This is a genomic window from Pseudomonas sp. P4_B4, assembly GCF_056402255.1.
Genome location: NZ_JBFUHS010000003.1, coordinates 56,779 through 113,042 on the forward strand (window position 1 = coordinate 56,779; position 56,264 = coordinate 113,042).

Below are 56,264 nucleotides of genomic sequence, written 5' to 3' on the forward strand. Positions count from 1 at the left end.
TTTATCCCATTCAACTCGCAATATTCCAGCCAGTCCATGCCGGCCATTTCCGCCACTTCCCGGTGCACTTCCAGGCGCTGCGCTTGGTAATCCTGGGGTGTGGCGGTGGTTAACTGCAACGTCAGTTCCCAAGCGAACAACTTCTGGCGTTCTGCTTCAGCTTCAAACGCTTCGTGCAGCCGTTCCTCGCGATACTGAGCCGCCGTTTCACCCTTGGCCTGAGCCAACAGCGGGTTGAGGTGGTCGAGTTCTTCGCGCAACTCGGGGCGCGCATCAAGAAACCTCTTGAGTGCTTGCTCATGTTGCAGTTCGGTTGCCGCCATGGTCGCTCCTTGAGAACGGATTACGAGGATTGCTTCTTGCTGGCCTTGGCCGCTGCCGCCAGGCATTCGAGGGCAAACTGTTCGGTGTAGGTCATCTGGATCGGCGTGGTTTCGCCTTTGACGGTTCTTTCACCGTCGAGGATGTAGCGAATCCGCTTGTCGGTGACGCCGATTCGCTTGGCAATCCAGGAAGGCGTCTGACCGATCTGGCTGATCAGCTTGTCGGCATATTCAGTGCTCGGTTTGTAGAACTCGGCATTAGGTGTCATCAGGTTTCCAGTCAGGGGGCGATGCAACGTTATTGGCGCAACAGGGTGCGCGAATCGTTGCGCGCTGTCGCGGTATAAATGCAGTAAAAGCAGAACGATACGGGCTGCCGGGGTGATAAAGTCCGCTTTTTCCTGATGAGTGAATGCAATGCGAATTCTGATGGTGGCGCTGGCCGTGACGTTGCTGGCGGGTTGCGCCGGCTCGGCGATGAACGATGCCCGCACCAAGGCTCCGTACAAGACCCTGAACTCGGAAAAACCGGCAAAAGACGTCGCCCAGTGCGTGCAGTTTTCCTGGCAGGACGAGGGCGTCTTCGGCGTCGATGCGGCGGCGTATTTGCAGCCAGGGGAGAAGGGTGGCACGACCGTTTACACCCGTTCGGCGGAGTCCTTCGTCGACGTGACCACCGATGCCTCGGGCACGGTGTTGAGCTACTACGCACAGAAGGATGATTTCGTGGCCAAGCGCCGGCTGGCGGCGTTGGCGACTTGCCTGTGACCTGAAGGCTAACGCAAGTCCCTTGTGGGTTTTTGTACTGATCAGTAGTTCAGGCGCTTCTGGAAGAAGAAGTGCTTGTGGCCCGGCGGGTAATCGGCAATGTGCCCGATCTCGCTGTAGCCGCATTTCTTGTAGAACTCCGGCGCCTGGAATTCAAAGGTGTCGAGCCACAGCCCGACGCAATTCCGTTCCCGCGCCAGGTCTTCGGCCATCTGCATCAGTTTCGAACCCAGGCCCTGTCCCCGTGCCTGTTCCGGCACCACCAGCAAGTCGACGTACAGCCACTGGTAAAACAATCGGCCATGCAGGCCGCCGAGGATCTCGTCGTTGTCGTCGCGCACCAGCAAGGCGATGTGCTCAGGCACGTTACCTTCGGCCTTCGAGCCGTTGTAGGCGCGCAGCGGTTTTAGGATGGCCTGGCGTTGTTCTTCCGTGGGGTTTGGTGATAGTTCGATACGCAGGTTCATGGCTATATCCATATGGCATTGAAGCCGCAGCCTATCCCGGTTGCAGCGATTGTTCCATCCCCGGAAAAGTTGAACCGTCGCCAACGCGCAGCTTGCTTGAGGGGGCAAACGCTGTCCGTTTTCACTTAACATGTGGACCCTCAGACAAATAACAGGACGCGTTGTCATGTCGAACACAGCCGAGCGGGTCAACATCCTTGAGTCTCAGGTGTTGTCCCACGACTGGTACCTGCTCAAGAAAATCACCTTCGATTACCGCCGCAACAACGGCGAGTGGCAACGCCAGACGCGGGAGGTCTACGACCGTGGCAACGGCGCGGCGATTCTGTTGTACAACCGCGAAAAGAGGACCGTGGTACTGACCCGGCAATTTCGCCTGCCGGTGTTCGTCAACGGCCACGATGGGCTGTTGATCGAAGTGGCGGCGGGGCTGCTGGAAGGCGCGGCGCCTGAAGACCGCATCCGCGATGAAGCGGAGGAAGAGACGGGGTATCGCGTGCACCATGTGCAGAAGGTGTTCGAGGCGTACATGAGTCCCGGTTCGGTGACGGAAAAACTGCACTTCTTCGTTGCCGAATACGACGCAAAGTCGAAAGTCAGTGACGGTGGCGGGCTGGAGTCGGAAACCGAAGAACTGGAAGTGCTGGAGTGGGCGTTCGACGACGCGCTCGAAGCGTTTTACCGCGGCGAAATCTGCGATGCCAAGACCATCATGTTGTTGCAGTATGCGGCGATGAAAAACCTCTTCGCCGGCTAACGTATGCGCTTCCTGTGGCGAGCGAGCTTGCTCCGGGCGGCGATCCGACGTTGGGCTGCGCAGCAGCCCCGGTATCTTGAATGTTTGAAGATGATTGGCCAGTGCTTCGCACTGGAACGGGAGCAAGCTCCCTCGCCACAAGTGCAGTGCGTCCCTAAAACAAGTCATCCATGCGACTGGCGCCCGACCACTCGCAGCCCTCCAGCGTCAGCAACAACTCCTTCGCCTCAAGCCCGCCGGCAAACCCGGTCAACTTCCCCGACGCGCCAATCACCCGATGACAGGGCGCGACAATCGAAATCGGGTTCTTGCCATTCGCCGCACCCACCGCCCTGACCGCCGCCGGGTTGCCGATCTGTTCGGCTATCTGGCTGTAGCTGCGGGTCTCGCCGAACGGGATGGTCAGCAGCGCCGCCCAGACCTTCTTCTGAAATTCCGTGCCGGCAAAATCCAGTTCCAGTTCGAAGCGATCGCGGGTGCCGGAAAAGTATTCGTGCAACTGCGCAGCCGTGCGTACCAGGATCGGGTTGTCCGGCGCTTCGCTCATCGGCCCCAGGCGCACCCGGCCGGGTTTGTCGTTTTCCCAGAGGATGGCCGCCAGTCGTGAACCGTTCGCGACCAGCTTCAACTGGCCGACAGGTGAAGCCACGGAGGTGCAGGTATAGGTCATGCCAGGGCTCGCGGGAAATTGCTGAACAGGCGTTAAGGATACTGTCTCGACGGGGAGGCGCAAACCGTAATCCCGACCATACTTGGCTACGGCTTTTGAAGCGTTTTCCTACGAAATAACAAGAAGAGACTGACTCATGAAGTACGAACCTTTTGCCAAATCGACTACGGCATGAACATCCAGGAAACGGTGGATGCACCGCGTTTCCACCAGCAGTGGCTGCTGGAGGAAACCAACCTGGAAGCCTTCACCACCAGCCCGGACACGGTGAAAATCCTCGAGAGCTGGGGCCACAAGTTCGCCGGTCTACAGGATGCCAACCACCTGGCGGCGATCCTGGTCGGGGCGCCGTCCCTGGGTGGCAAGCCGGTCGGCAAGAACCGTTTCTACGGGGCGAACGACCCACGGCGTAACACCGGGTTGTCGCTGGGTTATTGAAGGTTGTGTCTGGAGGGGGACGGGCTTATGTTCGTCCCCTGATCCCTCGGCATATCAAGGAAGGAAGTCATGACCACTGCACTGTTAATCATCGACGTTCAGCAGGCATTGTGCTCCGGTGAGTACGAGTGTTTCGAGATCGGACGGGTTATCGATACGATCAACGATCTCTCGGCCCGGGCCCGCAAGGCCGAAGTTCCTGTGGTGCTGATCCAGCACGAAGAAGCGGACAGTCCGCTGGCGCATGGCGCTGCCGGCTGGCAACTGGCCGAAGGGCTGGAAACTTCGCCCAAGGACCACCGCGTGCGCAAGACCACGCCGGATTCGTTCTATCAGACCCACCTGCAAAAACTGTTGCCGAAAGAGGACTTCGAGCGCTTGGTCATCTGCGGCCTGCAGACTGATTACTGCGTCAACGCCACCGTGCGCCAGGCCCTGAAACTGGGCTACGACGTGGTGCTGGCGGGCGACGCGCATTCCACCGTCGACAACGGCAACCTGACCGCCGAAGACATCATTGCCGAGCACAACAAGGACCTGAAGCGCCTGACCGGTTCCGTGGCGCGGATCGATGTGATACCGGCCAAGGACATCCACTTCTGATACCACCACATTCCCCCTGTGGGAGCGGGCTTGCCCGCGATGAGGCCAGCACATTCAACATTGATGTTGGCTGACCCTCCGCTATCGCGAGCAAGCTCGCTCCCACAGTAATCCCGGTCGCTGGCAGATGTTGCGTACACCCACTAACCCCTGTGGGAGCGAGCTTGCTCGCGATGGCGTCATTACAGCCAGCATTGATGTCGGCTGACCCACCGCTATCGCGAGCAAGCTCGCTCCCACAATAATTTCGGTCGCTGGCAGATTTTGCGTACACCCACCAACCCTGTGGGAGCGGGCTTGCCCGTGATGAGGCCAGCACATTCAACATTGATGCTGGCTGACCCACCGCTATCGCGAGCAAGCTCGCTCCCACAGTAATTTCGGTCGCTCGCAGATTTCGCGTACACCCACTAACCCTGTGGGAGCGAGCTTGCTCGCGATGGCGTCATTACAGCCAGCATCGGCGTTGACTGACCCACCGCTCCCACAGGACCTACGGCGCTCCGAAAATCTCGATCAGCTCATTGAGGAACGCACTCACCAGGTCCCGCTGCCGCGCCGAATGCCGCACCGCCGCATGAAAACTGACTTCATAGCGCAACAGGTCCGGGTTCAGCGGGTGTAACTGCCCCAGCTGTTCATGGCGGGTCGCGTAGTGCTGCGGCAGAAACCCCAGGTGCTGGCCGGACAGGATCAGCAGGGCTGCGCCGTCCATGCTGTCGGTGAGTACGGTCAGGCGCTCGATGGACGTGGGGGCCGGCATTTCCGGCAGCGGATGGCTCGGCCAGACCCAGTCGAACCCGCTGACATCTTCGCGAGTCAGTGCGCCGACTTGCCCGAACAACGGATGCGAGGGTGCGCAATAAGCGATCTGGGTTTCCGGGAACAGCGGGAAATAATCGATGCTGGGCAAGCGATGCCAGAAGTAACCGATGGCCAGGTCGATATGGCCGTTGATGATTTTTTCTTCCAGCAGCGACGACGACAGTTCGGTGAAGTGGAAGTACAGCCCCTCGTGCCGCGCCCGCAATCGGGCAATGGCCTGGCCGATTTTCTTGTTCGCCACGGGGTCGATTTGCCCCAGCAGGCCGATGTTGATGCTGCCCGAGACTTTGCGGTTGATGTGCTGCACCTCGACCCGAAAACCTTCGGCCGCTGCCAGCAAGCGCCGGGCCGCGTCGATGAACTGAGTGCCTTTGGGCGTTACCGAAAACCCGCCGCGCCCGCGTTCGCACAGACGGAAACCGACCCGGGCTTCCAGCGTCGCCAACTGCGCACTGATCGTGGGTTGCGTGGTGTTGAGGGCGGTTTGTGCCGCCGAGATGCCGCCCGCTTCGACGACGGTCAGAAATACCCGGATCAGGCGCAGATCCAGCTCCGTTACAGTTCCCAGCATGGGGGCTCCCGATTCTCGCTTACATAGATGTTGATCTATGTGAACAGTGTGCCTGCGATATTTTATTGCCCGGACTCACGCCCTACATTGCCGTGAAGCCAGCGTCATCGTCAGCTTTTTCTGGAGTTTTACCTGAACTGGACGTCGTAGCGAGCGCTGTACCCACAAAAACAACAAACAACAGCATAGGAACAATCGTATGTCAGGTTCCCCAGTGTCTGCGCACGCCGCCGAGGCGAGCGGCGGGTTGGCCATCGAAGGTCACTCCATCGACTACATCCCGGAAAACGAACGCCACGCCAAACTCAGCAGTCAGGGGCCTTTCTGGTTTCTGGGCAACTTCCACTTCTTCACCATCTCCATCGGTTTTGTTGGCCCGAGCCTCGGCTTGTCGGCGCTGTGGACCATGCTCGCCGGTGCCCTGGGCATTATGTTCGGCACCATTTTCATGGCGTTTCACGGGTCTCAGGGCCCGGAAATGGGCCTGCCGCAGATGATCCAGTCCCGCGCCCAGTTCGGCTATCGCGGGGTGATCCTGGCGTTGATGGCGACGATGTTTGTGTTCGTCGGTTTCAACGTGGTGAACATCTCGCTGATCATGAACGGCCTTGAACATGTGTTCGGCATTAACCCGACCATCGTCGCCGTGGCGGTGGTGCTGATCGGCGCGCTGTTGTCGATCTACGGCCACGACCTGATGCACAAGGCCTTCAAGTGGGCCTTGCTGGCGACCTTGCCGTTGTACGCACTGGTGACCATCGCCCTGATTTTCGGTGCGGGTCAGGAAGGCGTCACGCCGGCGACCGACCTGGGCTTCAACTGGGTGGCCTTCGCCACGCTGTTCGCCATCGGTGCCAGCTACAACATTTCCTATGCACCCTACGTGTCTGACTATTCCCGTTACCTGCCGAAAAACACCAGCCGGGCGAAACTGATCGCGGCGGTGTTCATCGGCGCCTCGTTGTCCGGCAGTTGGATGATCGGCCTCGGTGCCTGGCTGGCCCAGGAGCTGAAAGCAGCGGATGCGCTGGTGGCGTTGAACCAGGTCGGCTCCTCGATGGTGCCGGGGTTGGGCAACTTGCTGGTGATCGTCTCGGTGGCGGGCTTCCTGCCGATCATCGCCCTCAACACCTACAGCGCCATGCTGACGCTGCTGACCGGCGTCGACTCGATCAGGAAAATCACCCCGACACCCCGTGCCCGTGTGCTGTCGATCAGTGTGATCAGCGTCATTCTGTTGACCTGCGTGCTGTCGATCAAAGGTGACGGCATCGCGCTGTTGAACACCTTCCTGGTGTTGTTGCTCTACTTCCTCGTGCCGTGGACTGCGGTCAACCTGGTGGACTACTTCTTCGTGCGCAAGGGCCGATATGCGATCCCGCATTTCTTCACGCCAAACGGCATCTACGGCGCCTGGCAATTTCGCGGCATCGTCTCGTACCTGATCGGCTTCGCCGCCATGGTGCCGTTCTTCTACATCTTCGATGCCGCCGCCGGCAAAGAGGTCTTCGTCGGCCCGCTGGCGCGAGTGCTGGAAGGCGTGGACATCGCCTGGCTGGTGGGCCTGGTGGTGTCGGGGTTGACCTACTACCTGCTCAGCCGCTCGATTGATCTGGCCGCCGAACGCCGGGTGATCGATGCGCTGAGCGAGAGCGACATTGTCGCCATGACCCATTCATCTGCGGAGGCAGGGCATTGAACAGCGTAAAAAATACCGTGGTCGCCTGTTGCCAACTGGCACCGAAAATCGGCGACCTGGCCTACAACCGCACACTGACCGAACGCGCGATTCGCCAGGCAGCCTTTCAAGGCGCGCAGGTCGTGGTGTTGCCGGAACTGGTGCAGAGCGGCTATCTGTTTGCCGACCGCTTTGAGGCGCTGTCGCTGGCGGAAACCACTGATGGCCCGATATTGCAGCTTTGGCAGGCCCTGGCCCGTGAGCTGAACCTGGTGATCGTCGGCGGATTCTGTGAGCGCCTGCCCGGTGATGAACTGGCCAACAGCGCGGCGATGATCGACGCCAATGGCCTGCGCGCGGTGTACCGCAAGGCGCATCTGTGGGATGCCGAGAAGGACATCTTCACGGCCGGCGATGCGCCACCGCCGGTGGTCGAAACGGTGCATGGGCGGCTCGGCATGCTGATCTGCTACGACCTGGAATTCCCCGAGTGGGTGCGTCTTCCGGCGCTGGCCGGGGCCGATCTGCTGTGTGCACCGGTCAACTGGCCCGACGGCCCGCGGCCGCAGACCGAGCGCCCGGCCGAAGTGCTGCGGGTGCAGGCCAATGCCTCGGTCAACCGCATGTTCATCGCCGCCTGTGATCGCTATGGCCATGAGCGCGGGGTCGGCTGGGTCCAGGGTTCGGTCATCGTCGATGCCGATGGTTACCCGTTGGCCGGGCCGGCGGAGCAGGGCGGCGAGCAGATGTTGCTGGCGACGCTGAATCTCACCGAGGCGCGCAACAAGCGCATCAGCGCGCGCAATGATCTGCACAAGGACCGCCGACCATCGTTGTACGGGTTGCTCAGCGATTTGTAACTTCTGATGTCAAAGTGCGCTGGACCCATTCCCGAGCCTATGGCATCGTCCAGACGACAAAAACCATGCAGTGAACGGGATCGCAATGATGGAGGAGGGGATCAAGGCCGGCGACAACACGTCCATGGCCACGCTGAAGGCGTTCAATCGCTGCGTGTTGCACGTTGGACGGCTGGCGCGGGAAAGTGGCGCGTCGCGCTTCATCGCCGACGGTTTGCAGGCATTCGGTCAACTGGTGCCGTTTGCGTCGGCCTGGTGGGGCGAGATGTCTACGCCAGGCCCCAATGTCGTCCCGCAGAGCTGGATGCACGGCAGCATCAATCTCCCTGAATCCTTTGCCGCCGAATGGCATCCGGTCGCGGCAAACGATCAGTTCTCCCATACCACCCTGAGTCAACCCGGCGAGGTGGTGCGTGATAAAGGGTTCAACGACCCGTGCGAAGCGGTCAACGATTTCGCCCGGCGTTACGATCTCTACCACTTGATGGGCATCACCTTCGAGTTGCCCGAGAGTGGCTTGATGTTCTTCGTCTGTCTCTACCGCGGCGAGCACGAACAGCATTTCGATGAACACGAGGCCGAGCTGTTTTCGGCGTTCTGCGATCATCTGTTCCAGCTATGGCGGTTTCAGGTGCAGGACATGATTCGCTTCGACACCGATGATGGCGCGAGCGACTTCGGTGTTGCGCGCATGGACGGTAGCCTGCTGTATGTCGGTGCGCGATTGTGCGCAGCGATTCAGCGTGAACTGCCCGGCTGGAACGGTTCAATGCTGCCGGTCGAAGTTGTCTCACAGTTGCAAAAAGCGCCCTGCGTGGTTCGTTTGGGCCGCTGCGCGTTGACCCTGAGCCCCAATGCCGAACATGTCATTTTGTCCCTCGAAGCGCCATCACGGGCCGAAGGCCTGGCGCCTCGGGAACGCACGGCGGCGATGTTGTTCGCCGCCGGCCATTCCTACAAGGAAATCGCCAAACTCCTGTCCCTGAGCCCGGCGACCGTGCGTACTTACCTGCGCAATTGCTATTTGCAGCTCGGCGTGAAAAGCAAGGTGGAACTGGGTTCGGTCCTGCGTTCGCCCGGTTCGCTGATTGAGTCTGCGCGCCGCGATTAATCGCGTCTTTTCAACTATTTGCCTCACCCCTCCTCATTTGCAGAGGTCCATTCGAGCGCTGCGCCCTATAGGGTAGGCCCTGTCTATCAGGGGCTGGCGCAGTCGCTTCGGGCCGCTTCAAAACAATAAGAACAGGGGTGAGGCATTTGAGACTTTCCAGGCTTTTTGTCGCCGTTGCGGCGACGACGGCATTTTCCGGCATGGCGCTGGCGGCGACACCCGCCGACACGGTCATGCGCAATGGCTACGTCTACACCGTCGATGGCCAGAGTTCCGTGCAGCAGGCCATTGCCATTTCGGGCGGCAAGATCGTCTATGTCGGCAGCGATGCGGGGGTCGACGCTTACATCGGCAAGCAGACACAACGGATCGACCTGGCCGGACGCATGCTGATGCCGGGCTTCGTCGATGCGCACATGCACCCGGGGGATGGCGGTCGCGCCATGACCTTGTGCGACCTGAAATACCAGACCATGACCCGCGCGCAGTTTCAGGCGAGCATCCAGGCCTGCCTCGATGCCGACAAGGACAAGGGCCCGGACGTGTGGCTGGAAGTGGGCAGCTGGGACCGCATGGGCATGACCGGGCTCGACGGCGACGCCGACAAATCGACCCTGGACGCGCTCAAGACCAAGCGTCCGATCCAGGTGCGCTCCACCGACTTCCACACCGTGCTGACCAACTCTCGCGGCCTGGAACTGGCCGGCATCAACAAGAACACCGCCGATCCCGAGGACGGCAAATACCGACGCGACAGCGCCGGCAATCCGAACGGCATCTGTGAAGACGGCGCCGCCGAATCGTTGGCCGCCGTGGTCCCGCCTGCGACCGACGCGGAAAAACTCAATCAGGTTCGTGCAGCCCTCGACGCCATGCGCCAGCAAGGCATCACCAGTTTCATGGATGCGCTGTCCGGCCCGGAAAACGGCAAAGCCTTCACCAGCCTGCAAAAGTCCGGCGAGCTGACCGCCCGGGCCTTGCTGGCGATCAAGCTGGACCCGGCCGCCGCTGCCGCCGACCCGGTGAAAACCATCGCCGAGGCCAAGGCCCTGGCCAGCACCTACGACCAGGGCGAAGTGAACGTCGCGCCGGGCGTGAACATGCGCCACGTCAAACTGTTCATGGACGGCATCATCAATGCCCCGGCGGACACCGGCGCCATGTTGACCCCGTACCTGCACAACAGCGGCACCGACAAGGCGCCGAAGTGGACGCCGGGCAAGAACCTGGGCGAACTGTACTTCCCGCCGCAAGTGCTCAATCCGTTGTTGCTGCAAGCGGTCAAGGCCGGTCTCGACCCGCACCTGCACGCTACCGGCGAGCGCGCGGTGCGCGATGCACTGGACAGCGTGGCCTACGTGCGCAAGGAGCTGCCCGGTACTGATTTCCGCCCGGCCATCGCGCACGCCGAGTCAGTCGACCCTGCCGACTATTCGCGCTTCAAGGCACTGGACGTCACGGCCACCATGTCGTTCCAGTGGGCGCAGCAGGCACCGTCCACGGTCGACGGCACCAGTGATCACCTTGGCGCCGCGCGATTTGCGCGCATGGAACCCTCGGGCAGCATCGCCCATGCCGGCGGTCGAGTGGCGTTTGGCAGCGATTGGCCGGTCGATCCGCTGGATGAATTCCTGGCGCTGAAAGTCGGTGTCACCCGTTCCGGCGACCCCACCAATCCGCACAGCTACGGGCCGAAGTATGCCGGGCGACTCAATGCCGATCCGGCGCTGTCGCGAGCCGAAGCGCTGCGCAGCATCACCCTCAGTTCCGCCGAACAGTTGAAGCTCGACGCGGTGCTGGGTTCGGTCGAAGTCGGCAAATTCGCTGACCTGATCGTGCTGGACAAGAACTTCATGCAGGTGCCCGAGGAGGAACTGGGCCGCAACGACGTGCTGCTGACGCTGGTCGGCGGCAAGGTCGTGTGGGCCAAGGCGCCGTTCCTCGGGCTTGCGCCACACGTGGTTTCCCAAGCGGTTACTTCCCGATCCGCCCCATAAAAACTAGAGAGCGTTCCGATGCGATTGATTCCAAACCTGTTGGCCGCCGCGCTGGCCCTGTCGTCGGTGCAGGCCATGGCCGCCGCTGACCTGGTGTTGTTCAACGGCAAGGTCTTTACCGCCGAACCCGGCCAGGCACTGGTGCAGGCTGTTGCGGTGCAAGACGGCAAGATTCTGAAAGTGGGCAGCGATGCCGAAATCAATGCCCTGGCCGATGCCAAGACCCAGCGCATCGACCTGGCGGGCAAAGTGTTGATGCCGGGCATGATCGACACCCACAGCCACCCGGTCTCGGGCGCTTTCGACAGCATGAAGGCCAACCTGCTGGACGAGGTCAAACCCTTGCCGGAACTGGAGCAATGGTTGATCGAAGAGGACAAGGCCGGACGTGCCCGCTCCGGTGATGTGATCAGCGTGGCCGGGGTCAGTTCGGCCTACTGGGAGAAAAGCCGTGAGCTGGGCAAGGTGTTCAACCAGGGGCGCTGGGCCGATCAGCCCATCGTCTTCAGCGGCATCGACGGGCACACCGGTTGGGCCAACAACGCGATGCTCAAGCGCCTGAACATCGACGCGGCGCTGGTCAAGAGCCTGCCGGAGAAAGAACGCGGCTACATCGGCCATGAAGCGGACTTCACGCCGAACGGCTACTTTGCCGAATCCCGCTGGGACGTGGTGCGCAACGGTATTCCGGCGCCTACCCCGGAGGCCATGCTCAAGGCCGCTCGCGAGGCGGTGAAGATCAACAATCAATTCGGCGTCACCGCTTGGATGGACGCGGCGGCGAACGGCGGCAGCGAAGATTCGCTGTTCGATTTCCATGCCACCGCGGAAAGTGTCGGCGTGCTGCCGCTGTACAAGGAGCTGGCGCAGAACGGCGAACTCAGTGCCCACGTCGCCGCGTTGATGGTCACCAATCCGAAGAGCAAGCCTGCCGACCTGGAAGTGATCGCCACGGTGATGAAGCAGTTCGAGGGCGTGCCTAACCTGACGTTCCCCGGCATCAAGGTGTTTGTCGACGGCATTCTTGAATTCCCCGGGCAAACCGCAGCGGTCATCGTACCGTTCAAGAACAGCCATAAAAATGGTCAGTTGCTGACCGACCCGGCGCACTTTGGCGAACTGGTGGTGGCGGCGGAAAAACGCGGCTGGATCGTGCACATGCATGCCGTCGGCGACCGCGCGGTGCGTGAAGCGCTCAATGGCGTGGCGTATGCGCGCAAGCTCAGCCCGACGCCCGTGCCCCACAGCATTGCGCACCTGCAATTGGTCAACCCCAAGGAGTTTCCGCGCTTCAAGCAACTGGGCGTGATCGCCTCGATGCAACTGCTGTGGGCCACCGGCGAGTCCTACACCGTCGAACTGGTCAAACCCTACATCAGCGCCTTTGCCTACGGTTACCAGTATCCCGCGCGGTCCCTGCATAACGCCGGCGCGACAATTGCAGGTGGCAGCGACTGGCCGGTGTCGAGCGCCAACCCGTTCAACGCCATTGCCCAGGCCAGCACACGCAAGGGGCCGTTGGGCGTACTCAATGCCAAGGAAAGCATCGACCGCCAGACCATGTTCTACGCCTACACCATCAACGCGGCGAAAACCCTGCGCCTGGAGCAGCAGATCGGTTCGCTGGCACCGGGCAAGCAGGCTGACCTGATCATCCTCGACCGCGATGTGTTCAAGGTCAGCGATGACGACCTGTTCGAAACCAAAGTCCTGAACACCTTCTTCGCCGGCAAGCAGGTCTACGCCCCCGCGTCCTGACCTGCGAACACCCAGCACCCGCAAAAACCAGCCAGCCCCTCGTAGCGCGAGGGGCCTGGCATCGCCATGCCTGAAATTCCCCGTACGCCATAACAACAAGAGAACTGTATGAACGCACTTTCAGCATTGACCCTCGCGACACTGGCATTGATTCCCCTGAGCAGCCAGGCCCTGACCCTCAACGATGATTTCAGCCTGGAAATGACCCTGGGCGTCGTCAGCGATTACCGTTCCCGGGGCATCTCGCAAACCCTGGGCGATCCGGCGGTACAGGGTGGCGCAACGCTGCTGCACAGCAGCGGCCTGTACATCGGCGCCTGGACCTCCAACGTGGATTTCGGCGGCGGCTTCGACACCCGGCAGGAGCGTGAGTACTACGCCGGTTACTACTGGCAGGCGACGGACGCGATCAGCCTGGACCTGGGTTACATCAAGTACGACTACCCGAAAAATTCCGAATTCAACCTCAGCGAAATCTACGCCGTCCTCGACCTGTACGGTGTGAAGCTGGGTGCCTATTACTCCAAGGACACGCCGAACGTTTTCGGCGAAGACCAGGACACCCTCTACACCTACGTCGGCTACAAGTTCACGCTGCCGGCCGAAGTCGGCCTGGAGTTGCGCGTGGGACGCAACGACGTGAAAGACCCGGCTTTCTGGTCCGCCAACGGCGACAACCGCGAGGCCTACTACGAGTGGGAGGCCAAGTTGACCCGTGATTTTGTTGGCGTGACCTGGGGCCTGAGCTATGTCGACACCGACCTGACGAAGAGTGAATGCAGTGGCTGGTATGGCTATAACGACCTGTGCTCGGCCACGGTCGTTGCAAGTGCCACCAAGACCTTCTAAGTTCAACCCCGACAACAAAAACAGCTCCTCAAAGGAAACATCGTCATGAGTGCGCAACGCAGTCCCCTGGTCGAGACCCGCTCGATCGATTTCATTCCCGAGGCTGAACGACACGGCAGTCTCTACAGCCAGTTCACCCTGTGGCTCGGCGCCAACCTGCAAATCACTGCCATCGTCACCGGCGCCCTGGCCGTGGTGCTGGGCGGCGATGTGTTCTGGTCGCTGATCGGCTTGCTGATCGGGCAAGTGCTCGGCGGTGCCGTGGTGGCGCTGCACGCGGCGCAAGGGCCGAAGCTCGGCTTACCGCAGATGATCTCCAGCCGAGTGCAGTTCGGCGTGTATGGCGCGGCCATCCCGATTGTCCTGGTGTGCTTGATGTACCTGGGTTTCAGCGCCACCGGCGCGGTGCTGTCGGGGCAGGCGATCGCGCAGTTGATCAGTGTCAGTGACAGCACCGGCATCCTGATTTTCGCGGCGTGCATCGCGTTCCTGACGATCTTCGGGTATCGGGTGATTCACCTGGTCGGGCGTGTAGCCAGCGTGCTGGGCATCATCGCCTTCGCCTACCTGTTCACCCGGTTGATGACCCTCAACGACATCGGCCTGCTGCTGGACAATCGTCATTTTGCCTGGAGCACCTTCCTGCTGGCGGTTTCGCTCTCGGCGTCCTGGCAGATCGCTTTCGGCCCCTACGTGGCAGACTACTCACGCTACCTGCCGAGCAAGACTTCGTCGTGGAAAACCTTCACCGCCGTGGGCCTCGGCACAGTGCTGGGGGCTCAGACTTCGATGGTGCTGGGGGTGTTCGCCGCCGCACTGGCCGGGGCGAATTTCCGTGGGCACGAAGTGGCGACGATTGTCGGCCTGGGCAGTAGCGGTGTGATCGCGTCCTTGCTGTACCTGAGCATTGTGTTCGGCAAGGTCACGGTGTCCACCCTCAACGCCTACGGCAGTTTCATGTGCATCGCCACCATCATCAGTGGCTTTCGTCGTCGCCTGGAAATCACCGCCCGCCAGCGCATGCTGTTTGTGCTGCTGATCGTCGCGGCGTCCACCGCGCTGGCATTGTTGGGGCAGTACTCGTTCCTCAACTCGTTCAAGTACTTCATCCTGTTTTTGCTGACGTTCTTCACCCCGTGGAGCGCGATCAACCTGGTGGATTACTACTTCATCAACAAGGAGCGTTACGACATCCCGGCGCTGTCCGACCCGAACGGGCGCTACGGTCGCTGGAACGTGCTGGGGATCAGCGTGTACGTGATTGGTGTGTTGATCCAGTTGCCTTTTGTCGACACCCATTTCTACTCTGGGCCGATGGTTGCGCAACTGGGCGGCGTGGATATTTCCTGGATTGTCGGGCTGCTGGTGCCGGGTGTGATCTATTACGCGCTGGCCAAGCCGTCGATGAGTGGCGTGGTGGTTGAGCGAGGTTAATACCAGCATTTGTGGCGAGGGAGCTTGCTCCCGCTGGACTGCGCAGCAGTCCCATTTTTTGGGGCCGCTTCGCGCCCCAGCGGGAGCAAGCTCCCTCGCCACAGGATCAGCGTTTACAAGTTAGCGCTTCGGCAGTTTCCAGCGCTCACGCAACTGCTCGTACTGCGCTTCAGGCAGTTGCACCAGCACCGGGGATTTGCCCGGGTCCAGCCAATCGAACAACCGCGCGATATCCGCCGGGTCCATGGCCGTACAGCCACGGGTCGGCGCCGTGGGGCCGCGCCAGATGTGGAAGAAAATGCACGAGCCGGCAGCGGGAGTGGCCGGGGTGTTGTGCTGGATGACGATGCCTTGGCGGTACAGCTCATCCGAGCGGCGCATCCGTTCGGAGCTGTTCCAGTCCTTTTCGACGACCGCTCCGTCGACCAGTTCGTTGTAACGCGTGGATTGGCTGTCATCCACGCATTCGATGGTCGGTGTCAGCGACAGATAGGGCAGGCGGGTTTCGGCCGAAGGCGCGTAGCCAAACGCCGTGCCCAGCTTGAACATTCCAGCCGGCGCCTTGCCATCGCCTTCCTGTTTGACCGGCCCTTCAGGTTGCCCGATATCGAGCAGCCCCTTGCCCCAACCCATGCCGTTCTTGCCGAGCACCACTGCAAAGGGCGCTTCGAATTTCTGCAAGGTCTGCCCGTGCCGTTCATAGCGCTGGGCTGTACCCTGGATGTCATCCCAGCCTTTACTGGTGACCACGATCAGTTGGTCGCTGCCGTCGAGTCCCTGGGCCATTGCAGCCAGCGGAAAAAGCAGCGCTAACAGGGTTTTGATCAGAGGCTTCATGGCTGCAGAGGCGTGATGGGGAAGTCCATGACGTCCGGCTTCTGCGGATTCCCGCTGTACGTGAAGTGCCACCACTCGGCCGAATAACCGACAAAGCCTTCCTTGGCCATGGCACTGGCCAGGCGCTGGCGATTGGCTTTGGCCGTGGCGTTGATCAGCGCCGAGTCGGTATGCGCCCGCTCATCGAAGCAATCGAAACCGGTGCCCATGTCGAGCGCGCCGTCGTGCCAGCGCTGGCCGTAAGGGGCGGTGCAATCCACCGGCGTAGCCGAAGGTGTCCAGCTGTCGGCGGGCAGGGCGTCGGGGCCGGTCATCGTCAGGTCGACGGTGTTGCCCCGGGAATGATTGGACACCCGGGCCACATACCCCAGACGCCAGAAGTCTTGCTTGTCGACCCGTGGATAGAACTCGGTCTTCAGCGGGTCACTGGGGTCGGTGGCGAAGCGGCCCATGTCCGCCACCGCACGCTTGGGTCGATAGCAGTCGAATACCTTCAAGCCGTAGCCTTCGGCTTTCAGTGAGCTTTGCACTCGGGCTAACGCTTTCGCAGCATCCGCCGACAGCAGGCACTCCGCCGCCTGGTAACCGTCGAGCGGATGCCCGGTGAAATTGTGCGCGCTGGCGTAGCGGATGTCCTGCTCGATGCCCGGGTCGACGCTGCGCACATACACCATGTGCCCGGGTTTCGACTCGTTGGCCATGCACGGCGTGGCTAGGCTCAGGCACAGCAACAACAGACAGGGTGAACGCGACATCGGAAACGGCTCCATGCATGACCAGTCATTCCATCATGGCTTGAAACCGTCCGTACCTCCATGAAGTTGTTGATCGGCGTGATAGGACGAACGCACCAGCGGCCCGGACGCCACGTTCTTGAAACCCATGCGCGTACCTTCCTCGGCGAACCAGGCAAAGGTGTCCGGGTGTACGAAGCGCTGCACCGGCAAGTGACTGCGCGAGGGTTGCAGGTATTGGCCGAGGGTCAGCATGTCGATGTCGTGCTCGCGCATGCGCTGCATGACCTCGATGACTTCCTCGTCGGTTTCGCCAAGGCCCAGCATCAGGCCGGATTTGGTCGGCACATGCGGCACCGCTTGCTTGAACTTTTGCAGCAAGTCCAGCGACCACTCGAAGTCCGAACCCGGCCGCGCGGCCTTGTACAGGCGCGGTACGGTTTCCAGGTTGTGGTTGAACACATCCGGGGGCTCATTGGCGGTGATCGCCAGGGCCACGTCCATGCGTCCGCGATAATCCGGCACCAGGGTTTCCAGTTGAATGCCGGGCGACAGCTTGCGGATTTCCCGCAGGCAATCGACAAAGTGTTGGGCACCACCGTCGCGCAAATCGTCGCGGTCCACCGAGGTGATCACCACGTACTTCAGGCGCAGCTCGGCGATGGCCACGGCCAGGTTCATCGGTTCGTTGACGTCCAGCGGCTTGGGCCGGCCATGGCCGACATCGCAGAACGGGCAGCGACGGGTGCAGATGTCGCCCATGATCATGAAGGTCGCGGTACCACCGGAGAAACATTCACCGAGGTTCGGGCACGAGGCTTCTTCACAAACGCTGTGCAGCTTGTGCTTGCGCAGCAGCTGCTTGATCCGGTCGACCTCGGGAGAGATCGGCATGCGCACGCGAATCCAGTCGGGTTTGCGCGGGAATTCATCCGTGGGAATGATCTTCACCGGAATCCGCGCAACCTTTTCCGCGCCGCGCAGTTTGGTGCCGATTTCCACTTTCGCCGGGCTCTTGCCGGTCGATTCGACAATGGCATTCATCGTTATTTCCTTGTGCAACAGCCGCAGAACCTGTGGGAGCAAGCCCGCTCCCACAAGGGGTTTTGTGTTGTGTGCTCAGTCGCGGTAGACCGGGAAGTCCGCGCACAGGGCAGCGGCTTGGCGGGCGACATTGGCCTCGATATCGGCATCGCCCAAGTGATCGAGGATGTCGCAGATCCAGCCGGCCAGGGCGATGCTCTGCGCTTCCTTGAAGCCACGGCTGGTGATCGCCGGCGTACCGATGCGCAGGCCGGAGGTCACGAACGGCGATTGCGGATCGTTGGGCACGGCGTTTTTGTTCACAGTGATGCCGGCGCGACCGAGGGCTGCGTCAGCGTCCTTGCCGGTCAGGCCTTGGCGGATCAGGCTGACCAGGAACAAGTGGTTATCCGTGCCGCCGGACACCACGTCATAACCGCGCTCGATAAACACCTGCGCCATGGCCTGGGCGTTACGGATCACTTGTGCCTGATAAGTCTTGAATGCTGGTTCCAGCGCTTCCTTGAAACACACGGCCTTGGCGGCGATCACGTGCATCAGCGGGCCGCCCTGACCACCGGGGAATACCGCGGCGTTGAGCTTCTTCTCCAGCTCCGGGTTGGCCTTGGCCAGAATCAAACCGCCGCGCGGGCCGCGCAGGGTCTTGTGGGTGGTGGTGGTGACCACATCGGCGTAGGGCAGCGGGTTCGGGTACAGACCGGTCGCCACCAGCCCGGCGACGTGGGCCATGTCGACGAAGAAGTACGCGCCGACCTTATCGGCGATCTGGCGGAAGCGGGGGAAGTCCAGGGTCTTCGAATAGGCCGAGAACCCGGCGATGATCATCTTCGGCTTGTGCTCGACCGCCAGGCGCTCGACTTCGTCGTAGTCGATCAGGCCCGTGGTGGTGTCGATGCCGTACTGCACGGCGTTGTACAGCTTGCCGGAAAAACTCACCTTGGCGCCGTGGGTCAGGTGACCGCCGTGGGCCAGGCTCATGCCTAGCACGGTGTCGCCGGCTTGCAGCAGGGCCAGATAAACCGCGGCGTTGGCCTGGCTGCCGGAGTGCGGCTGGACGTTGGCATAGTCGGCGCCGAACAGTTGCCTGGCGCGGTCGATGGCCAGTTGCTCGACCACATCGACATGCTCGCAGCCACCGTAGTAACGCTTGCCCGGATAGCCTTCGGCGTACTTGTTGGTCAGGCCACTGCCCTGGGCTTGCATCACCCGCTGGCTGGTGTAGTTTTCCGAGGCGATCAGTTCGATATGGTGTTCCTGCCGCGCATCCTCGGCGTTCATCGCCGCCAGCAGTTCGTCGTCATAGCCTTTGATCTGGTCGTGTTTGCTGAACATGGTGTGGTCCTTTTTCGGATTCGGGAAATGCCCAGGGGGCTTCAAGCGTCGGCGTGTTCTGCGGTCAGGCGTTCATAGGCGTCTTGATCCAGTAAATCGCCCAGCGCCTCGACATCGACCGGTTTGAAGCGAAAGAACCAGCCTTCGCCCAATGGGTCTTCGTTGACCAGTTCCGGGGTGCTCTCCAGCGTCGCGTTGATCTCGACCACTTCACCGTCCAGCGGCATGCCGATACTGCTGGCGGCTTTCACCGATTCCAGCACCGACACTTCAGCGCCTGCATCGAAGGCGCCCAATTCAGGCACTTGAACGAACACCACATCCCCCAGCGCCTGCTGGGCAAACGCCGTGATGCCGACGGTGACCAGGCCATTGCTCTCAAGGCGCAACCATTCGTGATCGACGGTAAAACGCAATTGGCTCATATCAACTCCTTATTGTTTTAAGGCTCGTGGCGGGGCGACGAGCGGGGTTGGAGGAGTGATAGCAAGGGCGGTGCCAAGGTTTTTTATTTGTTTTAAATCAATTGCTTGAAGTTATTTTATTAAGTGCGAGAGATTTCATCCGTATTGAAATCAATACAGACAAGCAGGGCTGTGGGCGCAGACGCCGTAAATGCGGGTAGGAAAGGTTTTGTCTTGATTTCGCTACGCTGTATCGATTTGAAGACGGAGAATTCAGCAACAACACTGATCCCCTGTGGGAGCGGGCTTGCTCGCGAATGCAGTGTGTCATTCACCATCCATGTTGTCTGACACGACGCCTTCGCGAGCAAGCCCGCTCCCACATTTTGCCTGCGTGAGGCTTACGGTTTGTTGGGAATGCCGTACTTGCGCAAGCGAATGGCGATGGCGCTATGGGACGTCTGCAACCGCGCCGCCAGCAACCGACTGGACGGATAGCTGCGATACAGCTGTTCCAGCAGGTTTTTCTCAAAGTCGCCAACGGCCTCTTCCAGGCTGCCGACTTCGCCGTCGTTTTGCCGTTCAACGGCGGTGCGGGCGATGTCCAGGTCGTCGATGTCCACCAGCGGGTTTTCGCAAATCGCCGCCGCGCGAAAGATCACGTTTTGCAGTTGCCGCACGTTGCCCGGCCAGCGGTTGCCGAGCAGGGCGCTGAAGGTGCTCGGTGCCAAACGACACGTCGGTCGCTGGATCTGCGCGCAGGCCTGTTGCATGAAGTGATTGGCCATCAGCAGGATGTCGTGACCGCGCTCGCGCAGCGGCGGCACTTGCAGGTTGAGCACGTTGAGGCGGTAGAACAGGTCTTCGCGAAAACGCCCTTCGGCGACCATTTTTTCCAGGTCGCGGTGGGTCGCGCTGAGCACCCGCACATTGACCCGGACCTCTTTGTCGCCACCGACCCGGCGGAAGCAGCCATCGCTCAAAAAACGCAGCAACTTGGCTTGCAGGTAGGGCGACATTTCCCCCACTTCATCGAGGAACACCGTGCCCTGATCGGCCAGTTCCAGCAGGCCGAGCTTGCCGCCCCGTTGCGCGCCGGTGAAGGCGCCGGGGGCGTAGCCGAACAGCTCGCTTTCGGCCAGGCTCTCCGGCAGTGCCGCGCAGTTCAGGGCCAGAAACGGCGCGTCGTGCCGTGGACTGATCGCGTGGCAGGCGCGGGCCACCAGCTCCTTGCCGGTGCCGGTTTCACCCTGGATCAGCAACGGCGCATCGAGGGCCGCCACCCGTTGGGCGCGGGCCTTGAGCGCACGGATCGGCGGCGATTCGCCAAGCAGCGCATCGAAGCCTTCGGCATGGTCATGGTGCAGCGCCGACAGGCGTTCACCGATGCGATTGGGTTGATACAGGGTGAGCAGGGCGCCGGCGTCGGTGATCGGCATCGCGTCGAGCAGCAGCGTTTGGCCACCGAGGCTGACCTCGTGCATCGGCAGGCGGAAATGCTGAGCGATCAAGGTGCGTTGCAAATCGGCATCGTCGAACAGCGCGGTCAGCGATTCACCGGCCGGTTCGCGGCCGCAGAGGGCGATCAGCGCCGGGTTGGCCAGCAGCACATGGCCGCGGTCATCCACCGCCAGCACCGGGTCGGAACTGGCTGCCAGCAACGCGTCCAGTTGCAGGCGCCGGCGTTGCCCTGGAAGGATGTCGACCATGGTCACCGCTTGCACGCCGTGCACGCCGAAAAGCGCCTCGCGCAACTCCTCCAGCACCTCGGCGCCGAGGGTCGGCGCATCGATGTAGACGTTCGGCGGCACCATCTCCACGGCGTCCAGGTTGAAACTGCGTCCACCGAGCAGGGCCAGCACTTCCTGGGTGATGCCGACGCGGTCGATGAAGGTGACGTGGATGCGCATGACGGGCCTGCAAGGTTGATGAACCGAATCAGTATGCCCGGCAAAATTTGAATTTGGCGAGTGTCACATCACGGCTTGCCGGTTTTACGGGTGCTGGCGGCCAGGTCCTCGAGGAACGCCTGGAGGATCGGTGGCGGTGCCGTGCCGCGTCGGGTGATCACGTCGAACGGCGACTTCAGGCGCAGGCTCGCGGGTGCCAGTTGATGCATCTCGCCGCTCTTGACCCACTGGGCGGCGAAGTGTTCAGGCAGAAAACCCAGGTAGGCGCCGGAAATGATCAGGATCGCGGTGGCTTCGATGTTGTCCACGGTGGCGGCCGCCTTGCTGACGCCCAGGTGTTCGAGGTCGTATTGCTGCATGTAGCCGCGCACGACGATCCGCCCGGCAGCGACTTCTTCGAGCAGCTCCTCACCTTCGGCGTGGCTGCCGTACAAGGGGTGACGCCGGCCGCAATACAAGCCCAGGGCTTCCTGGTACAGCGGTGATTGCAGCAGGCCCGGCACATGGATCGGAAAGTGCCCGATGGCCAGGTGCAGGCGACCGTCGAGCACCCGTTCTTCCAGTTCCGCCGGGGTGCCGACGTACACGTTCAGGTGCACGTCATGGCCCCGTGAGACGAAGCGCTGGGTGGTGCGCGGGATCGGCGAGTCCGGGTCGGTAATCGTGGTGTCGATGATCCCCAGGTTGAGCTTGCCGCTGATGTGCTGCTTGAGCACGTCGGCGTCCATGCAGAAGTTTTCCACCGCCGACAGCAGGCGCTGGGTGGCTTCATGAATGGCCACCCCTTGTTCGGTCAGGCGAAAGCCGCTGCGCCCGCGCTGGCAGAGCTTGACCCCGAGGCGGGTTTCCAGGTGGGTCATCTGTTCACTGATGGTCGATTGCCCGGCATTGAGCGCCGCCTGCGCGGCCGAGAAACCGCCGCAGCGGACAATCGTGGCAAACACCCTGAGCAGTTTCAGGTCGACATCGTGCAGCTGGATCATCTTGGACCTCCGGCATGGGGATGCATCGGGAATACCGATATGAGTATCTGATGTTTAGCATTTTTTCCACGAAAACCTGCGCCCATAGTCTTTCCAACGGCGGTCGCCTTGCAGTCCGCCAAGCCGATAACAAGAAGTGGAGAGGCTAGAAATGTCGAACAACGGTTATGAATCCGGTCGCCTGAACCTGCCATTCGTAGGTCATTGCACCTTTGGCAAATCCCCGGTGTGCACCGATTGGGATGCACTGGATGCCGACGTCGCGGTGCTCGGCGTGCCCAACGACATGGGCACCCAGTGGCGCTCCGGCGCACGCTTCGGACCACGCGGGATTCGCGAAGCATCGACGCTGTTTTCCTTCGGCCACGCCGGCGCCTACGATCACGAAGATGACGTGATGTACCTCACCGCATCGGACGTGCGCATGGTCGACGTCGGTGATGCCGACATCGTCCACACCGACATGGCCACCAGCAACAAGAACACCGAATACGCCGTGCGCAAGATCCTCGATGCCGGCGTGATGCCGGTGGTGCTCGGCGGCGACCACTCGGTGCACGCGCCAGTGATCAAGGCCTTCGAAGGCCGCGGCCCGATCCACATCATTCACTTCGATGCGCACCTGGACTTCGTCGACGAACGCCACGGTGTTCGCTACGGCCACGGCAACCCGCTGCGCCGCGCCTCGGAAATGAACCACATTGTCGGCATGACCCAGATGGGCATCCGCAACGTGTCGTCGTCCAACCGCGACGACTACGAAGCGGCTCATGAAGCCGGTTCGAAAATCCTCTCGGTGCGTGACGTGCGTCGCCTTGGCGTCGAGGGTGTGCTGGCGCTGATCCCGCAGGACATCAACTACTACATCACCATCGACATCGACGGTTTCGACCCGTCCATCGCCCCCGGTACTGGCACCCCTAGCCACGGTGGCTTCCTCTACTACGAAGTGCTGGAAATCATCCAGGCCCTGGCCAAGCGCAGCAAAGGCAACATCGTCGGCATGGACCTGGTGGAAGTGGCACCGGTCTACGACCCGACCGGCATGACTTCGATCCTCGCCGCGCAACTGCTTCTCAACAGCATCGGTTTCATCTTCCACGAGCGTGGCAAGGTGCGGGCCGCCGCCGAGAGCGAATCGACTCCAGCCTGATCATCGAAACCACATAAACCCGGCAGGCCCTGACTGCCGGGCAGAGAGAACAAAAATGGACACGATCGTCAAAAGTTACCTGCAGAAATTCGGCGTCAGCGAAGCCACCCAGACCTTCCTCAGCAAGGTTCAGAAAATGTTCATCGGCGGCGCATGGGTCGAAGCCAGTGACGGCCAGACTTCCGATGTGATCGAACCCTCGACCGAAGGCCTGATCACCCGCATTCCCATGGGCACCACCGAGGACCTGGACCGTGCCGTACAAGCCGCCCGCGCCCAGTTCGACGGCGGCGCCTGGCGCCAGGCCAAACCAGCCGAACGCGAGCGCATGATGCAGCGCCTGGCCGACCTGATCGAGCAGAACGCTGCTGAACTGGCGGAAATCGAATCCATCGACATGGGCAAGTCCGTGGCCTTCGCCAAGGACGTGGACATCCAGGGCACCGTCGATACCCTGCGCTACTTCGCCGGCTGGGCCACCAAGCTGCACGGCCGTACCGTTGAACCTTCTCTGCCGGGCAATTACCTGGCCTATACCCGCAAGGAAGCGGTGGGCGTAGTCGGCGCCATCGTGCCGTGGAACTTCCCGCTGCAAACCATGGCCTGGAAGCTCGGCGCGGCGCTGGCGACCGGTTGCACCGTGGTGGTCAAGCCCGCCGAGCTGACTTCGCTGTCGGCCCTGCGGTTCGCTGAACTGGTGCAGGAAGCGGGCATCCCCGACGGCGTGATCAACATCGTCACCGGGCGCGGCAGCGTGGTCGGTGCGGCCATGGCCACCCACCCTGGTATCGACAAACTGACCTTCACCGGCTCGACCCCAGTGGGCCAGACTGTCGGCCGCGCAGCGCTGGATGACATGAAGCGCCTGACCCTCGAACTCGGTGGTAAATCACCGGTCATCGTCTGCGCAGACGCCGACATCCCGGCCGCCGCCCAAGCGGTCGCGAATGGCGTGTTTTTCAACTCCGGGCAGGTATGCGACGCCGGTACACGGGCCTATATTCATAGCAGTGTCTACGACGAATTCCTGCGCGAGCTGATCGCCTACACGCGCACCCTGAAAATGGCCCCGGGCCTGGATCCTGATTGCTTCATCAGCCCGCTGGTTTCGGCCCTGCAAAAGCAGCGCGTGACCGAGTACATCGAAACTGGCAAGGCCGAAGGCGCCGAACTGGTCTACGGCGGACAACCGGTCGATGGCCCTGGCTTCTTCGTCGAGCCGACCATCTTCGCCAACTGCCGCAACGACATGCGCATTGTCCAGGAAGAAATCTTCGGCCCGGTGCTGGTCACCGCACCGTTCGACGACGAGGAAGAAGCGCTGGCCCTGGCCAACGACTCGCCCTACGGCCTGGCGGCGGCACTGTATTCCAACGACCTGGGCAAGGTGCACAGCCTGATTCCACGCTTGAAAGCAGGCTCGGTCTACGTCAATGCCCACGGCACCCTCGATCCGTCGATGCCGTTTGGTGGCTACAAACAGTCCGGATTCGGCAAGGACCTGGGCGCCGAGCAGCTCGATTACCTGCTCGAAACCAAGGCGGTGTGGATCACGCTGCCAAGCTGACGCCACCCCTTGTGGGAGCGGGCTTGCTCGCGAAGAGGCCGGCACATTCGACATCTATGTTGCCTGCGCCCCGGGAGTCGTTCACCCGAAAGAACGCGGTTATCTCGTCATGATCTTCCAACAATAAGAGTCCATCATGAACACTAACGCCAAGTCCGCCCCGAGCGTGTCCAGCCTCGACGAAAAATCCGTCGTCGAGGGGCATTCGATTGATTTCATCCCCGAGAACGAGCGCACTGACAAGCTGGCCAGTCAGGGCCCGTTCTGGTTCCTCGGCAATTTCACCTTCTTCACCATGACCATCGGCTTCGTTGGCCCAAGCGTCGGCCTGACCGCGCTGTGGACCACGCTGGCCGGTACGCTGGGCATCATGTTCGGCACACTGTTCATGGCGTTTCACGGCTCCCAGGGCCCGCACCTTGGCTTGCCGCAGATGATCCAGTCCCGTGCGCAGTTCGGTTATCGCGGGGTGATCCTGGTGCTGCTGGCGACGCTGTTCGTGTTCGCCGGCTTCAACATCGTCAACCTGGTGCTGATGATGCAGGGGCTGCATACGCTATTCGGGTTCAACCCGGCGGTGATCGCGGTGGCGGTGACCATACCGGCGGCGGTGCTGGCGATTCTCGGCCATGACTGGATGCACCGCAGCTTCAAATGGGCGTTGTACCTGTCGTTGCCGCTGTATGGCCTGGTGACCGTGGCGGTGGTGATGGGCTGGGTGCCGGATGCAGTGCTGCCGGCACTCGCGGAAGGCGAAGTGGCCCGGGAGCCGCTAGGTTTCAACTGGACCGGTTTCATCGCGCAATTTGCGGCGGCCGCCAGCTACAACATCGCCTATGCGCCTTATGTGTCGGACTACTCGCGCTACCTGCCGAAAAACACCTCCAGCGGCAAGCTGATTGCCGTGGTGTTCCTCGGGGCTTCGCTGTCCGGTGCGTGGATGATTTCCGTGGGTGGCTGGCTGGCCGATCACCTGCACTCCACTGACGTGCTGGTGGCCCTTGGGCAAGTTGGCAACACCGTGTCGCCGCTGGTGGGCACGGCGGTGGTGGTGGTCACCATCCTGGCGTTCCTGCCGGTGATCGCGATGAACATCTACAGCGCCAAGCTGACCACGCTGACCTGCGTTGACTCGATCAAGCACATCGAACCAACACGCAGGGCACGCATCCTGGCCATCGGCTTCGTGATCCTGCTGCAACTGGGCGTGGCCCTGAGCATCCAGAGTTCCGGCAAAGGCCTGTCGGTGCTGGGGATCTACCTGGTGGTGATGCTGTACTTCCTGGTGCCCTGGACCTCGGTCAACCTCACTGACTACTTCTTCGTGCGCAAGGGCCGCTACGCCATCCCGCACTTCTTCATGCCCCACGGCAACATCTACGGCAGCTGGGGACTGCGCGGTATCGCCGCCTATGCCATCGGTTTTATCTCGATGATCCCGTTCTTCTACATATTCGACGGCGTTGAACAACGCGAGGTGTATGTCGGCCCGCTCGCCAAGGCGCTGGGCAGCATCGACATCGCCTGGCTGGTCGGGCTGATCGTATCGGGCCTGGCGTACTACTGGCTGAGCCGCTCGATTGATCTGAAACGCGAAGAAGCGGTGATCCAGCAGATCGAGAAGAACTCCCCGCAATACACCACCGGTGACACGCTGACCCACAAACAGCAGCCACAGCCGGTATTCACTGAATCGACGGTCGGGAGATAGTCATGACCACGCAAAAAATGGCTACGCAAAAATACGACTACATCATCATTGGCGCAGGCTCGGCAGGTTGTGTGTTGGCCAACCGCCTGAGCGAAGACCCGGCCACCTCGGTGCTGGTCCTGGAATTCGGCGGCAGTGACAAGAGCGTAGTGATCCAGATGCCGAGCGCATTCTCGATCCCGATGAACACCAAGAAGTACAACTGGCGCTACGAGACCGAGCCGGAGACCCACCTCAACGGCCGACGCATTCACTGCCCACGGGGCAAGGTGCTGGGCGGTTCGTCGTCGATCAACGGCCTGGTGTACATCCGTGGCCACGCGCTGGACTTTGACGAGTGGGAATCCCTGGGTGCCGAAGGCTGGGGCTATCGCAACTGCCTGCCGTACTTCAAGCGCGCCGAGAGCTACGAGTCGGGCGGCGATAGCTATCGCGGGCAGACCGGGCCGCTGCACACCACCAACGGCAACCACATGAAAAACCCGCTGTACGGCGCCTGGGTCGAAGCCGGTGCCGAAGCGGGCTACATCAAGACCGAAGACTGCAACGGCTACATGCAGGAAGGTTTCGGTGCCATGCACATGACCGTGAAGAACGGCGTGCGCTGCTCCACGGCCAACGCCTATCTGCGCCCGGCCATGGGCCGTCCGAACCTGACGGTGATCACCCACGCGATGACGCGCCAGATCATTCTTGAAGGCAAGCGTGCGGTGGGGGTCATGTATGACCACGGTGGCCAGACTCACCAGGTGTATTGCAACCGTGAAGTGCTGATCTCGTCCGGGCCAATCGGCTCGCCGCACCTGCTGCAACGCTCCGGCATCGGCCCGGCGGACGTCCTGCGCAAGGCCGGGATCGGCGTGCGCCATGACCTGCCGGGGGTAGGGGAGAACCTGCAGGATCACGCCGAGGTGTACATCCAGTTCGGCTGCAAGGAACCGGTGACCCTCAACAACAAGATGGACCCGCTGAGCAAGCTGATGATCGGTCTGCGCTGGCTGCTGTTCAAGGATGGCCTGGGCGCCACCAACCACTTCGAGGCCGGTGGTTTCATCCGCTCCGAGAAGGGCCTGCGCTGGCCGGACATCCAGTTCCACTTCCTGCCGGCGGCGATGCGCTACGACGGCAACAAGCCGATCAAGGGCCATGGCTTCATGGTGCTGACCGGTCCGAACAAACCGAAAAGCCGTGGTTATGTGCGCGTGCGCTCGGCCGATCCGTACGAGCATCCGGAAATCCGCTTCAACTATCTGGAGCGGGAAGAGGACCGCGAAGGTTTCCGCCGCTGCATTCGCTTGACCCGCGAGATCATCGGCCAGAAAGCCATGGACCGCTTCCGCGACGGCGAAATCGCCCCGGGCGCGCAGGTGACCAGCGATGAAGACCTCGACGCCTTCGTGCGCGACAACCTGGAAAGCACCTACCATCCATGCGGTTCGTGCCGCATGGGCGAGGACGACATGGCGGTGGTCGATTCCGAATTGCGCGTGCGTGGCATCGCCGGTCTGCGGGTGATCGATTCGTCGGTGTTCCCGACCGAGCCGAACGGCAACCTCAATGCGCCGACCATCATGCTTGCTGAGCGGGCGTCCGATCTGGTGCGTGGCGCACAGATGTTGCCGTCAGCGGATGTGCCGGTGGGTCTGGTCGAAGGCTGGGAAAGCAGCCAGCGTACTTCGTTGCCAGGGCGTAATGTGCGCGTTTGACCGCAACCCGCAATCCAATGTGGGAGCCTAATGTGGGAGCGGGCTTGCTCGCGAAAGCGGTGGGTCAGTCACATCGATGTTTGATGTGCTGCCGCCTTCGCGAGCAAGCCCGCTCCCACAGGGGCCGCGGTGTTTTCAGGAAAATAGTGCGTCGCTGTTACGTCGCCATTGCTAGTCTGTAATTCCTTGAGACCGCAATGGAGCACCCTCATGGCTATTCAGGCCCTGCGCGCCGACGCATCGCACATCGACCAGATCGCCCCTTTGTTTGACGCCTACCGGATGTTCTACAAGCAGCCGTCGAACCTTTCGCAATCGCGCGCCTTCATCGCCGAGCGCCTCGCCCGGGATGAATCGGTGATATTTCTTGCCCAGGACAGCGACGGTGAAAACCTCGGCTTCGTCCAGCTGTTCCCGACTTTTTCTTCCATCGACGCCCATCGCACCTGGTTGCTCGGTGATCTGTTCACCACACCCGCTGCCCGGGGTAAAGGTGTCGGCACCGTGCTGATGAACACCGCCCGGGATTTCGCGAAGCTGGCCGGTGGCAAAGGCATGACCCTGGAAACCGCCACCGACAACCTCACCGCCCAGCGCCTGTATGAATCCCTGGGCTGGGTGCGCGACCCCGGTTACTACACCTATTGCCTGGATCTGAAAAAAGACTGAGTCAGCGATCCTTTCAGCCAAATACCGGCCGCATGAATGAACGCTCGTAGCTGAGGATGAATTTTTTCTCTTCGGCGTACTTGAACGCCGCGATACATTCCGGATCGTTCATCGACTGCTGCCGGTAATGCTCGTACTCCGCCAGGCTGGGGAAGGTGAACAGCGCCAGGGCGATGTTGTTGGCGCCCTCCGACGGCAAAAAGTAGCCGTGGTGCTGGCCGCCGAACTTTTCCACCAGGGGAATCCACAACTTGCCGTAGTGCTCGAATGCGTCGAGCTGGTAGGGATCGAGCACGTATTTCAGGTAGCAGGTCACCATTGTTTCGTTCCTTGATCAGGTTTTTAGGGCAGTCGCCACTGTAATCAACCGTGGGCGCCCGGCACAGCCGCTTGTTCGACATTGACCAGTAACTTTGCGCCAGAGGCATGCGCTGGCGCCGCCGCACTATTGGTTCAGTCAATAGTCACCATCAAGAATCGCAAGTTCTGTTTTTTGTGCAAAGGCGGAAAATTGCCTGCATTGAAAACGCTGCTCAAGGAACCTGCGCGATGAAAATCTTGACCCGACTGGCTGTGATTGCCCTGTTGCTGGGCAGTGTTGCATCCACCGCATCGGCCTTTGCCGAAGACGCACGCACCTGCCATCTGCCGCCCATCACCGCTGGCCAGGGCGGCTTGCAATACGGGCAGACGGTCGGGGTGCTGTACAGCGAAAACACCGTGGAAAACCTGCAATACCTTGAGCAATACCACTCGGTGGCCGTCAACGGTGCGAAGAACGCACTCGATGCGCGGATTCGCCAGGCGTTCGTCAACAGCTCCGATCCGCAACTGGCCATCGACTGGTTGATGAGCTCGCTGCACCACACCTTTGTGTCGGTGACCGTCTACGACAACCTCGAGGCCCTGGTGCAGGCGCACCCGGATGTGGTGGTGATGCTCGATACCCACAACCAGTTGCTGACCCAGCGTAACGACCGGGTCGAGGCGCGTTTCGCCGCGCGGTTCTACGACGCCAACCTGCAGTACATCGGCAAGGCCGAAGGTGCGGTGGAAAAACAACTGCCGTCGGTGTGGGTGCATGACAAGGCCGCCCCCGAGATTGCCGCGCAAATCGATCAGCAACGCGACCTGCAACTGACCGCGCTGAAACAGTTCGATGCGTCGTTGAAGGCGCTGGTAACGGCCGGTTTAACCGCAGCAACAAATTAATAACCCCGACGTCCATTGAGCGGCGGGCAACCCAATCCACCGTGGATTTCTATTCAGGACCTGATTCATGCGCACTGTTTTTGCCCCGAGCCTGGTATTCGCCTCGCTGCTGCTGGCCAGTTGTGCCACGCCGAACAATCCGACCATGACCTTGCACACCAGCAAGTCGCCCGAGGAGTACACCCATTGCGTGGTGCCGAAGTTGCAGGACGATGCGCTGGCGCCCACGGTATCGCAGACCCAGCGCAGCTACCGGATTGTCGTATCGAGCAAAGTGTCGGCGGACAACGTGCTTGAAACCTATAAAGCCTCGAACGGCGGCAAGGTGTTCCTGTACGAGCGCAAGCTGCTGGCCTCGGCGTTCGTGCCGTCGACGTTCGAACGTGCGGCGCAGGAGTGTTTGTAAGCAGAATTTCAGGCAAAAAAAAGCCACCAGAATTGGCAGCAGAAAGTTAAAGCACGCATTGAATGACTTGATTATGCCGCTCGGTTCATGACGATTCGATGACGGTTTGATGGCCATTCATCAGGATGCCGGTAATTCGCGGACTGCCGACTAATTGTGGTGTGGGTCAGATCTCCAGGCTGTGTCATCTCGGTGTCATCGAAGTAATGGCAAGATCCTCGCAATCCGTCTTGAGTGCCCGACGGCCGCCAGTCCGCCGGCAGATGAATGTGCAAGGAACCCCCCCTATGAAAGACGCCCCGCTGTTTGCCGCCATCGACCTGGGTTCCAATGCGTTTCGCCTGATGATTGGCCAATCGGTGAGACGGAACCAGCAGATGGTCATCCAGGAAGTGAAAACCCTACGTGAACCAGTGCGTCTGGCCGAAGGCCTGCAGGGCGGGGCGCTCGATGAGTTGGCGCTGGACCGGGGCTGGCAGGCGCTGGCGAGATTCGGCAAGAAGCTGCGCGGCTTTGAGGCCGGGCGGGTGCGGGCGGTGGCCACCAGTGCCGTACGCGAAGCGGACAACGCGCCGCTATTCCTGGCCAGTGCCGAACGCCACCTGGGCTTTCGCATCGACGTCATTTCCGGTCACGAAGAGGCGCAACTGGTCTATGCCGGCGTGGCCCACACTTTGCCGGCGCAAACCACGCGGCTGGTGGTGGATATCGGCGGTGGCTCCACGGAGATGATCATCGGCCGTGGCGACCAGCTGCTGGTCACCGAGAGCATTGCCATCGGCAGCGGCACCTTCGGTGCGCATTACTTCCACGGCGGGCGGATCGTTGCCGAAGCGCTGCTGGAGGCCGAACGCGCGGCCACCGTGCAATTCGAACGCATTGCCCGCCGTTACCGCGCCATGGGCTGGCAACAGGCTATCGGTTCTTCCGGGACGGCGCGGATGCTCGCCAAGGTGCTCAAGGCCAATGGCTTGAATGATGACGGCCAAAGCGGCATCACCTACGGCGGCCTGTTGCGCCTGTCGTTGCGCCTGCTGGAAGTCAAACATGTGAAACACCTCAAACTGGCCGGTTTGCCCACCCATCGCCTGAGCATTTTGCCCGGCGGCCTGGTGTTGATGCTGGCGGCGTTCAAGGTGTTCGGGATCACGCACATGATTGCGTCTGAACCGGGTTTGCGGTTCGGCGTGCTGCATGGATTGATGAGCAAACACTAAAGTCCGCCAGCCGAGGTAAACCCATGACCGCCCCCCGTCGCGTGCTGTTCGTCTGCGCCCGAAACGATGTCCGCTCACCGATGGCCGAAGCCCTGCTGCGCCACACCGATCCTGCCGACTTCCAGGCCTTCAGTGCCGGGCTCGAGGCCAGCGAGATCGACCCGCGCACGTTCGAATCCCTCGATCACATCGGCGTCGATGCCAGCGACTTGCGCAGCAAGTCCCTCGAGGATTTCGAAGGCCAAGCGTTCGACTACGTCATCACCCTGTGCGACAAATCCTCCGAAGAGGCCGCGCGCATGCCGTTTACCGCTGAAGTGATGGTCTGGAGCTTCGAAGACCCGACCACCAGCGAAAGACACGACCCGTTCCGCCATACCCTGCAGGAAATCGGCGACCGCATCAAAATGTTCGTCACCGTGAAAACCCGTCCCGTGCCCCAGGCGCCGTCAGTCAGCGATTCCTGAAAACCTCCGAACAGCGTCTACCCTCATCGGTCACAACCATCATGATGAGGGTGGAAACGGTGATGAAAACGGACAAGGTTGACTCAAACGAAGCCTCGGCGCTGATCGACGAACGAATCCGGGAACTGGCTGACTGGCGCGGCGAATCCCTGGCCCACATCCGCCAGATCATCCGCCAGGCCGACCCCGAAGTGATCGAAGAGTGGAAGTGGCGCGGCGTGCCGGTGTGGTCCCATGCCGGCATCATTTGCACCGGCGAGACCTACAAGCAAGTGGTGAAGATGACCTTCGCCAAGGGCGCTTCGCTGGACGATCCGTCGAAGCTGTTCAATGCAAGCCTTGAAGGCAATACCCGGCGTGCCATCGATATCCGCGAGGGTGAGCAGATCGATGAAAAGGCGCTGACGGCGTTGATTCAGGCGGCCATTGAGCTCAATACCTCCCGAACCCTGACCAAAAAGTAAGCTATGCACAAGACCCTGTGGGAGCGGGCTTGCTCGCGAAGAGGCCTTCACATTCACCATCGTAGGTGACTGGACTATCGCTTTCGCGAGCAAGCCCGCTCCCACAGGGATTGCGTCCATTTGACCACTTGGGATATCCCCGACCACCGTGTTCCAATAGCCATCCGGCAACACCCGACTGGAAACGGAACATGAAGAAAATCGCCGCCCTGACCCTCGCCCTGGCGCTCACCGCTGGCCTGCTCAGCACTCCCACCCTTGCTGCGGGCGATGTCCAGGCCGGGGAGAAAGTGTTCAAGCGCCTCTGCAGTGGCTGCCATCAGATCGGCGAATCGGCTCGCGCCTTCTTTGGTCCGCAGCTCAATGGCGTGATCGGTCGCCCCTCTGCCGTCACCACGGACTACGTGTATTCCGACGCGATGAAATCCGCCAACCTGGTCTGGGACCGCGAAACCCTGATCGCCTACCTTGAGGCGCCGAAAAAAGTCGTCCCCGGTACCCGCATGATTTTCTGGGGGCTCAGCGATCCGGAAAAAATCGAAGACCTGTTGGCCTATCTGCAAACTTTTCCGGCGCAGTAATCACTCGCTGGCCAGATTGTCGACCAGCCATTCGGTAAAGGCCCGCGCCATCGGGATGTTCTCGCTGTCGCGGTGGGTCAGCAGCGCCCAGTTCGGGCCGCGGATGGTTTGCTCCACCATCGGCTGCAACAGCCCGGTGGCCCGCGCCTGCCGACTCAGCAACTGGCTTACCAGTGCAATGCCGAGACCGGTGCAGGCCGCGTCGAGCAGCAAACCCGGATCGGAAAAATTCAGCCCCTGATCCATCTGCCCCACATCAATTCCCGATTCCACTGCCCAGTGGCTCCAGTCCATTTCCCGCTCGCCATGCAGGGTGGTGCGCTGCTGCGCCGGTACGGCCAGCAGGCTTGGATGGCACGCCGGGTAGAGGCGGTCGGCGTGCAGCACTCTGAAACTGCATTCGGCCTGGGAACTGATGTCGTCGCGCACCGCCAGGTCGATGGTCTGGCTGGCCATGTCCGGCACTTCATCGGTGCTGAAAATCCACAGATCGACCTGCGGATGCTGGCGACGGAAATCCCCCAGGCGTGGCAACAACCAGTGCCGGGCAAACGCCGGGGTGGTGTTGAGCACCAGTTGATTGGGTTTCTGATACTGCCCCAGCCGGCGAATGCCCACCGCCAGTTGCTGCAGCAACGCCTGGGTGGTGCTCAGCAGATCGTGCCCGGCATCGGTCAGGCTGACGCTGCGCCCGCTGCGATGGAACAGCGGTTGTTCCAGGTAGGCCTCAAGGCTGCGGATCTGCTGGCTGATCGCCGATTGGGTGAGGTGCAACTCGTCGGCGGCCTTGTGAAAACTGCCCAGCCGGGCGGCGGCTTCGAAGCCGCGCAGGGTGCTCAGGGGCGGCCAGTGCTTGAGCATATCGATAAGCTCCTCTAATCAGTTATCTGCAAAATCCATCGTTTGTTTGCCCGTTTTTCCAGCCGTAGCATGCATGCCAAGACCGCCAAGGCCGTTTTCATTGAACACAATGACTTAACTCAGAGGTGCTTGTCATGCAACACAACGAAATTCAAAACAGCGGTTGGACGATGCCGGCCGAGTGGGTCACCCACGCCGCCACCTGGATGGTCTGGCCGCACAACAAGACCCTTTGGGAGTCAGGCTGGCGGGTGACACTGCCACAGGTTCAAGAGGACTTCGCCCGCGTGGCCAACGCCATCGCCCGCTTCGAACCGGTGAAACTGGTGGTCGATCCTTCGGCCGTCGCCAGCGCCAAGGCCTTGTGCGGGCCGAACATCGAGTTGATCGAACTGGCGGTCAACGACAGCTGGTGCCGCGATTCCGGCCCGAGCTTCGTTTGCCATCCGCAGCAAGGCCTGGCTGGTGTGAGCTGGCGCTTCAATGCTTGGGGCGGCAAGTCGGCCCACGATCTGGACGAAAGCCTGGCCCGCCGTGCGCTCAATCATTTGGGGCTGGAGTGTTTCGGCACCACGCTGAGCAACGAGGGCGGCGCCATTCACGTGGACGGCGAGGGCTCGCTGATCACCACCGAGTCGGTATTGCTCAACCCCAATCGCAACCCGGGCGTGACCAAGGCCGAGATCGAAGAGATCTTCACCCGCCTGCTTGGCGTGAAGAAAACCATCTGGCTGCCGGGCGATCCGGACTACGTGACCGGCGACATGACCGACGGCCACGTCGACGGCGTGTGCGCCTTTGCCCGCCCCGGTGTGTTGCTGGTGGACGCCACCCACGACCAGAGCTCTGTGTACGCCGCAGTCGCACGGGAAAACCGTCGCGCCCTTGAACTGGCCACCGATGCCCAGGGCCGCAAGTTCGAGCTGATCGAACTCTATGAAGCCTCCGATGCGGTAGACACCGAGGCCGAAGTGTTCTGCGCCTCCTACACCAACTTCTACATAGCCAACGGCGCGATCATCATGCCGGCCTATGGCATCGATGCCGACAAGGTCGCTGCTGAAGTGCTGGCGCAGGCATTCCCCGGTCGTGAAGTGGTGCCAGTGCGGATCAACCACCTGGCCCATGGTGGCGGCGGTGTGCATTGCATCACCCAGCAACAGCCGGCCTGGCCGGTGCGGGGTTGATGCCATGACACTGCTGACCATAGCCACCACCCAGATGCCCTGCACCTGGGACCTGAAACTCAACCTCGACCAGGCCGAGCAACTGGTCCGCGAGGCAGCGGCCAAGGGCGCGCAAGTGATCCTGTTGCAGGAGCTGTTCGCCACGCCGTACTTCTGCATCGAGCAACACCACAAACACCTGGCACTGGCCGAAGAGTATCGCGACAGCCACGTGCTCCAGCGCTTTGCCGCATTGGCCAAAGAGTTGGGCGTGGTACTGCCGCTGAGCTGGTACGAGAAGGCCGGCAATGCCTACTTCAATTCACTGAGCGTGGCCGACGCCGACGGGCGCCTGTTGGGGGTGTACCGCAAGACCCACATCCCCAACGCCATCGGCTATCAGGAGAAGGAGTACTTCAGCCCCGGCGATAGCGGTTTCCGGGTCTGGGACACAGCGTTCGGGCGCATCGGCCTGGGCATCTGCTGGGATCAGTGGTTCCCGGAAACCGCCCGCTGTCTGGCCTTGATGGGCGCCGAAGTGCTGCTGTTCCCCACGGCCATTGGCTCCGAACCGGGTTGCGCCACGCTCGATTCCCGGGATCACTGGCAGATGACCATGCGCGGCCACGCCGCCGCCAACCTGCTGCCGGTGGTGGCGGCCAACCGTGTCGGCCGGGAAGCGGCGACCACCGACCCGACCCTGCAAATGAACTTCTACGGCTCTTCGTTCATCTGCAACCACAAGGGCAAATTGCTCGCCGAAGCCGACCGCGACAGCACCGGCGTGCTGGTCCACAGCCTGGACCTGGCGGCCATGCGCGAAGACCGCCTGACCTGGGGCATCTACCGCGATCGCCGTCCGGACATGTACGGCGCCTTGTTGACCCAGGACGGTCGTCAGATCCACTCACGCTGGGCAACCCAAGGGGTGTGACATGAACACGATCAACAAGCTGTGCCTGGCCATGGGGCTGGCGCTGGGCTGTGCGGTGCCTGCGCTGCACGCCGAGGAGAAAACCCTGCGGCTGTACAACTGGGCCGATTATTTCGCCGAGGACACCCTGAGCAAGTTCACCGCCGAAACCGGGATCAAGGTGATCTACGACGTCATGGACGGCAGTGAAACCCTGGAGGCGAAAATGCTCGCCGGTGGCAGCGGCTACGACCTGATCTTCCCCGGCGACACCGTGGCCGAACGCCTGATGCGCGCCGGCAGCCTGCAACCGCTGGATCAGTCCAGAATCACCGCCCTGAGCGACGTCGAGCCGGGGTTGCAGAAATTGCGCTCGCACTATGAGCATTCGAGCCAGGCTACGGTCCCGTACACCTGGGGCACTATCGGCCTGACCTACAACGCCGAGCAGATCGCCCAGCGTGCGCCGGACGCGCCGGTCAATAGCCTGGACATGCTGTTCAAGCCGGAACTGGCGGCGAAGTTCGCCGACTGCGGCATCTCGATGATCGACTCGCCGGACGAAGTGCTGGCGGTGGTGCTCAACTACCTCGGCCGCGACCCGCGCAGCGCCAAACCGGCGGACCTGGCGGCGGCCAGTGACTTGCTGATGAAGCTGCGGCCGTACATTCGCAAGTTCCAGTCGCAACCGGTGACCGACCTGGTCAACGGCAACCTGTGCGTGTCCCTGGGCTACAGCGGCGACATGACCCAGGCGCAGCGCGCGTCGGACAGCGCCGGCAAGAAAACCACCTTCCACTACCGCATTCCCCGGGAAGGCACCACGGTGTGGATGGATACCATGGCCATTCCCGTCGACGCCCGGCACCCGGAGTATGCCTACGCGTTCATCAACTTCGTGATGCGCCCGCAGAACATGGCGGCCATCAGCAACTTCACCGGCTACCCGACCTCCAACGCCAAGGCTCGCCCGGATGTCGATGCCGCGATGCGCAACAATCCGGACATCTATCTTGATGAAGCCACCTACGCGCGGCTGATTCCCGGCAAGGACATTCCCCAGGCCGACATGCGGGCACGCATGCGCACCTGGACCAAGTTCAAGACCGCTACAGTCAAATGATTACCGGCCGGCCCGAGGGCCGGCCAAACCTCGATTTCAGGAAAACACATGCCGACACGTCGAACATTCATCAAGCAGGTATCGGTCGCCGCCGGGCTGGGCGCGGTGGTGTCCATGGGATTGGGCTTTGCCGGCCTGCCGGTGCGAGCGGCCGGCAAGGGCAAGTGGTACATGCCCGATGAAGGAGACAAACACCAACGGGCTTTCATCGCCTTCGGCGCACAGGCCGCGATCTGGGAGGACTTCACGCCCCACGTGCAAGACGCCCTTGGCCGGATCGCCCGCAGCATTGCCGAATTCGAGCCGGTCACCGTGTTCTGTCGCCAGAGCGAACGGCGCCTGGCCGAAGCCAAATGCGGCAGCCACAACACCACCTTCGTGATCACCGAACTGGACGACATCTGGATGCGCGACATCGGCGCCAATTTTGTCGTCGATGGCAACGGCGGCCTTGGTGCCGTGGACTTTAACTTCAACGGCTGGGGCAACAAACAGCAGCATGCGGACGATGCGCAACTGGCCGCCCAGGTCGCGGAAAATGCCAAGGCGGATTACCTGCGCAGCGAACTGGTGGGCGAGGGCGGAGGCATCGAAGTGGATGGCCACGGCACCGGGATCATGACCGAAAGCAGCTGGATCAACCGCAATCGCAATCCCGACTGGAGCAAAGCCGACGTCGAGGCAGAATTGAAAGAACGCCTGGGCCTGCGCAAAATCATCTGGCTGCCGGGCATCAAGGGCAAGGACATCACCGACGCCCACATCGACTTCTACGCGCGCTTCGTCAAGCCCGGCGTGGTCATCGCCAACCTCGACAACGACCCCGAGTCCTACGACTACAAGGTCACTCGCGCCCATCTGCAGATCCTGGAAAATGCCACGGATGCCGATGGCCGCAAGTTGCAGGTGCATACCGTGTCGCCACCACTCAACCCGCGCAACAGCCGGTTCAGCAAAGACAATCAGGACTTCGCAGCGGGCTACATCAACTACTTCGTGATCAATGGCGCGATCATCGCTGCGCAATTCGGCGACGAAGAAGCCGATGGCAAAGCCTTCGACCTGCTGTCCGAACTCTACCCGCAGCGCAAGGTGGTGCAGCTCGACATCGACGCGATCTCCGCCGGTGGTGGAGGGATTCACTGCGTGACCAGTCATCAGCCGTTGGTGTGAAGTATTCAGGCTGTACACAAAACCTGTGGGATCGCCGCACCGCCGCTCCCACAGGGTTATTTGCTGAGTCAGGCTTTTGTGGCCTTCAGGTAAGCCCCCAACCGTCGCCCCATTTCCTCACCCAACGCCTGCAAGCCACTCAACGGCCGTACCATCACTTCAAACTCGACAATCTTGCCCTGTTCGTTGAAGCGGATCATGTCGATGCCCTTCAGCTCTTTCCCGCCGACCCTGGCGCTGAATTCGAGAATCACGTTCAAGCCATCCGCCGTCGCCAACTCGCGGTGATAGGCCAAGTCCTCGAACACGTTGATGACCGTGTTGAGGATCATCGACACCACCGGCGCTCCCTGATACGGCGTGTGCGCCATCGGCGAACGGAACACCGCCTGCGGATCGAGCAGTTCTGGGAAGCCGCTCAAGTCGCGGTTTCCGATCATCGCGTGCCACTGCTTCAGGGACGCTGAGACGTTGTGGTTCAGGTTCAACTCAGACATCTTCAACTCCTGTTTTTTATTGTTGTGCTGCGAAAGCGTTGGTCGATGACCCTGGCGGCATCGTCGGCCCATTGACGGTAGAGCATCGGCCCCGGATGGAAACCATCGCTGGCCATCAAGCCAGGTTCGGGCGCCAGCGGGGTGGTGAGCATCGTACATTGATCCAGGCGTGCGGCCAGTTCCGCCAAATGTGCATTGAAACGCTGCGCCCTGAACCCCAGGAACCAGCGCAATGGTTGCGGCAGCGCGGGGAACAAATGCATCGGCGGAAGCGGCGACACCACGATCTGCCTCACCGCGAACTTGTCGCACAACAGCGCCATCAAACGCCGTTGCCGAGCAAGCCACTGATCCAGGGTGAGTGAGCTGGTGACATCGTTGACGCCAATCGACAACAGCGCCACATCGAACGGCTCGGGGGCGTGCTGATCGAGAAGCTCCAGCAGCCCTTGTGAATCCAGACCCGAGCGCGCCCAGAGTTTCCACACCACCTGATAATCATCGGCCAGGCGCTCGACCAGCCGACCGCAGAGGGCTTCACCTTGCGTCGCCGCGCCCACCCCTGCAGCGGCGCTGTCGCCGACAATCAACAACCGCAGAGCGTCGCCACTGCCGGCATAGCCCTGACGTTCACCTTCGGCCTCCGGCAACTTGGGCGTCATGCGCCGCGTGTACAGTCCCTGCGCCAGCAACAGCGGGCCGAGCAGGATTTTGGCGAGAGTTTCAGTGTGGCTCATTTGACGTTATCGCCCTGCAATGCACAGCTCCCCGGTCGCACGAATCATCGCCTGGTCATGCAAATAATCCTTGATCAGTGCGGAGCGTTCGGTGGCCAGCCATTGCGGGCAGTTCGGGTCTTTGCGGTAGGGCAGGAACGCGGCGTACTGCGTGAGCAGCTGGTTTTGCAGGGTGTCGAGCTTGGGCCGGATGTCGTTGTTGAGGTCCGGCCGTGGCGTGTCCGGTGCCTTGTGCGCCGCTTGCCATTGTGCGATTCGGCCGTATTGCACCAATTTGCTGGCTTCGATCTGGGCGGCGATCAGGTCGGCGACATCGTCGGGGTCGAGCTGGCGCTGGGCCGCCTGCTTCTTGGCGTTGGCGATGACTTGCGCTTCCCGGGCGTTGTCCTGGACCGGTTTGCCGCTGTCCCACTTGGTCAGCGCCACCAGCTCGCTGATGTACAACCGCTCATTCATCGTCGCCAGCAAGGGTTGCAAGGCATCGGGCGCCGGGGGCGTAGCGCCGGCCTGGGCGCCGCCGGCGAACAAACCGAGCAGGGCGCAGGCCAACCAGTGCGGCAGGCGTGGGGAACGGGGCATGGGCAGAACCTCCTTGGACGCAAAAATCACTCCGGCTTGTTTATCACAAGTGCGGCCAGGGAACGACAGGTTGCGAAGGATTCAGGCCAGCAGCCGTTCAATCTGCGCCAGCTCCCAGGTGCTGAGCAAACTCACCGGGTCGGTGCCGAAGCGCTGTCCGTTGTCGAACACATATTCACGGCCATCGGGGCTTTGGCCGTGCAGGCAGTGGCGCAAGTGGCCGGTATCGACGTCGAGCGTCAGGCGCCAGCCGTCGATGTCGACCCGTACATGGCCAGACTCGCAGGCGTCATCGACTCGCTGGAAAGTGCAAATGCCCTGGGCGGCATCGCGCAACGGCTGGTAAACCTCGCGGGCGGTGAGGGCGGGCATAGTGGCCTCGGGTGTGAAATCGGGGAGGCACAGGATAGATCATCAGCCTGCAAAAAAGCCCGGCTGATAAGGCCCGGACTCTGTAGGAGCGAGCTCGCTCCTACAGGTTACTCATTGCTTGCTCTATTTGCGGTTCAACGCCGCTTCCGCCGCGGCAATTTCAGCCTGGCGCTTGACGATCATGTCGCCCACCGGCGGCCCCTGGAAGCGCCGGGCTTCAAAGCCGAACCAGACGATGGCCGTCAGCACCAGGAAACCGATGGTGATGTACAGCGCCCAATCGTTCGGTGGCTGGATGCCGATGACAAAAATGATGATCATCGACAGGATCGAGAGAATGGCGAACACCGAGTACCAGAAACGCCCCATGTTCCACGGCCCCATGGTCGGCCACTTCGAGGTCCCAAAGGTAAATAGCCCCAGCACGATGGGAATGGCGAAGGAGAAGAACAGGAAGATCACCGTGCAGGACACCACGATCGTATAGACCGGCGTTGCCCCGATCGAGATCACCGACGATCCCCAGTCGAACAACACCGCGAGGGTGGCACCTGTCCAGATCGCTGCCACCGGGCTGCGATGGGTCGATGAGACCGAGGACAGCGCTTTTGAGCAGGGCAGGCCACCGTCCCGGGAGAACGCGAAGATCATCCGTGAAACCGAGGTGACGGTGGCCAGCCCGCAGAGCACCTGCGAGATGAAAATCGCCACGTAAAGCACCAGTTTCAGTGTCGGGTTGACCTGGGTGTTCATGGCCCAGAAAAACACGTTCCAGCCTTGCTTGGCCGCCTCGTCCATGTTCGGCAGCATCAGCACGAACGCGCTGAGCATCAGCCAGCCGAACAGCAACGACCAGACCACCGACATGACCATGCCGCGCGGCACCGACATGGCCGCGTTGCGGGTTTCCTCGGAGGTATGCGCCGAGGCGTCATAGCCGGTGATGGTGTAGATCGGCAACAGCAGGCCGAGCATGAAAACCCAGCCGTTGGAGACCTGCGGCCAGACGCTGCCACCCGCCTCGCCGGAGTAGTTGCCGAAGGTCCACAGCCGCGCGAATTCATAGCTGGGTGCCGACATCAGGCAGACGATGGTCAGGGCCAGCGCCGTGGCGAAGATCAGGTAGCCGGAGAAGTCAGTGAGCTTGGCGGTCAGGCCGATGCCCAAGTGGTTGCACAAGGCCTGCAGGCCGGTGAGGATCGCCAGGAAAATCACCCGGACCGTGGTCGTGTCCTCCATGCCCAGTGCCGGTCCGAAGGCACCGAAAAAGAAGTAATAGGTGCCGACGTTGATCGCGCCCAGCACCGTGACCAGCCCCAGCAGGTTGAACCACGCAGTCAGCCAGCCAGTGAAGCGGTTACCGAGAATCGAGCCCCAGTGGTACAGGCCGCCGGCGGTGGGGTAGGCCGAGGAGATCTGTGCCATGGCCATGGCGAATACCCCGGAGATCAGGCAGCCGATCGGCCAGCCGATGCCGATGGATATCCCCCCCGCGCCCGAGGTGCCCTGGGCCAGGGAGTTGATGCCACCCGAGAGGATGCAGATGATCGAAAAGGAAATGGCGAAGTTGGAGAAAACCCCCATTCGTCGTGAGAGTTGCTGGGCATAGCCCATGCTGTGCAGCACCTTGACGTCATCGTCGTGCGTTTCGGTGCCCGGCTGGCTTGCTGGGTTCATGATGTGTGCCCCTTCAGGTGTTCATACGCAACCATCCGGGTCGCCGGATGGGCTGGCTTTCAACCCCTTGTCGTACTGCTCCTGTCGCTAACGGATCACACCTGTCCATGCGCAGTGCTGGCCAGGCGACTGCTCTATAGGCGGCCGTGAAACGCCGCGTCGAAAATCTTTGCCACGCCGTCCCGGGTCAATGGCAGCGGGTTGCCGCCGGCGGAGGGGTCGACAATCGCCATGTCGGCGATCAGGTCGGCCTGCCGGTCATCCACGCCCAGTTCAACCAGGGTATGGGGCACGCCGATGTCCTTGCGCAGCTTGAGGACGAAGGCCAGGAAACTGTCGAACCCCGGCGAGGGCAGGCGCAGGTACGCCGCCAGGCGGGTGATGCGCTCCTCGATGGCCGAGCGATTGAACTGCAGGACATAGGGCATGAAGGTGGCGTTGGTCATGCCGTGATGGGTGTCGTACAGCGCACCCACCGGATGTGAAAGCGCATGCATCCCGCCCAGGCCTTTCTGGAATGCCGTGGCACCCATGGCCGCCGCCGCGAGCATTTGCGCGCGGGCCTCGAGGTCCGACGGCGTGTGTACCGCCTTCACCAGTGAGTTGGCCACCAGGCGCATGCCTTCCACCGCAATGCCATCGGCCAGGGGGTGAAAACCGGGGGCGCAGTACGCCTCCAGGCAATGGGATAAAGCGTCCATGCCAGTGCCGGCGGTGATCTTGGCCGGCATGCCGACGGTGAGGGCCGGATCGCTGATCACCACGCGCGGCATCATTTTCGGGTGGAAAATGATGCGTTTGGTGTGGGTGCGCTCGTCGATGATCACCGCCGCACGACCGACTTCGGAACCGGTTCCCGCCGTGGTCGGCACGGCAATGACCGGGGCGATGCGGCTGTCGTCGGCGCGGGTCCAATAGTCGCCGATGTCCTCGAAATCCCAGACCGGGCGGGTCTGGCCGCTCATGAAGGCAATGAGCTTGCCCATGTCCAGGCCACTGCCACCACCGAACGCGATCACGCCGTCGTGCTGGCCGGCACGCCAGGCGTCGAGCCCGCCGGCCAGGTTGGCTTCGACCGGGTTGGGCTTGAGGTCACAAAACAGCGCCACGCCAAGGCCGGCGGCGCGCAATGCGTCCAGTGCCGCCGTGGTGATCGGCGCGCGCGCCAGGCCGCTGTCGGTCACCAGCAAGGGTCGCTGGATGCCCTGGCTGCGACAGACCTCGGCCAGTTCGGCGATGCGCCCGACACCGAAACGAACGCTCGTGGGGTAGTTCCAGTTTCCTGTCAGGTTCATGGTCTACACCTCGTGACGTAGATGAAAGGATTTGACCCGGGTCAGGTGCTCATAGCCCAGTGGCGACAGGGTGACGCCGCGCCCGCTGTTCTTCACGCCGGTCCAGGCCAGTGCCGGGTCCAGGTAATCGCAGCGGTTCATGAACAGCGTGCCGGTGGCGATCTCGTTGCCCAGGCGTTCGGCCGCTGCGAGATCTTGCGTCCACAGCGAGGCACTGAGCCCGAACGGACTGTCGTTCATCAAGGCGATAGCTTCATCGTCACCGGCCACCGGCATGATGCCGACCACCGGACCGAAGCTTTCCTCACGCATCACCGACATCTGATGGCTGACATCCACCAGCACCTGCGGCGCAAGGTAGGCACTGCCCGGTACATCAGCCGCAAATGCTTTTGCATCGATCAGCGCTTTGGCCCCCAGCTTCACGGCTTCGGCGATCTGTCCGCGAACGAAATCGGCAGCACTCGGCGAAACCATGGGTCCGAGCGTGGTGGCTTCGTCCAGCGGATTGCCCAGCACATATTGACGGGTCAGGGCGACGAATCCCTCGACAAAGGCCGGATAGATTCTCTGATCGACGTAGACGCGTTCGATGGCGCAGCAGCTCTGTCCGGAGTTGAAGAAGCTGCCGTCCACCAGGTTTTCCACCGCATGTTCGAGGTTGGCGTCAGCCCGCACGTAGGCCGGATCTTTGCCGCCGAGCTCCAGGCCCACGCCGATGAAGCGCCCCGTGGCAGCGCTTTCCATGGCCTTGCCGGCTTCGACCGAACCGGTGAAATTGACCTGCTGCACGCGGCCCGAAGCAATCAGCGCGGCGGTCTGCCGATGATCGAGCAGCAGGTTATGGAACAGGCCTTGCGGCAGATGGGCCAGGCGCATGGCCTCGGCGAAACGCTCGCCCACCAGCAGTGTTTGCGACGCATGTTTGAGGATCACGCTGTTGCCGGCCATCAGCGCCGGGATGATCGTGTTCACTGCCGTCAGATAGGGGTAATTCCACGGGGCGACCACCAGCACAGTGCCCAGCGGCTCGCGTTTGATATAGCGCCGCAAACCCGCCTTGGGCTCCGGCTCTATAGCGGCCAGGGCCTGCGGTGCGATGGCGATCATGTGCCGGGCGCGTTCGGCAAAACCGCGCAGTTCACCGGCACCGTAACGTACCGGGCGGCCCATCTGCCAGGCCAGCTCCGGCACTATGTCGGCCTGCATCGACAGCATCGCGTCCACCGCGGCATTGCAAAACGCCGCGCGTTCGCTCAGTGAGCGGCGTTGCCATGACGCCTGTGCGCTGGCAGCCGCCGTCAGCGCCTGCTCGACCTGCGCCGCATCGGCCACTTCGCGTTCGACGTACACCCGGCCATCGACCGGGGAGATCAGTTGCACCTTCGCAGTCATGATGTTCTCAATAGCGCTCGAAACCGCGCTGCAATTCCCAATCGGTGATTCGCCGGTCGTACTCCTTCTGCTCCCACTCGGCGGTGTGCACGTAATGGTCGACCACCTCATCGCCGAACGCCTCGCGCAACATGCTTGAGCTCTTGAGGGCGGCGCTCGCCTCGCGCAGGGTCTTGGACACTTCCGGCAAATGCTCATCGAGGTAGGCATCACCTTCGAACGGCGGCGCCAGATCGAGCTTCTCGTCGATACCCGCCAAACCTGCCGCGATCAACGCGGCGAAGGCCAGATAGGGGTTGAGGTCGGCACCGCCGATGCGGCATTCGATGCGGATGGCCTTGCTGCCTTCGGCACACAGGCGAAAGCCGGCGGTGCGATTGTCGCGGCTCCAAACCGCCCGCGTCGGCGCAAAAGTGCCAGCCTGGAAGCGCTTGTAGGAGTTGATGTAGGGCGCAAGAAAGCAGGTGATGTCGTTGGCGTACTTGAGCTGCCCGGCGACCCAGGCCCGCATCAGTTTCGACATGCCGAACTCGGCTTTCGCGTCGAAGAACAGCGGCTTTTTGGCGTTCTTGTCCCACAGCGAATTATGGATGTGACTGCTGGAGCCGGCAGCGTCGTAGCGCCACTTGGCCATGAAGGTGATCGCCTTGCCCTGCAACTGCGCGATCTCTTTGCAGGCGTGCTTGATGATGACGTGGTGGTCCGCCATGGTCATGGCGTCGGCGTAGCGGATGTTGATCTCTTCCTGCCCCGGGCCCCATTCACCCTTGGAGTTTTCCACGGGAATGCCCGAGGCCTGCAAGTGCTTGCGGATCGCCCGCAGCACCGGCTCTTCGCGGGTGGTCTGCAGGATGTTGTAGTCCTCGATGTAATGGCCGGCGGTTTTCGGTTTGTGGTAGTTGCGCTTGTGGATCGCCTCGTAGGTCTCATCGAACAGATAGAACTCGAGTTCCGAGGCAAACATGCCGGTATAGCCGCGCTCGCGCAGGCGCTCGACCTGCTTCTTCAGAATCGCCCGCGGGCTGTGGGGCAGGTCCTGGCGATGGTGATGATCGAGCACGTCGCACAGCACCATCGCCGTGCACTCAAGCCAGGGCACGCGCCGTAGGGTGGACATGTCGGGCTTGAGCACGAAATCGCCGTAACCCTTGCTCCAACTGGCTGCTGCGTAACCCGGCACCGGCTCCATGTCGATGTCATCGGCCAGCAGGTAATTGCAGCAGTGGGTTTCTTCGTGGCCGCTGTCGATGAAAAACTCGACCTGGAAGCGCTTGCCGACCAGGCGTCCCTGCATGTCGACCATGCAGACCAGCACGGTATCGATTTCGCCGGCAACCGCGGCGTGCTTGAGTGCATCAAAGCTGAGGAGGGGCTCTGTCATCACGGCAATCCTGCGTGAAAGGTTTGGGCCAGTCTGGGATAGCTGTTGCAGACGCTCTCCAGAAAAACCCAAAACCTGCAGAACCGAGCATCGTGAGCAACGAGTTGATCAAAGCTTAGCCTACCCTTGCAAAGTGCAAGTTCTGCCAGGTTAAAAGACACCGCACGACGTGGCTCCTTGTAGGAGCGAGCAAGCTCGCTCCTACAAGGTGAGGCCATTCGGCTTCACTCTGGCAACCCCGCCAACCGCAGTCCATCGACGAAACGGGCGAAATCCTCAGACCGTTGAATGGGCAGCCAGTCCTTGAGGGTGCACAGGCGCAAAGAGGGATCCAGCTCTCGCAGGCGTTGCATCGCCAAATTCGCTTTATCCATTCGACCGTCGAGCGCATGACTGGCCGCCACCAGCGCCGCCGCGATCAGCAGACTGGGCAGGTTGCCCAGCGCCTTTTCCGCCCAGTCCGCAGCGGCATCGAAGTGCCCGGCGAAGAAATGCGCGAGCGCCATCCCGACCTGCATCCTGAACATTTCCGGATCCAGCGGACTCAAGCGAACGGCATGGTTCAAATGCTCGATCGCAGCGTCTGTTTCACCGCGCAGTGCCCGCAGGATACCGCCCAGGAACCAGGCGGGGGCGAGGTTGGGATTGAGCAGGCGCGCCCTGTCGAGCAGGGCAATGCCGGCATCGACTTCGCCGGCGAGATGAGCAAGCGCATGTCCGCCCCGGGTCAACGCGACGGCATCATCGCGGCCAAGGGTCACCGCCAGACGCGCCAGCCGTATGCCCTCGGCGATTTCTGCTGGTCGATCGGTCATCCAGCCATTGAGCTTGCGCCAGAAATGGCACCAGGCGGCCATGCCATAGGCCGAGGCAAATTCCGCATCGAGTTCGATGGCCTGGTAGAACATCGGCAGCGCCTGCTCGATGGCTTCCCGGCTGCCGCTGTGCAGTTTTGCCATGGCCCGCAGGTAGTAGTCATAGGCGTCCAGGCTTTCCGTCGGCTTGCGTTTGGCGCGCTCGATTTCTGCCCGTTCCAGTTGCGGCGCGATAGCACCGACGACGCTTTCGGTGATTTGGTCCTGCAGCTCGAAGATGTCGTCGAGCAGGCCTTCGAAGCGTTCCGCCCAGATGTGCGTTCCGCTCGTCGCGTCGATCAGTTGCCCGGTAATGCGCAGCTTGTTGCCGCACTTGCGCACGCTGCCTTCGAGCACGTAGCGAACGCCCAGCTCCTGGCCAACGCCCTGGGCGTCCACGGCCTGGCCCTTGTAGGTAAAGCTCGAATTGCGCGCGATAACGAACAGCCAGCGAATACGCGACAGGGCGGCGATGATGTCCTCCACGACGCCGTCGGCGAAGTATTCCTGCTCCGGATCGCCGCTCAGGTTCTGGAAGGGCAGGACGGTGATCGAGGGTTTTTCCGGCAGGACGAGCGCAGGGGAGGGGATTGGTATCGGGGCAGCGCTCGGGCGTTCATCGTTATCAGGCTGTCGCGCTTCCTCGGTCAAATCGCCGTTGATCCGGCCAACGAAGCGGTAGCCTTTGCGGGCGACGGTGCGTACCAGGCGCTGCTCCTCACCGGTATCGCCGATGGCCTTGCGCACGGCATTGATGTGGCTGGTGATCGTCGATTCCGAAACGATCCGGCCGCTCCACACTGAATTGAGCAATTCGTCCTTGCTGAGGACTCGATCGGGATTGTTGACGAACAGCAGCAACAGGTCGAAGACCTGCGGTCCGACGGCCACGACCTGCCCGCGCAAGGTCAGCTCTCGGCGCTCCTGATCGAGTACGTAGTCTTCAAACGCGAATGGCAAGTTGAGCATCCCCTGGCGAAGCGCCCTCAACTCCGTGTCCCAGGCGGCTGGCGGTTGGTAACTGAGGCAGATGATACGGCAGCTCGACACCCGCTGCACCGTCAGCGGCAAGGGAGCCTGGAAGAACCTCAGTAGCTTTGGACATAAATCCAAGCGCTCGCCAAGGAAAACCCAAGCCCGGCGCAAGGACTTGCCTGGTGCACGCAGGCAATCTCTCTACACCGACGCAATAGTTGCAGTCGACAAGTGGAGAAAAGCCATGAAGATCGTCGTCATCGGAGGCTCCGGCCTCATCGGATCGAAACTTGTGAACACCCTTCGCGAGCGCGGCCATGACGCGCTTGCCGCCAGCCCCAGCTCGGGCGTGAACAGCATCACCCGCGAAGGCCTGGCCGAAGCGATGGATGGCGCTGACGTCGTGGTCGACGTGGCGAACGCGCCGTCGTGGGAGGACCAGGCCGTTCTTGATTTCTTTGAAACGTCGAGCCGTAACCTGCTGGCCGCCGAAGCTGCTGCCGGGGTTCGTCATCATGTTGCCCTGTCGATTGTCGGCAGCGAACGGCTTCCCGATACCGGTTATTTCCGGGCCAAGGTCGCGCAGGAGGCTCTTATCAAGGCATCCAGCGTTCCCTACACCATTGTGCGTGCCACGCAGTTCTCCGAGTTTGCCGGCGGCATTGTCCAGTCGTTCACCGTCGGCGATGAGATTCATGCTTCGCCGGCGCTGATCCAGCCGATAGCGTCCGACGACGTGGTGGCGGCGTTGGCCGATGTCGTACTCGCTGCACCGCTCAATGGCACCGTTGAAGTCGGCGGCCCGGAAACCATGCCGATCGACGAACTGGCCAGGCGCTATCTGCGGGCGACCCAGGACAACCGCAAGGTCGTGCCGGACGTGCATGCGCGCTACTTCGGCGCCGTGCTCAACGATCAATCGCTGGTCACCGGCAAGAACGCACGCCTGGGGGCGATTCGCTTCGACGACTGGCTGGCCCGGTCGACAGCGCAGTAACGAGTCGCACCCTCACATTTCCCTACCAATCCAGGAGAAATCCCATGGTTACCCGATTGCTAATGGCCGCTGTCTTTGCAGCGCTCTCGATCAGCGCCGCATCGGCCGCCGAGCCGCCCCACGGCAAGGTGACGGTGGTGTTCGACCGTCCCATTCCCAACATCCCTGGCAAGAGCATGAGGGGCGTGGTCGTCGAGTATGGGCCGGGTGCTGCGTCGCCGGCCCACACCCATCCGAAAACGGCCTTCATCTATGCAACGGTGCTGGAGGGCTCGTTTCGCATCCAGGTCAAAGGCCAGCCGGAAAAGATCTACAAGGTCGGCGAAAACTTCGTAGAAGAGCCGGGTTCCGTGCACCTGGTCAGCGCCAACGCCAGCGACACTCAACCTGCACGCCTGTTGGCGGTGTTCGTTCTCGACACCGACGAAAAGGTGCTCGTAACACCGATCAAACAATGAGCCACGAAAAAGCCCGGCTGTTGAGGCCGGGCTTTTCGTTGAGTCCTGCGGTCAAGCACTGCATTCAGACAGCGCGGCTTTCGATCAGACGATCCGAACCGCCTTCGGCAACGCGGTTTTGCAGCAGTTTGTCGGAACCGCCTTCAGCGACGCGGTTTTGCAGGAGCTTGTCGGAACCGCCTTCGGCGAAGCGATTTTGCAGGAGCTTGTCGGAACCGCCTTCGGCGACGCGGTTTTGCAGCAGCTTGTCGGAGCCGCCTTCAGCGACGCGGTTTTGCAGGAGCTTGTCGGACCCGCCTTCGGCAACACGTTTTTCCAGCAGGCGATCCGAACCACCTTCGGCCACACGATTCTCGATCAGGCGATCGGAACCACCCTCGGCCACACGGCTTTCAATCAGACGATCCGAGCCGCCTTCAGCGACCACAGGTTGAGCAGAGTTTGCGGCGAAAGCGTTAACTGCGAAAACCGAGAAAGCGATGCTGAGGAGGGTCTGGCGTTTCATGATGGTGTGCTCCGGGGTGCTTATGGGTTGGTATGGAGCAGATGTTACGCCGGGGATTTTTTAAGAGAACTTCATTGAAATGATGGTGACTATCGATGCAGTCAATGGATCGAACACCGCCTGTATAAGCACCTCTTTTTGTGGCGAGGGAGCTTGCTCCCGCTGGACTGCGTAGCAGTCCTCCATTTGGGGCCGCTACGCGACCCAGCGGGAGCAAGCTCCCTCGCCACAAAGTTATCGCAAGGCAATCAGGCTTCGCTGATCTGACTGACACTCGTGATCTGCCCATTCCAGACCATCTCGTAATGCGCCGCCTGCACAATCGACGAAACCGGCCTCGGCGTCATCAACGCCCAGCAATGACTGCCCGGCATCCGCACCGAGTGATAACGTAACCCGGGACAACCGGCATCCCGCACCGCGCGCCCCAGAACACGGGATTGGCTGTAGTCGTCCGGCGCATACACCGGATCGCTCATCGGCAGGGCCGCAGCGTCCTTCATCCCGGCATCGCCAAATGCACAAGCCAACCCACGAAACACAAAGCGCTCATAGTTCAGGCTCGGCACCTTCGACCAATACAGAGCCTGGTGATGCCGCACTTCGGCCAGCGCCGCTTCCATCGAATTCGCCAGGTACAACACGCCAAAACTGCCGTCACTGAAGCGCGAACCCGCCGGGTTGACGTGGGTAAAGGGCGCAATGGCGTAAGAGCAACCCGCAATGCCGAACGGAATCTCGCTGCGCGCAATCAACTCAAGCTGACCCAGCTCATTCTTCAACCGCGGATTGGTCAGCGCCTGAATCTCGAACAACAGCTCAAACTCATCCGCATCCGCCACATCATCAAACAACGCAATCGGCGGAAACTTCGAATTGACCAGGCGATAAGCCTGCAACGACTGACCGGCAAACACCGCCAGCTCACTCGCCATCACCATTGCGCACCCCGCAGCATGTCGATGCGGCGGAAGGTTTCATACAGCGAAATCATGTCGCCCTGGGCCATGATCTCCAGCGGCGAACGCCCGTGGAAAAACTCGTTGTCATTGGCCATCGAGGCAAAGCCGTAAACGTTATCCGGGTTGTCGAACACCAGCCGCAACGTCGCGTGAATGTTCAGCACGAAGCTGATGCGCTGCATCTGGTCCGCATCCAGCGCCACCGCCCAATCCGGGTCACGCTGCCGGGCGCGGGTGTAGGTACTGCGGGAAATACGCAGGATGCGACAGGCCTGGTCGCTGGTGGCTTTCCACTTTTCCAGAATGCTCACGGCGGCACGCAGACCAGTGACGCATTGGTTTTTGCTGAAGGATTGGGCTTGGGCGGGGACGGCCATGGTTGTGTGCTCGTTTTGAATCTGTAGATTCAAATTTAGATATATTGAGTCTGTAGAGCAATGTTAGTGCGACGGGTGGGCCTAGCGTGCCAATTCAATAGGGCTGCGATCTTGCTGAGGCTATGTGATGCAGGTCGGGAAAGACATCCAGGTAAACCAAGCGGGCAGGCCGGGGGCACAACTGTAGATTTTTCGGCAAAGAAGTGAGTTCAGGCAAGCCGATGACGGTAGTCAGCGAAGGTATCAGCGGACGGCGAGGTCTGTTTGGCGACCAAAGCTTGACTGAATGTATTGCAGCATCGCCTCAAAAGCTGACGCGTCTGGTGCATCATGTTTGCCGACGGCGGTTCTTCACATTTCTTTTCATATAGAAAATCGTTTAGAAAGCCCTAAATTGTTGGGTGCTAGGCAATTTTTAGAGGTTCTTAACAGGGCTACCTTCGTATTTTTTTGCACGATTTTCTGGAATGTCTTCAGGGGTAAAAGTGCCAGTCGCCAGCGAATACAAATCTGGCGCCTATCAGGCGCCCGCATTCAATTACTCAGCAGCTTGCGCCTGCAAAACGCCGCCCGCCGCTTGCCCAGCCACCGGGTCACCCACCGTTCTGCCATTGGGAATAAACGCCGCACTGCCATTCTCATGCACATGAAACAGCCGTGCGCCGTTGTTGGGTTTGGTGGTGATCAACTGATGGTCGGCCGTCAGATAATCCAGCGGCAATTGCTGGATGTCCTTGTACTGCTCCACGATGATCGTGCGCTGTGGATTCCAGGCCTCGCCACTTTGCTTTTCCAGCCACACCATCAGTGCAGCGCTGTCGCCGGTTTGTGGAATGTCCGAATCCGGGAGCACGTAGTAGAACGGTGCGCCATGGTTTTGCAGGTACATGGGCAGCTTGTTGTCGACATCCACCAGCACCATGCGCCATTCGCTCCACGGCGCTATCTTGATGGCTTCGGCGCGCACATCCTGGGTGAACTGCATGACGCCGCCTGCGCCGCCGTTGGTCCAGGGGTAGACAACACCCAGTACCAAAAACAGGAACCCGGCCGCTCCGGCTATGCCTCTGGTCCAACCAGCCCCGCTGACTTTACCGGCCGCCTGACGCGCAGCCATGCGCCGGCTGACCCACCAGGCCGCCAGCAATTGCGCAAACGGCACCAGCGGCAACACGTAATAACTGCGCCGGCTGCCACTGATGGTGAAGAACAGGAACAGCAACCCCAGACCCCAGATCAGCCAGCGAATGTTCGGTTCGGTGTGCTTCCAGCTACGCACGGCCACCCACAGGCCGAGCATCCAGCAGGGTGCCCAGGGCAGGGTGTAGGCCGGCAGATACAGCAGATAGGTATAGATCGGGCCGATGTTGTCGAACGGCTTGAAAAACCGAACCACGTTCTCCTGAAACACCAGGCCCAGCCCACTCGGTCCATAAGTCGGTGTGCCATAGCGGTGCGACAACATGAACGGCAGCATGTAGACCACGCCGCCCACCAGCATCGCCAGCAACAGGCGTGGATTGAGATGGTTTTTCCAGCGTCCCTCGCCCAGCAGATGCGGCAACAGCATCAGCCCCGGCAGGATGAACCCGATCAGGCCCTTGAACAGCGAGGTCAGCGCCAGCATCAGGAAAAATACGCTGTAGCGACTCAGCCGCGTATCGTCCGGGCCGCGCCAATACCACCAGACCGCGGCCAATACACCGCAAACCGTCAGCACGTCCGCCGTGGCAACCCGCGCCCAGAACACGAAAAAGAACGTCGTCGCCAGAAACCAGCCGGCAATCAGGCCGGTGCCTTTGCTATAGAGCCGCTCCCCGATCAGGTAGACCAGCCAGACACTCAGCCACGCAGCCAAAACCGAAGGCAGGCGCAATGACCAGTGCCCGAGGCCACCCATCAAATGGGCAGTGGCCGTAATCAACCAATAGGAAGGCAGCGGCTTGTCGTAATAGGGCATGCCCTTGAGGTAAGGGTCGAAATAATCGCCGGTTTGCAGCATCTGCAACGCGATGTTCGCCCAGCGCGTTTCCGCCCCCCAAAGCTCCCTTGTACCCAACCCGAACAGCAATAGCAGCGCGGATACGCCGAGCAGAAGGATCAGTGCACCCCGATCACTTTTCAGAAACCTGACTAACGAATTGTTCATCACTATTTCGCACGTTGCGCTCGCCGTGGCGACGCTGGAGTAGCAAGGCTATCCGGCGAAATGTGATGGGATTGTCAGTAGATTGCGAATAAAGCGTTGCGTCTGATTGAGGCGTGGCTGCTCGATCAAGTGATGTAAGGCCGTGATGTACACAATGAAAAATTGTTCATGTGAATCACGGCTGCATCATTGATGAAATGTGCGCCCCCCAGGGCATCCAGGCGCGTGGCAATCGGCGACAAGCAGCCGTCGATACATTCAGAAAGTGGCCACTTCTCTTAACCCAGACACCCCGCACAATTGCACCCTGTATTGGGGGATATTCCCCGTCATCGGGGCTTTCATCGGGGCTTCTCATACGCCCGCTTGAAGCCAGCAGACAAGGGGAACGCGGCGTAGGGCCATCAGTTACCTCCTGTCACTTTCGGCGGGAAATATGCATCGTTCCCATCCCGGGTCGAAATCAGACGTTTCGCCAGCCCGGCCAGGAGCAGTGGCTCGTTGCCCAGGTATTGCCACGCGCTCCGAGGAACCCGTCAGAGGTGTTTGCGATGAAACTGGATGCCGGAAGGCTGAAACCTAGTCCATTGTTCAAAACCAGGCTGGCGCTGAGTATCTCTGCTGCCGTGATCATGTTGGGGCTGGGCTTGTCCCAGACCCAGGCAGTGCCCCTCGACAACACCGATCCACCGCCTCCTACCGACCCATCGGCGTTCACCAACCCGCCCGCCGACCCCGATGCCGCATCGCGGGACTTGCTCAAGCTGCCTCGCGCAAACGTCGGCGCCTTCGACTTACCCAATGGTGTGACCGGTAACCGCCAGACCCCCTTGGTCGACAATGTGCTGCCACCCGATCAGCAAACCAGCTTCAATATCCCCACTAACGGTAATCCCAGCCCGGTGTTCGGGGCTCAACCGTTCACCCAGAAGCTTGAACTTTTCGAGGAGTTCGGCTCGAACAAACTGGATGCGACCGACCCGCCATCACCTGTTCCGTTTCCGGTTCCGACGGTGGGCCCCGCACCGGCGCAAGATCCATTGAACGTGGCGCGTAGCGGCCCGTCGCCGGATGCGCTGGATGCCTTTCTCAGGCAGCCGGCATTGACGCCCTTCCCGACAGAGTTCTCCAATGTGCTGGACCGCAACCCCTGGAAGGCCCAGATCGAGCTTTTCCTCAATCGCCGAGTCGATTCGCCCGCAGAAGGCCGGCCACCAGGAAAAGGCTGGTCGCACCAGCGTTTCAATGAGTTTTTCCCGCGCGACGCCTTCAAGACGGTGCAAGCAGGCGCGCACGTCAACAGCGGCTTGCGTGATCGTATGCAACGGCATAACTACGCCGTGGGAGAATTTGCGCCCGGCGGGCTCTATCACAACACCAGCGGCGACCCGGCCAACGAGGGCACCACCAAGGGCATTCAAGTGCAGTTTCACCCCAACTTCCCTGTCCAGGACCATAATGCGGTGTGGACATTCGACGGCACCTTTCCGCCCAAACTGCTTCTAGTACGCTATGGCCAAGCGATGCTGATGCGTCATTACGATGCCTTGCCCATTGACCCATCGGCCAACCGGGGCTTTGGCCTGCACACCCTCACCACCCATGAACATAACGGCCACTCGCCCGCCGAAAGCGACGGCTTTACCAACGCGTTCTTCTTCCCGGGCCAGTACTACGACTATCGCTGGCCGATCCAGTTGGCCGGTTACGACACCATCAATACCAGCGCTGAGGATCCGCGTGCGGCATTCCCCTGCGACCCCGGTGAAATCCTGTTCGTCAACGACGCCAGCCCCGGCTTCAAGACCTGCAACAACGGCACCATCAAGATTCGTGGCGACTGGCGCGAAACCATGAGCACCCACTGGTTCCACGACCACATGCTCGATTTCACCGCGCAGAATGTCTACAAGGGCAATGCGACGATGATGAACTACTACAGCGCCGTGGACCGTGGCAACGAGGCGGTCGACGACGGGGTCAACCTGCGCGTGGCCAGCGGTTCGGCGCTGGGGTGGGGTAACCGCGACTATGACGTCAACTTGACGATCGCCGACAAGGCCTGGGACCAGACCGGCCAGTTGTGGTTCAACCCCTTCAACACCGACGGTTTTCTCGGTGACCAGGTGCTGACCAACTGGGAGTACAAACCCTTCCTGGACGTACGTGCCCGCCGCTACCGTTTCCGCATTCTCGACGGATCGGTTTCTCGCTACTTCAAGCTGGCGGTGGTGCGTCAGGTCAATGGTAATGGTGGCGAGTTTCCTGGCCCGAACAACTCCGGGGTTTCCTATAACCGGGTGCCGTTCCAC

At 61.3% G+C, this 56,264-nt stretch carries 55 protein-coding genes and 1 pseudogene (2 of these 56 only partly in view); 29 read left to right on the forward strand and 27 right to left on the reverse strand.

Annotated elements, in window-relative coordinates; genetic code table 11:
- Positions 1-323: the 5' portion of a DUF6388 family protein gene (locus AC1DVE_RS04635; RefSeq protein WP_223453998.1), read on the reverse strand. Its footprint begins 7 nt before the window's first position; only the first 323 of its 330 coding nucleotides appear in the window; it begins with the start codon at positions 321-323; its stop codon lies off the left edge, out of view.
- Between the two features lie 20 nt (positions 324-343).
- Positions 344-592: a hypothetical protein gene (locus AC1DVE_RS04640; RefSeq protein WP_008015571.1), complete on the reverse strand. Its 249-nt coding sequence runs from the start codon at positions 590-592 to the stop codon at positions 344-346.
- 148 nt (positions 593-740) lie between these two features.
- On the opposite strand from AC1DVE_RS04640, the gene AC1DVE_RS04645 reads away from it, so the two are divergent.
- A complete protein-coding gene (locus AC1DVE_RS04645; RefSeq protein ID WP_223454000.1) occupies positions 741-1,091 on the forward strand; it encodes a hypothetical protein in 351 nt (116 codons plus the stop codon).
- A 41-nt stretch (positions 1,092-1,132) separates the two neighbouring features.
- Here the strand turns inward: AC1DVE_RS04645 and AC1DVE_RS04650 are convergent, their stop codons facing one another.
- Positions 1,133-1,558 (reverse strand): GNAT family N-acetyltransferase, encoded by a 426-nt coding sequence (locus AC1DVE_RS04650; RefSeq protein WP_223531873.1) that lies wholly within the window; start codon positions 1,556-1,558, stop codon positions 1,133-1,135.
- A 166-nt stretch (positions 1,559-1,724) separates the two neighbouring features.
- Between AC1DVE_RS04650 and AC1DVE_RS04655 the strand changes: the two genes are divergently transcribed.
- The gene (locus tag AC1DVE_RS04655) at positions 1,725-2,315 is read left to right on the forward strand and encodes an NUDIX domain-containing protein (RefSeq protein ID WP_223454004.1); all 591 of its coding nucleotides are present in this window, start codon (positions 1,725-1,727) and stop codon (positions 2,313-2,315) included.
- A 154-nt stretch (positions 2,316-2,469) separates the two neighbouring features.
- Here the strand turns inward: AC1DVE_RS04655 and AC1DVE_RS04660 are convergent, their stop codons facing one another.
- Positions 2,470-2,985 (reverse strand): methylated-DNA--[protein]-cysteine S-methyltransferase, encoded by a 516-nt coding sequence (locus tag AC1DVE_RS04660; RefSeq protein WP_223454006.1) that lies wholly within the window; start codon positions 2,983-2,985, stop codon positions 2,470-2,472.
- A 159-nt stretch (positions 2,986-3,144) separates the two neighbouring features.
- Here AC1DVE_RS04660 and AC1DVE_RS04665 point away from each other — a divergent pair.
- Positions 3,145-3,423 (forward strand): annotated as a pseudogene (locus AC1DVE_RS04665) (gamma-glutamyltransferase); the annotation flags it as partial.
- A gap of 69 nt (positions 3,424-3,492) precedes the next feature.
- A complete protein-coding gene (locus AC1DVE_RS04670) occupies positions 3,493-4,026 on the forward strand; it encodes a cysteine hydrolase family protein (protein WP_223454008.1) in 534 nt (177 codons plus the stop codon).
- 493 nt (positions 4,027-4,519) lie between these two features.
- Here the strand turns inward: AC1DVE_RS04670 and AC1DVE_RS04675 are convergent, their stop codons facing one another.
- The gene (locus AC1DVE_RS04675) at positions 4,520-5,422 is read right to left on the reverse strand and encodes a LysR family transcriptional regulator (protein ID WP_223531871.1); all 903 of its coding nucleotides are present in this window, start codon (positions 5,420-5,422) and stop codon (positions 4,520-4,522) included.
- Between the two features lie 199 nt (positions 5,423-5,621).
- On the opposite strand from AC1DVE_RS04675, the gene AC1DVE_RS04680 reads away from it, so the two are divergent.
- The 7 genes from AC1DVE_RS04680 to AC1DVE_RS04710 all read left to right on the forward strand — a co-directional run bounded on the left by AC1DVE_RS04680 (position 5,622) and on the right by AC1DVE_RS04710 (position 15,109).
- On the forward strand, positions 5,622-7,121 hold the full coding sequence (locus tag AC1DVE_RS04680) for a purine-cytosine permease family protein (protein ID WP_223454012.1): 1,500 nt from the start codon (positions 5,622-5,624) through the stop codon (positions 7,119-7,121).
- A complete protein-coding gene (locus tag AC1DVE_RS04685) occupies positions 7,118-7,960 on the forward strand; it encodes a nitrilase family protein (RefSeq protein ID WP_477783792.1) in 843 nt (280 codons plus the stop codon). The genes AC1DVE_RS04680 and AC1DVE_RS04685 overlap by 4 nt, the downstream gene beginning before the upstream one ends.
- 88 nt (positions 7,961-8,048) lie before the next feature.
- Positions 8,049-9,071 carry a helix-turn-helix transcriptional regulator gene (locus AC1DVE_RS04690; RefSeq protein ID WP_223531950.1) on the forward strand — a complete coding sequence of 341 codons (1,023 nt, stop codon included), beginning with the start codon at positions 8,049-8,051 and terminating at the stop codon, positions 9,069-9,071.
- 200 nt (positions 9,072-9,271) lie between these two features.
- Positions 9,272-11,068, forward strand: a complete 1,797-nt coding sequence (locus AC1DVE_RS04695) for an amidohydrolase (RefSeq protein WP_223454097.1) — start codon at positions 9,272-9,274, stop codon at positions 11,066-11,068.
- 18 nt (positions 11,069-11,086) lie between these two features.
- Positions 11,087-12,826 carry an amidohydrolase gene (locus tag AC1DVE_RS04700; RefSeq protein WP_223454016.1) on the forward strand — a complete coding sequence of 580 codons (1,740 nt, stop codon included), beginning with the start codon at positions 11,087-11,089 and terminating at the stop codon, positions 12,824-12,826.
- Between the two features lie 108 nt (positions 12,827-12,934).
- Entirely contained in the window at positions 12,935-13,675 is a 741-nt protein-coding gene (locus tag AC1DVE_RS04705) for a TorF family putative porin (protein ID WP_223454018.1), read from the forward strand.
- A gap of 45 nt (positions 13,676-13,720) precedes the next feature.
- Entirely contained in the window at positions 13,721-15,109 is a 1,389-nt protein-coding gene (locus tag AC1DVE_RS04710; protein WP_223454020.1) for a purine-cytosine permease family protein, read from the forward strand.
- Positions 15,110-15,229: 120 nt separating this feature from the next.
- Here AC1DVE_RS04710 and AC1DVE_RS04715 read toward each other — a convergent pair whose 3' ends face one another.
- The 7 genes from AC1DVE_RS04715 to AC1DVE_RS04745 form a co-directional block, all read right to left on the reverse strand.
- Entirely contained in the window at positions 15,230-15,946 is a 717-nt protein-coding gene (locus AC1DVE_RS04715) for a L,D-transpeptidase family protein (RefSeq protein ID WP_223454022.1), read from the reverse strand.
- Complete coding sequence (locus AC1DVE_RS04720) at positions 15,943-16,701, reverse strand: M15 family metallopeptidase (protein ID WP_477783793.1); 759 nt, start codon at positions 16,699-16,701, stop codon at positions 15,943-15,945. Before AC1DVE_RS04720 ends, AC1DVE_RS04715 begins: the two co-directional genes overlap by 4 nt.
- Positions 16,702-16,734: 33 nt before the next feature.
- Entirely contained in the window at positions 16,735-17,724 is a 990-nt protein-coding gene (gene lipA, locus AC1DVE_RS04725) for a lipoyl synthase (protein ID WP_223454025.1), read from the reverse strand.
- Between the two features lie 75 nt (positions 17,725-17,799).
- Positions 17,800-19,056 (reverse strand): serine hydroxymethyltransferase, encoded by a 1,257-nt coding sequence (gene glyA / locus AC1DVE_RS04730; protein ID WP_218496242.1) that lies wholly within the window; start codon positions 19,054-19,056, stop codon positions 17,800-17,802.
- 41 nt (positions 19,057-19,097) lie between these two features.
- Positions 19,098-19,481, reverse strand: a complete 384-nt coding sequence (gene gcvH, locus AC1DVE_RS04735; protein ID WP_008049323.1) for a glycine cleavage system protein GcvH — start codon at positions 19,479-19,481, stop codon at positions 19,098-19,100.
- Positions 19,482-19,861: 380 nt separating this feature from the next.
- Positions 19,862-21,370, reverse strand: a complete 1,509-nt coding sequence (locus AC1DVE_RS04740; protein ID WP_223454027.1) for a sigma-54-dependent transcriptional regulator — start codon at positions 21,368-21,370, stop codon at positions 19,862-19,864.
- A gap of 68 nt (positions 21,371-21,438) precedes the next feature.
- Complete coding sequence (locus AC1DVE_RS04745; RefSeq protein WP_150725973.1) at positions 21,439-22,353, reverse strand: LysR family transcriptional regulator; 915 nt, start codon at positions 22,351-22,353, stop codon at positions 21,439-21,441.
- Positions 22,354-22,504: 151 nt separating this feature from the next.
- On the opposite strand from AC1DVE_RS04745, the gene speB reads away from it, so the two are divergent.
- The 5 genes from speB to AC1DVE_RS04770 all read left to right on the forward strand — a co-directional run bounded on the left by speB (position 22,505) and on the right by AC1DVE_RS04770 (position 29,159).
- Positions 22,505-23,506: an agmatinase gene (speB, locus tag AC1DVE_RS04750; protein ID WP_223454028.1), complete on the forward strand. Its 1,002-nt coding sequence runs from the start codon at positions 22,505-22,507 to the stop codon at positions 23,504-23,506.
- A gap of 55 nt (positions 23,507-23,561) precedes the next feature.
- Positions 23,562-25,073: an aldehyde dehydrogenase family protein gene (locus AC1DVE_RS04755; RefSeq protein ID WP_223454030.1), complete on the forward strand. Its 1,512-nt coding sequence runs from the start codon at positions 23,562-23,564 to the stop codon at positions 25,071-25,073.
- A gap of 136 nt (positions 25,074-25,209) precedes the next feature.
- A complete protein-coding gene (locus AC1DVE_RS04760; protein WP_223454032.1) occupies positions 25,210-26,784 on the forward strand; it encodes a purine-cytosine permease family protein in 1,575 nt (524 codons plus the stop codon).
- A 17-nt stretch (positions 26,785-26,801) separates the two neighbouring features.
- On the forward strand, positions 26,802-28,490 hold the full coding sequence (gene betA / locus AC1DVE_RS04765; RefSeq protein WP_056723862.1) for a choline dehydrogenase: 1,689 nt from the start codon (positions 26,802-26,804) through the stop codon (positions 28,488-28,490).
- A 210-nt stretch (positions 28,491-28,700) separates the two neighbouring features.
- Positions 28,701-29,159 (forward strand): GNAT family N-acetyltransferase, encoded by a 459-nt coding sequence (locus AC1DVE_RS04770; protein WP_223454034.1) that lies wholly within the window; start codon positions 28,701-28,703, stop codon positions 29,157-29,159.
- Positions 29,160-29,172: 13 nt separating this feature from the next.
- On the opposite strand, the gene AC1DVE_RS04775 is transcribed toward AC1DVE_RS04770, so the two are convergent.
- A complete protein-coding gene (locus AC1DVE_RS04775; RefSeq protein WP_223454036.1) occupies positions 29,173-29,478 on the reverse strand; it encodes an NIPSNAP family protein in 306 nt (101 codons plus the stop codon).
- 230 nt (positions 29,479-29,708) lie between these two features.
- Between AC1DVE_RS04775 and AC1DVE_RS04780 the strand changes: the two genes are divergently transcribed.
- The 6 genes from AC1DVE_RS04780 (at position 29,709) to AC1DVE_RS04805 (ending at position 33,506) form a co-directional block, all read left to right on the forward strand.
- Positions 29,709-30,371 carry an ATPase gene (locus AC1DVE_RS04780; RefSeq protein ID WP_223454038.1) on the forward strand — a complete coding sequence of 221 codons (663 nt, stop codon included), beginning with the start codon at positions 29,709-29,711 and terminating at the stop codon, positions 30,369-30,371.
- Between the two features lie 67 nt (positions 30,372-30,438).
- Positions 30,439-30,777, forward strand: a complete 339-nt coding sequence (locus AC1DVE_RS04785) for a hypothetical protein (protein ID WP_477783794.1) — start codon at positions 30,439-30,441, stop codon at positions 30,775-30,777.
- 287 nt (positions 30,778-31,064) lie between these two features.
- The gene (locus tag AC1DVE_RS04790) at positions 31,065-31,994 is read left to right on the forward strand and encodes a Ppx/GppA phosphatase family protein (RefSeq protein WP_223454042.1); all 930 of its coding nucleotides are present in this window, start codon (positions 31,065-31,067) and stop codon (positions 31,992-31,994) included.
- Between the two features lie 23 nt (positions 31,995-32,017).
- Positions 32,018-32,461: an arsenate reductase ArsC gene (locus tag AC1DVE_RS04795; RefSeq protein WP_477783795.1), complete on the forward strand. Its 444-nt coding sequence runs from the start codon at positions 32,018-32,020 to the stop codon at positions 32,459-32,461.
- A 62-nt stretch (positions 32,462-32,523) separates the two neighbouring features.
- A complete protein-coding gene (locus tag AC1DVE_RS04800; RefSeq protein WP_223533687.1) occupies positions 32,524-32,925 on the forward strand; it encodes a DUF1801 domain-containing protein in 402 nt (133 codons plus the stop codon).
- A gap of 191 nt (positions 32,926-33,116) precedes the next feature.
- Entirely contained in the window at positions 33,117-33,506 is a 390-nt protein-coding gene (locus AC1DVE_RS04805) for a c-type cytochrome (RefSeq protein ID WP_223454048.1), read from the forward strand.
- Here the strand turns inward: AC1DVE_RS04805 and AC1DVE_RS04810 are convergent, their stop codons facing one another.
- Complete coding sequence (locus tag AC1DVE_RS04810) at positions 33,507-34,367, reverse strand: LysR substrate-binding domain-containing protein (protein ID WP_223454050.1); 861 nt, start codon at positions 34,365-34,367, stop codon at positions 33,507-33,509.
- A gap of 134 nt (positions 34,368-34,501) precedes the next feature.
- Between AC1DVE_RS04810 and AC1DVE_RS04815 the strand changes: the two genes are divergently transcribed.
- From AC1DVE_RS04815 to AC1DVE_RS04830, 4 genes are read left to right on the forward strand one after another with little or no spacing between them, the layout of a single operon-like run.
- Complete coding sequence (locus tag AC1DVE_RS04815; protein WP_223454052.1) at positions 34,502-35,554, forward strand: agmatine deiminase family protein; 1,053 nt, start codon at positions 34,502-34,504, stop codon at positions 35,552-35,554.
- 4 nt (positions 35,555-35,558) lie between these two features.
- The gene (gene aguB, locus AC1DVE_RS04820) at positions 35,559-36,467 is read left to right on the forward strand and encodes an N-carbamoylputrescine amidase (protein ID WP_223454054.1); all 909 of its coding nucleotides are present in this window, start codon (positions 35,559-35,561) and stop codon (positions 36,465-36,467) included.
- Between the two features lies 1 nt (position 36,468).
- Positions 36,469-37,569 (forward strand): extracellular solute-binding protein, encoded by a 1,101-nt coding sequence (locus AC1DVE_RS04825; RefSeq protein ID WP_223454056.1) that lies wholly within the window; start codon positions 36,469-36,471, stop codon positions 37,567-37,569.
- Between the two features lie 48 nt (positions 37,570-37,617).
- Entirely contained in the window at positions 37,618-38,742 is a 1,125-nt protein-coding gene (locus AC1DVE_RS04830; RefSeq protein WP_223454058.1) for an agmatine deiminase family protein, read from the forward strand.
- Between the two features lie 68 nt (positions 38,743-38,810).
- On the opposite strand, the gene AC1DVE_RS04835 is transcribed toward AC1DVE_RS04830, so the two are convergent.
- The 9 genes from AC1DVE_RS04835 to AC1DVE_RS04875 form a co-directional block, all read right to left on the reverse strand.
- The gene (locus tag AC1DVE_RS04835) at positions 38,811-39,239 is read right to left on the reverse strand and encodes a nuclear transport factor 2 family protein (protein ID WP_477783796.1); all 429 of its coding nucleotides are present in this window, start codon (positions 39,237-39,239) and stop codon (positions 38,811-38,813) included.
- A gap of 2 nt (positions 39,240-39,241) precedes the next feature.
- Positions 39,242-39,976, reverse strand: coding sequence for an SGNH/GDSL hydrolase family protein (locus AC1DVE_RS04840; RefSeq protein ID WP_223454061.1), 735 nt, complete (start codon positions 39,974-39,976; stop codon positions 39,242-39,244).
- Positions 39,977-39,982: 6 nt separating this feature from the next.
- The gene (locus AC1DVE_RS04845) at positions 39,983-40,555 is read right to left on the reverse strand and encodes a chorismate mutase (protein WP_223533684.1); all 573 of its coding nucleotides are present in this window, start codon (positions 40,553-40,555) and stop codon (positions 39,983-39,985) included.
- Positions 40,556-40,636: 81 nt separating this feature from the next.
- Entirely contained in the window at positions 40,637-40,927 is a 291-nt protein-coding gene (locus AC1DVE_RS04850) for a DUF7693 family protein (protein ID WP_223454065.1), read from the reverse strand.
- Positions 40,928-41,050: 123 nt separating this feature from the next.
- Positions 41,051-42,604: an amino acid permease gene (locus AC1DVE_RS04855; protein WP_477783797.1), complete on the reverse strand. Its 1,554-nt coding sequence runs from the start codon at positions 42,602-42,604 to the stop codon at positions 41,051-41,053.
- A 134-nt stretch (positions 42,605-42,738) separates the two neighbouring features.
- Positions 42,739-43,899, reverse strand: a complete 1,161-nt coding sequence (locus tag AC1DVE_RS04860) for an iron-containing alcohol dehydrogenase (protein ID WP_223454068.1) — start codon at positions 43,897-43,899, stop codon at positions 42,739-42,741.
- A gap of 3 nt (positions 43,900-43,902) precedes the next feature.
- Positions 43,903-45,294, reverse strand: a complete 1,392-nt coding sequence (locus tag AC1DVE_RS04865; protein ID WP_477783798.1) for an aldehyde dehydrogenase family protein — start codon at positions 45,292-45,294, stop codon at positions 43,903-43,905.
- A gap of 7 nt (positions 45,295-45,301) precedes the next feature.
- Complete coding sequence (locus AC1DVE_RS04870; protein WP_223454072.1) at positions 45,302-46,675, reverse strand: glutamine synthetase family protein; 1,374 nt, start codon at positions 46,673-46,675, stop codon at positions 45,302-45,304.
- Positions 46,676-46,899: 224 nt separating this feature from the next.
- Positions 46,900-48,489, reverse strand: coding sequence for a winged helix-turn-helix domain-containing tetratricopeptide repeat protein (locus AC1DVE_RS04875; RefSeq protein WP_223533682.1), 1,590 nt, complete (start codon positions 48,487-48,489; stop codon positions 46,900-46,902).
- Between the two features lie 259 nt (positions 48,490-48,748).
- Here AC1DVE_RS04875 and AC1DVE_RS04880 point away from each other — a divergent pair, with 259 nt between their 5' ends.
- Both AC1DVE_RS04880 and AC1DVE_RS04885 read left to right on the forward strand, forming a co-directional pair.
- Complete coding sequence (locus AC1DVE_RS04880) at positions 48,749-49,501, forward strand: SDR family oxidoreductase (protein ID WP_223454076.1); 753 nt, start codon at positions 48,749-48,751, stop codon at positions 49,499-49,501.
- A gap of 44 nt (positions 49,502-49,545) precedes the next feature.
- Positions 49,546-49,959, forward strand: coding sequence for a cupin domain-containing protein (locus AC1DVE_RS04885; protein WP_223454078.1), 414 nt, complete (start codon positions 49,546-49,548; stop codon positions 49,957-49,959).
- Positions 49,960-50,023: 64 nt separating this feature from the next.
- Here AC1DVE_RS04885 and AC1DVE_RS04890 read toward each other — a convergent pair whose 3' ends face one another.
- The 4 genes from AC1DVE_RS04890 to AC1DVE_RS04905 form a co-directional block, all read right to left on the reverse strand.
- Positions 50,024-50,464 carry a phage infection protein gene (locus AC1DVE_RS04890; RefSeq protein WP_223537668.1) on the reverse strand — a complete coding sequence of 147 codons (441 nt, stop codon included), beginning with the start codon at positions 50,462-50,464 and terminating at the stop codon, positions 50,024-50,026.
- A 248-nt stretch (positions 50,465-50,712) separates the two neighbouring features.
- A complete protein-coding gene (locus tag AC1DVE_RS04895; protein ID WP_223454082.1) occupies positions 50,713-51,405 on the reverse strand; it encodes an RES family NAD+ phosphorylase in 693 nt (230 codons plus the stop codon).
- Positions 51,399-51,803: an antitoxin Xre-like helix-turn-helix domain-containing protein gene (locus tag AC1DVE_RS04900; RefSeq protein ID WP_223454084.1), complete on the reverse strand. Its 405-nt coding sequence runs from the start codon at positions 51,801-51,803 to the stop codon at positions 51,399-51,401. The genes AC1DVE_RS04895 and AC1DVE_RS04900 overlap by 7 nt, the downstream gene beginning before the upstream one ends.
- Before the next feature lie 538 nt (positions 51,804-52,341).
- Positions 52,342-53,952 carry an ArnT family glycosyltransferase gene (locus AC1DVE_RS04905; RefSeq protein WP_477783799.1) on the reverse strand — a complete coding sequence of 537 codons (1,611 nt, stop codon included), beginning with the start codon at positions 53,950-53,952 and terminating at the stop codon, positions 52,342-52,344.
- Positions 53,953-54,584: 632 nt separating this feature from the next.
- Here AC1DVE_RS04905 and AC1DVE_RS04910 point away from each other — a divergent pair.
- Positions 54,585-56,264, forward strand: the 5' portion of a protein-coding gene (locus AC1DVE_RS04910; protein ID WP_477783843.1) for a multicopper oxidase domain-containing protein. It continues 1,215 nt past the right edge of the window; the window shows 1,680 of its 2,895 coding nt (coding positions 1-1,680); the start codon lies at positions 54,585-54,587; the stop codon falls past the right edge of the window.

Coding starts and splice junctions, on each gene's coding strand:
- AC1DVE_RS04720 (WP_477783793.1), bottom strand. CDS start 16,701: ATGTCGCGTTCACCCTGTCTGTTGTTGCTGTGCCTGAGCCTAGCCACG.
- AC1DVE_RS04830 (WP_223454058.1), top strand. CDS start 37,618: ATGCCGACACGTCGAACATTCATCAAGCAGGTATCGGTCGCCGCCGGG.
- AC1DVE_RS04755 (WP_223454030.1), top strand. CDS start 23,562: ATGGACACGATCGTCAAAAGTTACCTGCAGAAATTCGGCGTCAGCGAA.
- AC1DVE_RS04815 (WP_223454052.1), top strand. CDS start 34,502: ATGCAACACAACGAAATTCAAAACAGCGGTTGGACGATGCCGGCCGAG.
- AC1DVE_RS04655 (WP_223454004.1), top strand. CDS start 1,725: ATGTCGAACACAGCCGAGCGGGTCAACATCCTTGAGTCTCAGGTGTTG.
- gcvH (WP_008049323.1), bottom strand. CDS start 19,481: ATGAGCCAATTGCGTTTTACCGTCGATCACGAATGGTTGCGCCTTGAG.
- AC1DVE_RS04800 (WP_223533687.1), top strand. CDS start 32,524: ATGAAAACGGACAAGGTTGACTCAAACGAAGCCTCGGCGCTGATCGAC.
- AC1DVE_RS04760 (WP_223454032.1), top strand. CDS start 25,210: ATGAACACTAACGCCAAGTCCGCCCCGAGCGTGTCCAGCCTCGACGAA.
- AC1DVE_RS04705 (WP_223454018.1), top strand. CDS start 12,935: ATGAACGCACTTTCAGCATTGACCCTCGCGACACTGGCATTGATTCCC.
- lipA (WP_223454025.1), bottom strand. CDS start 17,724: ATGAATGCCATTGTCGAATCGACCGGCAAGAGCCCGGCGAAAGTGGAA.
- AC1DVE_RS04675 (WP_223531871.1), bottom strand. CDS start 5,422: ATGCTGGGAACTGTAACGGAGCTGGATCTGCGCCTGATCCGGGTATTT.
- AC1DVE_RS04640 (WP_008015571.1), bottom strand. CDS start 592: ATGACACCTAATGCCGAGTTCTACAAACCGAGCACTGAATATGCCGAC.
- AC1DVE_RS04900 (WP_223454084.1), bottom strand. CDS start 51,803: ATGGCCGTCCCCGCCCAAGCCCAATCCTTCAGCAAAAACCAATGCGTC.
- AC1DVE_RS04645 (WP_223454000.1), top strand. CDS start 741: ATGCGAATTCTGATGGTGGCGCTGGCCGTGACGTTGCTGGCGGGTTGC.
- AC1DVE_RS04890 (WP_223537668.1), bottom strand. CDS start 50,464: ATGAAACGCCAGACCCTCCTCAGCATCGCTTTCTCGGTTTTCGCAGTT.
- AC1DVE_RS04715 (WP_223454022.1), bottom strand. CDS start 15,946: ATGAAGCCTCTGATCAAAACCCTGTTAGCGCTGCTTTTTCCGCTGGCT.
- AC1DVE_RS04650 (WP_223531873.1), bottom strand. CDS start 1,558: ATGAACCTGCGTATCGAACTATCACCAAACCCCACGGAAGAACAACGC.
- AC1DVE_RS04845 (WP_223533684.1), bottom strand. CDS start 40,555: ATGCCCCGTTCCCCACGCCTGCCGCACTGGTTGGCCTGCGCCCTGCTC.
- AC1DVE_RS04690 (WP_223531950.1), top strand. CDS start 8,049: ATGGAGGAGGGGATCAAGGCCGGCGACAACACGTCCATGGCCACGCTG.
- AC1DVE_RS04810 (WP_223454050.1), bottom strand. CDS start 34,367: ATGCTCAAGCACTGGCCGCCCCTGAGCACCCTGCGCGGCTTCGAAGCC.
- AC1DVE_RS04660 (WP_223454006.1), bottom strand. CDS start 2,985: ATGACCTATACCTGCACCTCCGTGGCTTCACCTGTCGGCCAGTTGAAG.
- AC1DVE_RS04740 (WP_223454027.1), bottom strand. CDS start 21,370: ATGCGCATCCACGTCACCTTCATCGACCGCGTCGGCATCACCCAGGAA.
- AC1DVE_RS04885 (WP_223454078.1), top strand. CDS start 49,546: ATGGTTACCCGATTGCTAATGGCCGCTGTCTTTGCAGCGCTCTCGATC.
- AC1DVE_RS04865 (WP_477783798.1), bottom strand. CDS start 45,294: ATGACTGCGAAGGTGCAACTGATCTCCCCGGTCGATGGCCGGGTGTAC.
- AC1DVE_RS04860 (WP_223454068.1), bottom strand. CDS start 43,899: ATGAACCTGACAGGAAACTGGAACTACCCCACGAGCGTTCGTTTCGGT.
- AC1DVE_RS04840 (WP_223454061.1), bottom strand. CDS start 39,976: ATGAGCCACACTGAAACTCTCGCCAAAATCCTGCTCGGCCCGCTGTTG.
- AC1DVE_RS04680 (WP_223454012.1), top strand. CDS start 5,622: ATGTCAGGTTCCCCAGTGTCTGCGCACGCCGCCGAGGCGAGCGGCGGG.
- AC1DVE_RS04780 (WP_223454038.1), top strand. CDS start 29,709: ATGAAAATCTTGACCCGACTGGCTGTGATTGCCCTGTTGCTGGGCAGT.
- AC1DVE_RS04835 (WP_477783796.1), bottom strand. CDS start 39,239: ATGTCTGAGTTGAACCTGAACCACAACGTCTCAGCGTCCCTGAAGCAG.
- speB (WP_223454028.1), top strand. CDS start 22,505: ATGTCGAACAACGGTTATGAATCCGGTCGCCTGAACCTGCCATTCGTA.
- AC1DVE_RS04790 (WP_223454042.1), top strand. CDS start 31,065: ATGAAAGACGCCCCGCTGTTTGCCGCCATCGACCTGGGTTCCAATGCG.
- aguB (WP_223454054.1), top strand. CDS start 35,559: ATGACACTGCTGACCATAGCCACCACCCAGATGCCCTGCACCTGGGAC.
- AC1DVE_RS04695 (WP_223454097.1), top strand. CDS start 9,272: ATGGCGCTGGCGGCGACACCCGCCGACACGGTCATGCGCAATGGCTAC.
- AC1DVE_RS04825 (WP_223454056.1), top strand. CDS start 36,469: ATGAACACGATCAACAAGCTGTGCCTGGCCATGGGGCTGGCGCTGGGC.
- AC1DVE_RS04870 (WP_223454072.1), bottom strand. CDS start 46,675: ATGACAGAGCCCCTCCTCAGCTTTGATGCACTCAAGCACGCCGCGGTT.
- glyA (WP_218496242.1), bottom strand. CDS start 19,056: ATGTTCAGCAAACACGACCAGATCAAAGGCTATGACGACGAACTGCTG.
- AC1DVE_RS04710 (WP_223454020.1), top strand. CDS start 13,721: ATGAGTGCGCAACGCAGTCCCCTGGTCGAGACCCGCTCGATCGATTTC.
- AC1DVE_RS04700 (WP_223454016.1), top strand. CDS start 11,087: ATGCGATTGATTCCAAACCTGTTGGCCGCCGCGCTGGCCCTGTCGTCG.
- AC1DVE_RS04785 (WP_477783794.1), top strand. CDS start 30,439: ATGCGCACTGTTTTTGCCCCGAGCCTGGTATTCGCCTCGCTGCTGCTG.
- AC1DVE_RS04795 (WP_477783795.1), top strand. CDS start 32,018: ATGACCGCCCCCCGTCGCGTGCTGTTCGTCTGCGCCCGAAACGATGTC.
- betA (WP_056723862.1), top strand. CDS start 26,802: ATGGCTACGCAAAAATACGACTACATCATCATTGGCGCAGGCTCGGCA.
- AC1DVE_RS04880 (WP_223454076.1), top strand. CDS start 48,749: ATGAAGATCGTCGTCATCGGAGGCTCCGGCCTCATCGGATCGAAACTT.
- AC1DVE_RS04775 (WP_223454036.1), bottom strand. CDS start 29,478: ATGGTGACCTGCTACCTGAAATACGTGCTCGATCCCTACCAGCTCGAC.
- AC1DVE_RS04850 (WP_223454065.1), bottom strand. CDS start 40,927: ATGCCCGCCCTCACCGCCCGCGAGGTTTACCAGCCGTTGCGCGATGCC.
- AC1DVE_RS04895 (WP_223454082.1), bottom strand. CDS start 51,405: ATGGTGATGGCGAGTGAGCTGGCGGTGTTTGCCGGTCAGTCGTTGCAG.
- AC1DVE_RS04670 (WP_223454008.1), top strand. CDS start 3,493: ATGACCACTGCACTGTTAATCATCGACGTTCAGCAGGCATTGTGCTCC.
- AC1DVE_RS04905 (WP_477783799.1), bottom strand. CDS start 53,952: ATGAACAATTCGTTAGTCAGGTTTCTGAAAAGTGATCGGGGTGCACTG.
- AC1DVE_RS04855 (WP_477783797.1), bottom strand. CDS start 42,604: ATGAACCCAGCAAGCCAGCCGGGCACCGAAACGCACGACGATGACGTC.
- AC1DVE_RS04745 (WP_150725973.1), bottom strand. CDS start 22,353: ATGATCCAGCTGCACGATGTCGACCTGAAACTGCTCAGGGTGTTTGCC.
- AC1DVE_RS04805 (WP_223454048.1), top strand. CDS start 33,117: ATGAAGAAAATCGCCGCCCTGACCCTCGCCCTGGCGCTCACCGCTGGC.
- AC1DVE_RS04770 (WP_223454034.1), top strand. CDS start 28,701: ATGGCTATTCAGGCCCTGCGCGCCGACGCATCGCACATCGACCAGATC.